58 protein-coding genes (2 of these 58 cut by a window edge) are annotated in these 55430 nt (G+C 71.4%); 26 read left to right on the top strand and 32 right to left on the bottom strand.

Annotated features, from left to right (window positions below; genetic code table 11):
• Positions 1-298: the 5' portion of a hypothetical protein gene (locus ABZ877_RS19585; protein ID WP_361072482.1), read on the bottom strand. The gene continues 116 nt to the left of window position 1, outside the view; the window shows 298 of its 414 coding nt (coding positions 1-298); its start codon is at positions 296-298; its stop codon lies off the left edge, out of view.
• A 129-nt stretch (positions 299-427) separates the two neighbouring features.
• On the opposite strand from ABZ877_RS19585, the gene ABZ877_RS19580 reads away from it, so the two are divergent.
• Positions 428-1063 (top strand): ATP-binding protein, encoded by a 636-nt coding sequence (locus ABZ877_RS19580; RefSeq protein WP_361072479.1) that lies wholly within the window; start codon positions 428-430, stop codon positions 1061-1063.
• Positions 1064-1264: 201 nt separating this feature from the next.
• Here ABZ877_RS19580 and ABZ877_RS19575 read toward each other — a convergent pair whose 3' ends face one another.
• Positions 1265-2023, bottom strand: coding sequence for a SigE family RNA polymerase sigma factor (locus tag ABZ877_RS19575; RefSeq protein ID WP_361072477.1), 759 nt, complete (start codon positions 2021-2023; stop codon positions 1265-1267).
• Between the two features lie 215 nt (positions 2024-2238).
• Here ABZ877_RS19575 and afsQ1 point away from each other — a divergent pair, with 215 nt between their 5' ends.
• From afsQ1 to ABZ877_RS19550, 5 genes are all read left to right on the top strand, one after another.
• Positions 2239-2916 carry a two-component system response regulator AfsQ1 gene (afsQ1, locus tag ABZ877_RS19570; RefSeq protein WP_161300939.1) on the top strand — a complete coding sequence of 226 codons (678 nt, stop codon included), beginning with the start codon at positions 2239-2241 and terminating at the stop codon, positions 2914-2916.
• A complete protein-coding gene (locus ABZ877_RS19565; RefSeq protein ID WP_361072474.1) occupies positions 2913-4478 on the top strand; it encodes a HAMP domain-containing sensor histidine kinase in 1566 nt (521 codons plus the stop codon). Before afsQ1 ends, ABZ877_RS19565 begins: the two co-directional genes overlap by 4 nt.
• Positions 4475-5077, top strand: coding sequence for a hypothetical protein (locus ABZ877_RS19560; protein ID WP_361072471.1), 603 nt, complete (start codon positions 4475-4477; stop codon positions 5075-5077). Before ABZ877_RS19565 ends, ABZ877_RS19560 begins: the two co-directional genes overlap by 4 nt.
• A gap of 76 nt (positions 5078-5153) precedes the next feature.
• Positions 5154-5696 carry a VanZ family protein gene (locus ABZ877_RS19555; RefSeq protein WP_361072468.1) on the top strand — a complete coding sequence of 181 codons (543 nt, stop codon included), beginning with the start codon at positions 5154-5156 and terminating at the stop codon, positions 5694-5696.
• A 79-nt stretch (positions 5697-5775) separates the two neighbouring features.
• Positions 5776-5976, top strand: a complete 201-nt coding sequence (locus ABZ877_RS19550) for a PspC domain-containing protein (protein WP_361072465.1) — start codon at positions 5776-5778, stop codon at positions 5974-5976.
• An 80-nt stretch (positions 5977-6056) separates the two neighbouring features.
• Here ABZ877_RS19550 and ABZ877_RS19545 read toward each other — a convergent pair whose 3' ends face one another.
• Positions 6057-6410, bottom strand: a complete 354-nt coding sequence (locus ABZ877_RS19545) for an ATP-binding protein (RefSeq protein ID WP_361072462.1) — start codon at positions 6408-6410, stop codon at positions 6057-6059.
• A gap of 207 nt (positions 6411-6617) precedes the next feature.
• Positions 6618-7754 (bottom strand): adenosine deaminase, encoded by a 1137-nt coding sequence (locus ABZ877_RS19540; RefSeq protein WP_361072459.1) that lies wholly within the window; start codon positions 7752-7754, stop codon positions 6618-6620.
• A 135-nt stretch (positions 7755-7889) separates the two neighbouring features.
• On the opposite strand from ABZ877_RS19540, the gene ABZ877_RS19535 reads away from it, so the two are divergent.
• Complete coding sequence (locus ABZ877_RS19535) at positions 7890-8648, top strand: alpha/beta hydrolase (RefSeq protein WP_361072456.1); 759 nt, start codon at positions 7890-7892, stop codon at positions 8646-8648.
• Here ABZ877_RS19535 and ABZ877_RS19530 read toward each other — a convergent pair.
• Positions 8638-9582 carry a LysR family transcriptional regulator gene (locus tag ABZ877_RS19530; RefSeq protein ID WP_361072453.1) on the bottom strand — a complete coding sequence of 315 codons (945 nt, stop codon included), beginning with the start codon at positions 9580-9582 and terminating at the stop codon, positions 8638-8640. The genes ABZ877_RS19535 and ABZ877_RS19530 overlap by 11 nt on opposite strands.
• 62 nt (positions 9583-9644) lie before the next feature.
• Here ABZ877_RS19530 and ABZ877_RS19525 point away from each other — a divergent pair, with 62 nt between their 5' ends.
• Positions 9645-10940 (top strand): MFS transporter, encoded by a 1296-nt coding sequence (locus ABZ877_RS19525; protein WP_361072451.1) that lies wholly within the window; start codon positions 9645-9647, stop codon positions 10938-10940.
• Positions 10941-11089: 149 nt separating this feature from the next.
• Positions 11090-12070, top strand: coding sequence for a sigma-70 family RNA polymerase sigma factor (locus tag ABZ877_RS19520; protein WP_361072448.1), 981 nt, complete (start codon positions 11090-11092; stop codon positions 12068-12070).
• Here the strand turns inward: ABZ877_RS19520 and ABZ877_RS19515 are convergent.
• Entirely contained in the window at positions 11978-12361 is a 384-nt protein-coding gene (locus tag ABZ877_RS19515; protein ID WP_361072445.1) for an STAS domain-containing protein, read from the bottom strand. The two genes, ABZ877_RS19520 and ABZ877_RS19515, sit on opposite strands and share 93 nt — an antisense overlap.
• 127 nt (positions 12362-12488) lie before the next feature.
• Here ABZ877_RS19515 and ABZ877_RS19510 point away from each other — a divergent pair, with 127 nt between their 5' ends.
• Positions 12489-13421: an AEC family transporter gene (locus ABZ877_RS19510; protein ID WP_361072442.1), complete on the top strand. Its 933-nt coding sequence runs from the start codon at positions 12489-12491 to the stop codon at positions 13419-13421.
• Between the two features lies 1 nt (position 13422).
• Here the strand turns inward: ABZ877_RS19510 and ABZ877_RS19505 are convergent, their stop codons facing one another.
• The 11 genes from ABZ877_RS19505 to ABZ877_RS19455 form a co-directional block, all read right to left on the bottom strand.
• On the bottom strand, positions 13423-13914 hold the full coding sequence (locus ABZ877_RS19505) for a Uma2 family endonuclease (protein ID WP_361072439.1): 492 nt from the start codon (positions 13912-13914) through the stop codon (positions 13423-13425).
• 81 nt (positions 13915-13995) lie between these two features.
• Positions 13996-15273 carry a thymidine phosphorylase gene (locus tag ABZ877_RS19500; RefSeq protein ID WP_361072436.1) on the bottom strand — a complete coding sequence of 426 codons (1278 nt, stop codon included), beginning with the start codon at positions 15271-15273 and terminating at the stop codon, positions 13996-13998.
• Between the two features lie 110 nt (positions 15274-15383).
• Positions 15384-15791, bottom strand: coding sequence for a cytidine deaminase (locus ABZ877_RS19495; RefSeq protein ID WP_361072433.1), 408 nt, complete (start codon positions 15789-15791; stop codon positions 15384-15386).
• Positions 15788-17056: an ABC transporter permease gene (locus ABZ877_RS19490; protein ID WP_361072430.1), complete on the bottom strand. Its 1269-nt coding sequence runs from the start codon at positions 17054-17056 to the stop codon at positions 15788-15790. The genes ABZ877_RS19495 and ABZ877_RS19490 overlap by 4 nt, the downstream gene beginning before the upstream one ends.
• The gene (locus ABZ877_RS19485; RefSeq protein WP_361072585.1) at positions 17056-18180 is read right to left on the bottom strand and encodes an ABC transporter permease; all 1125 of its coding nucleotides are present in this window, start codon (positions 18178-18180) and stop codon (positions 17056-17058) included. Before ABZ877_RS19485 ends, ABZ877_RS19490 begins: the two co-directional genes overlap by 1 nt.
• Before the next feature lie 5 nt (positions 18181-18185).
• Positions 18186-19841, bottom strand: coding sequence for an ABC transporter ATP-binding protein (locus ABZ877_RS19480; RefSeq protein WP_361072582.1), 1656 nt, complete (start codon positions 19839-19841; stop codon positions 18186-18188).
• Between the two features lie 548 nt (positions 19842-20389).
• Positions 20390-21442: a BMP family ABC transporter substrate-binding protein gene (locus tag ABZ877_RS19475; RefSeq protein ID WP_361072427.1), complete on the bottom strand. Its 1053-nt coding sequence runs from the start codon at positions 21440-21442 to the stop codon at positions 20390-20392.
• Positions 21443-21653: 211 nt separating this feature from the next.
• Entirely contained in the window at positions 21654-22715 is a 1062-nt protein-coding gene (locus ABZ877_RS19470) for a BMP family ABC transporter substrate-binding protein (protein WP_361072424.1), read from the bottom strand.
• A gap of 270 nt (positions 22716-22985) precedes the next feature.
• Positions 22986-24242, bottom strand: coding sequence for an amidohydrolase (locus tag ABZ877_RS19465; protein WP_361072579.1), 1257 nt, complete (start codon positions 24240-24242; stop codon positions 22986-22988).
• A 169-nt stretch (positions 24243-24411) separates the two neighbouring features.
• The gene (gene tgmC / locus ABZ877_RS19460) at positions 24412-25563 is read right to left on the bottom strand and encodes an ATP-grasp peptide maturase system methyltransferase (RefSeq protein ID WP_361072421.1); all 1152 of its coding nucleotides are present in this window, start codon (positions 25561-25563) and stop codon (positions 24412-24414) included.
• A 78-nt stretch (positions 25564-25641) separates the two neighbouring features.
• Entirely contained in the window at positions 25642-26022 is a 381-nt protein-coding gene (locus tag ABZ877_RS19455) for an ATP-binding protein (protein WP_361072418.1), read from the bottom strand.
• A 326-nt stretch (positions 26023-26348) separates the two neighbouring features.
• On the opposite strand from ABZ877_RS19455, the gene ABZ877_RS19450 reads away from it, so the two are divergent.
• Genes ABZ877_RS19450 through ABZ877_RS19440 form a run of 3 tightly spaced genes read left to right on the top strand, consistent with a single transcriptional unit; the run spans position 26349 to position 27685 of the window.
• Entirely contained in the window at positions 26349-27200 is an 852-nt protein-coding gene (locus tag ABZ877_RS19450) for a Scr1 family TA system antitoxin-like transcriptional regulator (protein WP_361072414.1), read from the top strand.
• A gap of 14 nt (positions 27201-27214) precedes the next feature.
• Positions 27215-27421 (top strand): DUF397 domain-containing protein, encoded by a 207-nt coding sequence (locus ABZ877_RS19445; protein WP_361072411.1) that lies wholly within the window; start codon positions 27215-27217, stop codon positions 27419-27421.
• Between the two features lie 48 nt (positions 27422-27469).
• A complete protein-coding gene (locus ABZ877_RS19440; RefSeq protein ID WP_361072408.1) occupies positions 27470-27685 on the top strand; it encodes a DUF397 domain-containing protein in 216 nt (71 codons plus the stop codon).
• 19 nt (positions 27686-27704) lie between these two features.
• On the opposite strand, the gene ABZ877_RS19435 is transcribed toward ABZ877_RS19440, so the two are convergent.
• The 4 genes from ABZ877_RS19435 to ABZ877_RS19420 all read right to left on the bottom strand — a co-directional run bounded on the left by ABZ877_RS19435 (position 27705) and on the right by ABZ877_RS19420 (position 32465).
• Complete coding sequence (locus tag ABZ877_RS19435; RefSeq protein ID WP_361072405.1) at positions 27705-28727, bottom strand: hypothetical protein; 1023 nt, start codon at positions 28725-28727, stop codon at positions 27705-27707.
• Between the two features lie 74 nt (positions 28728-28801).
• Positions 28802-29746, bottom strand: coding sequence for an N-acetylneuraminate synthase family protein (locus ABZ877_RS19430; RefSeq protein WP_361072403.1), 945 nt, complete (start codon positions 29744-29746; stop codon positions 28802-28804).
• Positions 29747-29760: 14 nt separating this feature from the next.
• On the bottom strand, positions 29761-31056 hold the full coding sequence (locus ABZ877_RS19425) for an N-acylneuraminate cytidylyltransferase (protein WP_361072400.1): 1296 nt from the start codon (positions 31054-31056) through the stop codon (positions 29761-29763).
• Positions 31057-31130: 74 nt separating this feature from the next.
• Complete coding sequence (locus ABZ877_RS19420) at positions 31131-32465, bottom strand: DUF6716 putative glycosyltransferase (protein ID WP_361072397.1); 1335 nt, start codon at positions 32463-32465, stop codon at positions 31131-31133.
• 198 nt (positions 32466-32663) lie between these two features.
• Between ABZ877_RS19420 and ABZ877_RS19415 the strand changes: the two genes are divergently transcribed.
• From ABZ877_RS19415 to ABZ877_RS19405, 3 genes are read left to right on the top strand one after another with little or no spacing between them, the layout of a single operon-like run.
• Positions 32664-33641 carry a glycosyltransferase family 2 protein gene (locus tag ABZ877_RS19415; protein ID WP_361072576.1) on the top strand — a complete coding sequence of 326 codons (978 nt, stop codon included), beginning with the start codon at positions 32664-32666 and terminating at the stop codon, positions 33639-33641.
• Entirely contained in the window at positions 33638-34975 is a 1338-nt protein-coding gene (locus ABZ877_RS19410; protein ID WP_361072393.1) for a polysialyltransferase family glycosyltransferase, read from the top strand. Before ABZ877_RS19415 ends, ABZ877_RS19410 begins: the two co-directional genes overlap by 4 nt.
• Complete coding sequence (locus ABZ877_RS19405; RefSeq protein WP_361072390.1) at positions 34972-36165, top strand: acyltransferase; 1194 nt, start codon at positions 34972-34974, stop codon at positions 36163-36165. Before ABZ877_RS19410 ends, ABZ877_RS19405 begins: the two co-directional genes overlap by 4 nt.
• Here the strand turns inward: ABZ877_RS19405 and ABZ877_RS19400 are convergent.
• A complete protein-coding gene (locus ABZ877_RS19400) occupies positions 36150-36866 on the bottom strand; it encodes a TetR/AcrR family transcriptional regulator C-terminal domain-containing protein (protein WP_361072387.1) in 717 nt (238 codons plus the stop codon). The genes ABZ877_RS19405 and ABZ877_RS19400 overlap by 16 nt on opposite strands.
• A gap of 70 nt (positions 36867-36936) precedes the next feature.
• Between ABZ877_RS19400 and ABZ877_RS19395 the strand changes: the two genes are divergently transcribed.
• Positions 36937-38397, top strand: a complete 1461-nt coding sequence (locus ABZ877_RS19395; protein ID WP_361072384.1) for an FAD-dependent monooxygenase — start codon at positions 36937-36939, stop codon at positions 38395-38397.
• 10 nt (positions 38398-38407) lie between these two features.
• Here the strand turns inward: ABZ877_RS19395 and leuE are convergent, their stop codons facing one another.
• A complete protein-coding gene (leuE, locus tag ABZ877_RS19390; protein ID WP_361072381.1) occupies positions 38408-39067 on the bottom strand; it encodes a leucine efflux protein LeuE in 660 nt (219 codons plus the stop codon).
• 85 nt (positions 39068-39152) lie between these two features.
• Positions 39153-40733: a methylmalonyl-CoA mutase family protein gene (locus ABZ877_RS19385; protein WP_361072378.1), complete on the bottom strand. Its 1581-nt coding sequence runs from the start codon at positions 40731-40733 to the stop codon at positions 39153-39155.
• A 283-nt stretch (positions 40734-41016) separates the two neighbouring features.
• Between ABZ877_RS19385 and ABZ877_RS19380 the strand changes: the two genes are divergently transcribed.
• The gene (locus tag ABZ877_RS19380) at positions 41017-41904 is read left to right on the top strand and encodes a L,D-transpeptidase family protein (RefSeq protein WP_361072375.1); all 888 of its coding nucleotides are present in this window, start codon (positions 41017-41019) and stop codon (positions 41902-41904) included.
• A gap of 147 nt (positions 41905-42051) precedes the next feature.
• Here ABZ877_RS19380 and ABZ877_RS19375 read toward each other — a convergent pair whose 3' ends face one another.
• From ABZ877_RS19375 to ABZ877_RS19340, 8 genes are all read right to left on the bottom strand, one after another.
• A complete protein-coding gene (locus ABZ877_RS19375) occupies positions 42052-43263 on the bottom strand; it encodes a hypothetical protein (protein ID WP_361072372.1) in 1212 nt (403 codons plus the stop codon).
• The gene (locus tag ABZ877_RS19370; RefSeq protein ID WP_361072370.1) at positions 43263-43925 is read right to left on the bottom strand and encodes an RNA polymerase sigma factor; all 663 of its coding nucleotides are present in this window, start codon (positions 43923-43925) and stop codon (positions 43263-43265) included. Before ABZ877_RS19370 ends, ABZ877_RS19375 begins: the two co-directional genes overlap by 1 nt.
• Positions 43926-44208: 283 nt before the next feature.
• Entirely contained in the window at positions 44209-44865 is a 657-nt protein-coding gene (locus ABZ877_RS19365; protein ID WP_361072367.1) for a hypothetical protein, read from the bottom strand.
• Complete coding sequence (locus tag ABZ877_RS19360; protein ID WP_361072364.1) at positions 44862-45470, bottom strand: RNA polymerase sigma factor; 609 nt, start codon at positions 45468-45470, stop codon at positions 44862-44864. The genes ABZ877_RS19365 and ABZ877_RS19360 overlap by 4 nt, the downstream gene beginning before the upstream one ends.
• Before the next feature lie 114 nt (positions 45471-45584).
• Entirely contained in the window at positions 45585-46472 is an 888-nt protein-coding gene (locus tag ABZ877_RS19355; protein WP_361072361.1) for a hypothetical protein, read from the bottom strand.
• A 50-nt stretch (positions 46473-46522) separates the two neighbouring features.
• Entirely contained in the window at positions 46523-47032 is a 510-nt protein-coding gene (locus ABZ877_RS19350; protein ID WP_361072359.1) for a hypothetical protein, read from the bottom strand.
• Positions 47033-47114: 82 nt separating this feature from the next.
• On the bottom strand, positions 47115-47969 hold the full coding sequence (locus tag ABZ877_RS19345) for a DUF4328 domain-containing protein (RefSeq protein ID WP_361072356.1): 855 nt from the start codon (positions 47967-47969) through the stop codon (positions 47115-47117).
• Positions 47970-48077: 108 nt separating this feature from the next.
• Positions 48078-49676 carry a glycoside hydrolase family 20 protein gene (locus tag ABZ877_RS19340; protein WP_361072353.1) on the bottom strand — a complete coding sequence of 533 codons (1599 nt, stop codon included), beginning with the start codon at positions 49674-49676 and terminating at the stop codon, positions 48078-48080.
• A gap of 159 nt (positions 49677-49835) precedes the next feature.
• On the opposite strand from ABZ877_RS19340, the gene ABZ877_RS19335 reads away from it, so the two are divergent.
• The 8 genes from ABZ877_RS19335 to ABZ877_RS19300 all read left to right on the top strand — a co-directional run.
• Positions 49836-50561: a 2-oxo-4-hydroxy-4-carboxy-5-ureidoimidazoline decarboxylase gene (locus ABZ877_RS19335; RefSeq protein WP_361072351.1), complete on the top strand. Its 726-nt coding sequence runs from the start codon at positions 49836-49838 to the stop codon at positions 50559-50561.
• Between the two features lie 150 nt (positions 50562-50711).
• The gene (sdhC, locus tag ABZ877_RS19330; protein WP_100594758.1) at positions 50712-51092 is read left to right on the top strand and encodes a succinate dehydrogenase, cytochrome b556 subunit; all 381 of its coding nucleotides are present in this window, start codon (positions 50712-50714) and stop codon (positions 51090-51092) included.
• 8 nt (positions 51093-51100) lie between these two features.
• Complete coding sequence (locus ABZ877_RS19325; protein ID WP_361072348.1) at positions 51101-51595, top strand: succinate dehydrogenase hydrophobic membrane anchor subunit; 495 nt, start codon at positions 51101-51103, stop codon at positions 51593-51595.
• 20 nt (positions 51596-51615) lie between these two features.
• Entirely contained in the window at positions 51616-53370 is a 1755-nt protein-coding gene (sdhA, locus tag ABZ877_RS19320; protein ID WP_361072345.1) for a succinate dehydrogenase flavoprotein subunit, read from the top strand.
• Complete coding sequence (locus tag ABZ877_RS19315; RefSeq protein WP_361072343.1) at positions 53370-54146, top strand: succinate dehydrogenase iron-sulfur subunit; 777 nt, start codon at positions 53370-53372, stop codon at positions 54144-54146. The genes sdhA and ABZ877_RS19315 overlap by 1 nt, the downstream gene beginning before the upstream one ends.
• Before the next feature lie 128 nt (positions 54147-54274).
• Positions 54275-54691, top strand: coding sequence for a VOC family protein (locus tag ABZ877_RS19310; RefSeq protein ID WP_361072340.1), 417 nt, complete (start codon positions 54275-54277; stop codon positions 54689-54691).
• Positions 54692-54788: 97 nt separating this feature from the next.
• Positions 54789-55196, top strand: a complete 408-nt coding sequence (locus ABZ877_RS19305) for a hypothetical protein (protein WP_361072337.1) — start codon at positions 54789-54791, stop codon at positions 55194-55196.
• 35 nt (positions 55197-55231) lie between these two features.
• A protein-coding gene (locus tag ABZ877_RS19300; protein ID WP_361072334.1) for a DCC1-like thiol-disulfide oxidoreductase family protein crosses the window boundary here: on the top strand, positions 55232-55430 show its 5' portion. 326 nt of this gene lie beyond the right edge of the window; only the first 199 of its 525 coding nucleotides appear in the window; the start codon lies at positions 55232-55234; its stop codon lies off the right edge, out of view.

Raw genomic sequence — 55430 nt, 5'->3', positions numbered from 1 at the left:
GAGCGCCCACCGCGTTGTCCAGCGGGTCGGCGCCGGTCCCGGCCAGCGGGTCGAGCTGGAGGTTCTTGACCGGGCCGAGCCCGTGCGTCGTCGAGGCGGTCAGCGCCTGGGTGACGACCTGCACGGGCATGCCGAGGCCGCTGGCGGCGTCCGGGGCGGGCGCGGGCGCGGCGCTCGCGGTCACGGCACCCGCCCCGACCACCGCGCCGGCGGCCGTCACGGTCAGCCCCGCGCGCAGCAGGGCGCGCCGGGTGCCATGGGTCGTCGTCGGGTTCTTGCGCGCTGCGTGTCGAGCCATGATCTCTCCGCCTGAGCCGGTTACTTGTGTGTCATCACAGAACCACGAAGAGTAGTTGAACGTGTCGCCTGCCACATCCTCACCACGCGGGCTCGGTCCCGACGCGTCCATGCCGCACACTGTTCTCTCGTGAGTTCGCATCCTCCGATACCGACCCGGGTCGTCCTGCTCGCAGGGCCCTCCGGCTCCGGCAAGTCGTCGTTCGCCGCCCGCTCCGGGCTCCCCGTGCTCTGTCTCGACGACTTCTACAAGGAGGCGGGCGATCCCACGCTGCCCCTGGTGCCGGGGAGTTCGGACATCGACTGGGACTCCACCGAGTCCTGGGACATGGAGGCGGCGCTCGCCGCGATCGTGGAGCTGTGCGAGAAGGGCCGTACCAACGTCCCCGTCTACTCCATCGTCACCAGCGCACGGGTGGGCGAGACGGCGCTCGACATCGAGCGCACGCCCCTGTTCATCGCGGAGGGCATCTTCGCGGCGGAGATCGTGGAGCGCTGCCGCGACCTCGGCGTCCTCGCCGACGCCCTCTGCCTGCGCGGCCGCCCCTCGACGACGTTCCGCCGCCGCCTCCTGCGCGATCTGCGCGAGGGCCGCAAGTCGGTCCCGTTCCTCCTGCGCCGTGGCTGGCGCCTGATGCGCGAGGAGCGCGGCATCGTCGCCCGCCACGTGTCCCTGGGCGCCCACGCCTGCGACAAGAAGGAGGCAATGGGCCGCCTGACAGCAGCAGCAGCGGGCCGCAGAGTGAAGGCACGGGCGACGTCATAGCGCCCAGGGGCGCGGGGAACTGCGCGAGCAACCACATACGGCCGGCACCCGCGACAAAACCCGTAGCTCTACGGCGCAACGGCGCACAAAAGGCGACGGGACCAGCAAGGCCCCCGGCCCCCTGGTCCCGCCTGTTCCCCCCAATCACCCCGCTCCCCCAAGCGGGGCCCCCGTTACCCCCCGATCCCCCCGGAGGGCACCTCAGGCGACAAGCTCCCCGAAGCTCTCCTCCAGATCCCGGCCGAAGCTCAGGACCTCGTCATCCCGCAGCCGCCGCAGCGACCGCCAGATGCTCGACTTCACCGTGCCGACGCTGATGTCCAGGATCTCGGCGATCTCCGGGTCGGTACGGCCCTCGTAGTAGCGCAGCACGAGCATGGTGCGTTGCAGCTCGGGCAGGCGGGCGAGCGCCTGCCACAGGACGGCCCGCAGCTCGGTGCCGCGCATCGCGTCCGTGTCGCCGGCCGTCTCCGGCAGCTCCTCGGTCGGATACTCGTTGAGCTTGCGGCGACGCCACGCGCTGATGTGCAGGTTGGTCATGGTGCGGCGGAGGTAGCCCCCGACCGCCGCTTTGTCGCTGATCCGGTCCCAGGCGCGGTACGTCGAGAACAGCGCGCTCTGCAGCAGGTCCTCGGCCTCGAACCGGTCGCCGGTCAGGTGGTAGGCGGTTGCGTACAGGGAGGCGCGGCGTTCCTGCACGTAGGCCGTGAACTCGGCCTCCGATAGCGATGTACGCCGCTCCCCCGGTGCCTCCCTGTACGCGGCTCCCCCGTGAGCGACCCCTTCGGTCACCGTCTCCGGCGCGTCAACCACCGTCATGTACACGGTGTGCTGACGCCCGGCGCCGCGAGCGCACCCCCGCCCGCTCACGGCACCGGACTTCTCGTGACGCTCGCCTCGGCCCAGATCGTGCAGGCGCGTGACAACTGCGGTTGATGTGGTGCTGTGCAGCGTGTTCATCTCGCGCCCCCCGTCGTGGAGTCCGTTACGTCCGTCATTCGGTCCTTGCTTCATCGCGTCCTGCTGTGCGATGTCCAAAAGCTTGCCGGGGGGACTTCATGGCGGTGTCCGTCGACTGTCACAGACCTGTCACAGGGGTTCCGGCTGTGCGGGTCGGGTGTGGGAGGCCCGCACCCGGTCGAACTAAAGGCCTGTCATGGGCCAGAATGGCGGCTGTGCCTTCCCTGTTGCTGATCGAGGACGACGACGCCATCCGCACGGCCCTGGAGCTGTCTCTGACGCGCCAGGGTCACCGGGTGGCCACCGCTGCCACCGGTGAGGACGGTCTGAAGCTGCTGCGTGAGCAGCGGCCCGATCTGATCGTCCTCGACGTGATGCTGCCCGGCATCGACGGGTTCGAGGTGTGCCGTCGCATCCGGCGCACGGACCAGTTGCCGATCATCCTGCTGACCGCGCGCAGCGACGACATCGACGTGGTGGTGGGCCTGGAGTCGGGGGCCGACGACTACGTGGTCAAGCCGGTCCAGGGCCGGGTCCTCGACGCCCGTATCCGCGCGGTGCTGCGCCGCGGCGAGCGGGAGGCCAACGACGCGGCGTCGTTCGGCTCGCTGGTGATCGACCGTGCGGCGATGACCGTCACCAAGAACGGCGAGGACCTCCAGCTCACCCCGACCGAGCTGCGCCTCCTGCTCGAACTGAGCCGGCGGCCGGGGCAGGCGCTCTCCCGCCAGCAGTTGCTCCGCCTGGTGTGGGAGCACGACTACCTGGGTGACTCGCGGCTCGTGGACGCCTGTGTGCAGCGGCTGCGCGCCAAGGTCGAGGACGTGCCGTCGTCGCCGACGCTGATCCGTACCGTGCGCGGCGTGGGCTACCGGCTGGACTCGCCTCAGTGACCGATCCGCACGACACGTCCCGTGGCCTGACCGCGGCGAAGAGAGCGATACCGGCCGGGCTGCGCTTCACGAGCCTGCGCCTGCGGCTCGTGGTGGTGTTCGCGCTGGTCGCGCTGACGGCCGCGGTCTCCGCGTCCGGGATCGCGTACTGGCTCAACCGCGAGGCCGTCCTCACGCGCACCCAGGACGCGGCGCTCAGCGACTTCCAGCAGGAGATGCAGAACCGGGCGGCGGTGCTGCCCGAGCACCCGACGCAGGGCGAGCTGCAGCACGCGGCGAACCTGATGGCGGACAGCAGCCAGCACTTCAGCGTCCTGCTCATCGACACGGACGAGAACGGCCGGCGCGTGGTCGGCAACTCGGACCTCGACGCGTTCACGGTCGCCGACGTGCCGCGCTCCCTGCGGGCGGCGGTGGACAAGAAGCAGCCGGTCACCGCGAACAACAAGCACCCGTACCACCTGTACTGGCAGCGGATCACGCGCGGCGACACCCCGTACCTGGTGGGCGGCGCGCAGGTGAACAACGGGCCGACCGGCTACATGCTGAAGTCGCTCGAACCGGAGGCCAAGGACCTCAACTCGCTCGCCTGGTCGCTCGGGATCGCGACGGCGCTGGCGCTGATCGGCTCCGCGCTGCTCGCGCAGGCCGCCGCGACGACGGTGCTGAAGCCGGTGCACCGGCTCGGGGTCGCGGCGCGCAGGCTCGGCGAGGGCAAGCTCGACACGAGGCTGCGCGTCTCGGGCACGGACGAGCTGGCCGAGCTGTCGCGGACGTTCAACAACGCGGCGGAGAACCTGGAGAAGAAGGTCGCGGACATGAGCGCGCGGGACGAGGCCTCGCGCCGGTTCGTCGCCGACATGTCGCACGAGCTGCGGACGCCGCTGACCGCGATCACCGCCGTCACCGAGGTCCTGGAGGAGGAGCTGGACGCCGAGACGGGCTCCGTCGATCCCATGATCGAGCCGGCCGTCCGGCTGGTCGTCAGCGAGACCCGTCGCCTGAACGACCTGGTCGAGAATCTGATGGAGGTCACCCGCTTCGACGCGGGCACCGCCAAGCTCGTCCTCGACACCGTCGACATCGCCGACCAGATCACCGCCTGCATCGACGCCCGCGCCTGGCTCGACGCCGTCGAGCTGGACGCCGAGCGCGGCAACCTCGTCCGGCTCGACCCGCGCCGCCTCGACGTGATCCTCGCCAACCTCATCGGCAACGCCCTCAAGCACGGCGGCTCCCCGGTGAAGGTGTCCGTGCGCCGGGAGTCCGGCGCGGGCGGGGAGCTGGTCATCGCCGTGCGCGACCACGGGCCCGGCATCCCCGAGGACGTCCTGCCGCACGTCTTCGACCGGTTCTACAAGGCGAGCGCCTCCCGGCCCCGGTCGGAGGGGAGCGGCCTGGGCCTCTCCATCGCCCTGGAGAACGCCCACGTCCACGGCGGTGAGATCACCGCCGCCAACCACCCCGACGGCGGCGCCGTGTTCACGCTGCGGCTCCCGGTGGACGCCGCGAGCGAGGGTGACGACGCCGAGAACTCCCAGGAAGGCGGTGTCGTCACATGAGGCAGCGGGGACGGCTGTGGGGGCTGCTCGGGCTCACGGCGGTGCTCCTGTCCGGCTGCGGGATACGGCCCACGGAGGTGCCCACCGAGTTCGGCGCGGCGCCCACGCGCGTGGGCTGCGCGATGTCCCGCACGGAGGGCGTGCGGGCGCAGGCGGCCGGTCAGTTCGGGGTGCAGATCTACCTCGTCTGCACGTCACAGCTCGTGACGGTCGACCGTACGGTGACCGTGCCGCACGACCGGACCTCCGACCGCGTCGGTGTCGCCCGGGAGCTCCTGGCGCAACTGGCCGGACCGCTGTCGGGCAAGGAGAAGCAGGCCGGGTACACCACGGACGTCGGCTCCCGGACCAAGGTCTCGGGCCCCCGCGCGGGCGACCCGGCCGACGCGCTGCGCCTGAACGTGCCGCCGGACGACCTGTCGCCGTACGCCCTGGCCCAGATCGTGTGTACGTTCGCGAACAGCAAGGTGGCGGTGGACGGCGAGGACCGGGTGGCCCTCGGCGGCCCGGGCGACGACCCGCTGCGCGGCTACGAGTGCACGGACGCGGTGAAGGCCCGGCCGGGCATCGCACCCGCCCCGGCCGAGACGGTGGGCTGAGCGCGTCCCGTGACGTGACTCAGCTCATCGTGGTGCCCCCGGAACCGATCCTCCCACCGGGGGCGTCTTCGGGGGCGTGCAGCGTCACAGCTCGGACGGTCACGGGACCGTCATCCGCTTCCGTACGGCAGGGCTCGTCCTCCTGGCCGCGCATCTCCTCCTCGTCGCCTGGGTGACGCTGCGCCCGCTGGACGTGCCCTGGGTCAGCCCCGCGAACCTGCGCCCCTTCGCCTCCATCCGGGCCGATGTGGCGCTCGGCTGGGAACACGGCGTCCGGTGTGTCGGCGCCGGTCTCGCGCTGCTCGCCCCGCTCGGTGTGCTGCTGCCGCTGGCGGGCGGCCGGCTCCAGGTGTCCCCCTGGGGTTCGCTCGTGCGTACGGTCGCGGCCGGGGCGCTGATCTCGCTCGCCATCGAGCTGCTCCAGACCGGGGTGCCCGGCCAGGTCGTCAACATCGACTCGCTGCTGCTCAACACGGTGGGCGTGGCCCTCGCGCACCTCGCCGTGGTGCCCGCGCTGCGGGCCAGGATCCGCCGCAGGAACCAGGCGCGTCCCCTCCCCCAGCAGGAGCCCGCTCAGGGTCCGACCCCGACGATTCCCAGGGTCGGCGTCGCCCCGTGAGCTGATGCCTCGCCCAGCTCATCGCCGTACCTTCGAATACGTAAGCACCACACAACGAAGGTTCGCGAAGGAGCCCCCTATGACCGCCCTTGCCCGCCCCACCGACGGCCGGATGATCGGCGGAGTGTGCGCAGCGCTGGCACGGCGCTTCGGCACCTCCGCGACCACGATGCGCGTGATCTTCCTGCTCTCGTGCCTGCTGCCGGGGCCGCAGTTCCTGCTCTACATCGCGCTGTGGGTGCTGCTGCCGAGCGAGAACAAGGCCCGCCAGGCCTGGTGACCTGAGGCCACGGACGTACGAGGAAGGGGCGCACCCCGCGAGATCGCGGGGTGCGCCCCTTCCTCGTGTGGCGTGCCGGGTCAGCCGAGGGCGGGCAGGCTGCCACCGACCGGGAGGCCCTTGGTGGGCAGCGAGTTGGTGGGCAGGCCGCCGAGCAGGTCGCCGACCGGGTCACCGTTCTCCAGGAGCTGCTGCGCCACGGGCTGGACGGTGGTCAGGCCGTTGTTCACGGCGCTCTGCGCACCGTGCAGGGCCTCGGGGCCGCCGACGGGCAGCGAGCCGGCCGCCTGGTCGAGGGGGAGGCCTGAGGTCAGGCCGGTGACGGTCCCTGCGACGTCCGGGAGGGAGGCGGCACTCGCGGCACCGGCACCGGCGACGGCGAAGGCGGCACCGAGGGCGGCGACACCGAGGGTCTTGGCAGCAGACTGCTTCATGGGGTCCTTTGTTCCTTGTTCTGGGGGACGCGGTTCCGTTACCGGCAAACACGCGAGATCACCCCGGAGTTACTACCGACCCTCGTCGAAGACCCGGCGCCACCCTGCTGACCGGATGGGGAAACCGCAGGTCAGACAGGGAGGCGAGCGGAGTCAACACGGGACGGCGACAGCCCGCTCGCCGTCAACCCCGTGTTGACCTGGCGCTTAACGGAAAAGCCACTCCGAGCGCAGTTCGGCGTAGCGCGGCTTGACGACGTCGTTGATCATCGCCAGGCGCTCGTCGAAGGGGATGAAGGCCGACTTCAGGGCGTTCACGGTGAACCACTCGAAGTCGGTGAGGGTGTAGCCGAACGCGTCGGCCAGGTGCTCGAACTCGCGGCTCATCGACGTACCGGACATCAGGCGGTTGTCCGTGTTGACGGTGACGCGGAACCGCAGCTTGCGCAGCAGCCCGATCGGGTGTTCGGCGTACGAACTGGCGGCGCCGGTCTGGAGGTTGGACGTCGGGCACATCTCCAGCGGTACGCGCTTGTCCCGGACGTAGCTCGCGAGGCGGCCGAGCTTGACGGTGCCGTCGTCGGCGACCTGGATGTCGTCGATGATGCGCACGCCGTGGCCGAGGCGGTCGGCGCCGCACCACTGGAGGGCCTGCCAGATGGAGGGCAGGCCGAACGCCTCACCGGCGTGGATCGTGAAGTGGTTGTTCTCGCGCTTGAGGTACTCGAACGCGTCGAGGTGGCGGGTGGGAGGGTAGCCCGCCTCGGCACCCGCGATGTCGAAGCCGACGACGCCGAGGTCGCGGTAGCGGTTGGCGAGTTCGGCGATCTCCAGGGCGCGGGCCGCGTGGCGCATCGCGGTGAGCAGGGCGCCGACGCGGATGCGGTGGCCGTTCTCCTTCGCGCGGCGCTCGCCCTCGCGGAAGCCCTCGTTGACCGCCTCGACGACCTCTTCGAGGGTCAGGCCGCCTTCGAGGTGCTGCTCGGGCGCGTAGCGGATCTCGGCGTAGACCACGCCGTCCTCGGCCAGGTCCTCGGCGCACTCGGCGGCGACGCGGAAGAGGGCGTCGCGCGACTGCATGACGGCGCAGGTGTGCGCGAAGGTCTCCAGGTACCGCTCCAGGGAGCCGGAGTCGGCGGCCTCGCGGAACCACAGGCCGAGCTTGTCCGGGTCGGTCTCCGGCAGGTTCTGGTACCCCTGCTCGCGCGCGAGGTCGACGACGGTGCCGGGGCGCAGGCCGCCGTCGAGGTGGTCGTGCAGGAGGACCTTGGGGGCGCGGCGGATCTGCTCCGGGGTCGGCACCTGGGGGCTGTCGGGGCGGGACACGGTGGGCTGGCTCGTCATTGCGGCACTCTAACTCCTACGCGCGTAGATCGCGCCGGTCCGGCGGGAGAAAGTGCTGAGAAAGTGATCCGTCGATACGTAACAGTGACCCCACGGACGGGTGGCGTACATCGGTGGTTCTGACACTGTTCTGTCATGCAGCAGCAAGCGACGCCGGTGCGTGAGGCCAGGCTCGGCAAGGCGAACGGGCCCGTGCCAGGGGCGGTGGGCGGCGTGGTGCTGCTGCTGCCCGCGGGCGAGGAGACGTCCACGCGCAAGCCCTCCCCGCTCACGGCCGCGTTCCTGCGGCCCCTCGCGCGCAGGCTCGCGCGCTGCGGCCGGGAGGAGGGCCTGGTCACCCATGTCGTGCACTACCGCGGGCGCGGCTGGAACGGGGCGCAGGCCGAGACCGCGCGGGACGCCGAGTGGGCGGCGGACGAGGTGGTGCGCCGCTACGGCGACGTGCCGATCTGTCTGGCGGGGGTCGACATGGGCGGCCGGGCGGCCCTGCACGCGGGCGGGCACACCGCCGTCGAGTCCGTCCTCGCGCTCGCGCCCTGGCTGCCCGAGGACGACGTGGCCCTCACCCCCGAACCGGTGAAGCAGCTCGCGGGGCGGCGGGTGCTGATCGTGCACGGCACCGACGACCGGCGCACGGACCCGGAGCTGTCGTTCCGGTTCGCCGAGCGCGCGAAGAAGGCCAACCGGGACGTATGCCGCTTCGAGGTGCACTCCGACGGGCACCGGCTCGCCCAGCACCGCTCCGAAGTGACCGCGCTGGCCGTGGACTTCGTGCTCGGTACGTTGTTCGGGCACCCGTTCTCACGGCCCTTGCAGGACGCGCTGGCGGCGCCGCCGCCGCTGGGGCTGCGGATGCCGCTGGCCGCGGGGTTCGGGGAGTCGCTCAACCAGTAGGTCCAGCGGGCTCCGGGAGCAGCTTGCCGCGCCTGGAGAGCAGGAACTTCTTGAACGCCGCCACCGGAGGCGTGTCCGGGTGGCCCTCCAGCCAGGCCACGCCGATCTCGCGGACCGCGCGCTGCCCGGTGACCGTCAGCTCGACGACGCCCGGACGCGGTACGGCCGGTGGCGGCAGGAGCGCCACGCCGAGCCCGGCCGCGACGAGGCCGCGCAGCGTCTCCGCCTCCTCGCCCTCGAAGGCGACCCGGGGCGTGAACCCCGCCTCCGCGCACAGGTCGTCGGTGATGCGGCGCAGCCCGTAGCCGGGTTCCAGCGTCACGAAGGACTCCTCGGCGGCCTCCGCGAGCCGGACGCGTCTGCGCCCGGCGAGCCGGTGGTCCTCGGGGACGACCAGGCGCAGCCGCTGCTCGTCCAGGCGGCGGGCGACGAGGTCCGGGGCGTCCGGCACCGGCGAGGTCAGGCACAGGTCGAGCTCGCCCGCGCGCAGCTTCTCCAGCATCGCCTCGCCGTAATTCTGCACGAGGCTGAAGCGGACGCGCGGGTGGTCCGCGCGGAAGGCGCGCAGCAGGCCGGGCACCGTCTCCGTGCCCATGGTGTGCAGGAAGCCGAAGGCGACCTTGCCGGACTCGGGGTCGGCGTCGGCGCGCACGGACTCGGCGGCCTTCTCGACCTCGCCGAGCGCCCGCTCGACCGACGCGAGGAAGGTGCGGCCCGCCGGGGTGAGGGAGACGGTGCGGCCGTGGCGGGCGAACAGGTCGACGCCGAGGTCCTTCTCCAGGCGCACCATCGCGCGCGAGAGCGTCGACTGCGGGACCTGCATCTCGTGCGCCGCGCGCGTGACGTGCTCGGTGCGGGCGACCCCGGCGAAGTAGGCGAGGCGCGGCGCGAGAAGCCGGACAATGTCCTCGTCTTGCCTGTGCTGATGCTCCATGGGAACGATTATGGGGCGTTCATGCATTGGACGCATGAATCATGGAGTCCTACGGTGACGGCATGCCTGCTGCCAGTAGCCGGGCGGCCGCCTCCACGGACGCGGTCGCCGCCGAAGCCGATACGTCCCCCGCCGACACGCGCCTGGCTCCGGGCGGGCCCGGCTACCGCCGCATGAGCTTCGCCCTCTTCCTCGCGGGCGTCGCCACCTTCGCCCTGCTCTACTCGACGCAGGCGCTGCTCCCCCTCGTCTCCGACGACTTCGGGGCGAGCGCGAGCGCGGCGAGCTGGACGGTCTCCGGCGCGACCGGCGCGCTCGCGCTGTGCGTTCTGCCGCTGAGCGCCCTGTCCGAGCGGTTCGGGCGGCGCACGCTGATGACGGCGTCCCTGACGGTGGCCGTCACGGTCGGGCTCCTGGTCCCCTTCGCGCCCAGCCTGGGCGTCCTGATCGCCCTGCGCGTGCTGCAAGGCGCGGCCCTCGCCGGTCTTCCCGCCTCCGCGATGGCCTACCTCGCCGAGGAAGTACGGCCGAAGGCCCTGGTCAGCGCCATCGGGCTGTTCGTCGCGGGCAACTCCATCGGCGGCATGAGCGGGCGCGTCATCGGCGGCTGGATCGCCCAGGAATGGGGCTGGCGCGTGGCCGTCGGCACGATCGGCGTCATCGCCGTGGTGTGCGCCGCCGCGTTCCGGCTGCTGCTTCCCGTGCCGGGCCACTTCACGCCGGGCTCGCTGCGGCCCCGCGCGCTGGCCAGGACGGTCGGCAACCACCTCGCCAACCCGCTCCTGCGCCGCCTGTACGTGATCGGCGCGCTGTTCATGCTGGTCTTCGGCGCGGTCTACACGGTGATCGGCTACCGGCTCACCGCCGCCCCGTTCTCCCTGCCGCAGGGCATCGTCGGCTCGATCTTCCTCGTCTACCTCGTCGGTACGGTGTCGTCGGCGGCGGCAGGCCGCCTTGTCGCGCGGCTCGGGCGGCGCGGCACGCTGTACCTGGCGGCCGGCACGACGACGGCGGGCCTCGTCCTCGCCCTCGTACCGCACCTCCTTGTCGTGCTCCTCGGGCTCGTGCTGATCACGGCCGGGTTCTTCGCCGGGCACGCCACGGCGTCGTCGTCCGTCAGCCACACCGCGGCCCACGGCAGGGCGCAGGCGTCCGCGCTGTACCAGTCCGCGTACTACATCGGCTCCAGCGTCGGCTCGGCCGTCGGCGCCCTCGCCTTCCACGCGGGCGGCTGGGCGGGCACGGTCGGACTCGGTGTCGTGGCCGTGCTCGGCGTCGTGACAGTCACTCTGTGGGGCTCGTACGCGGCACGGGTCCAGGGCCGCCGTACGGCGACGGGAACGGTCGCCGCACGCTGACCGCCGCCCGACTTCCGCCCCAGACGTTGCGTCAACGGCCCTTGGACCTGCGCTTATCGCCGGTCCGGGGGCCGTTGTCAGTGGGCTGCGGTAGCTTGCGGAGTGCTGGGGCTCACAGCGATTCACAGCGGCGATGGGGGCGTTGGACGATGAGCGACACCGCGACGAAGGCCGAACTCGACGACCTGGAGAAGTACCGGGTCGAGCTGACGGGGTACTGCTACCGGATGCTCGGCTCGGCGTTCGAGGCCGAGGACGCCGTGCAGGACACGATGGTGCGGGCCTGGCGCAGCTTCGACAAGTTCGAGGGCCGCTCCTCGCTCCGCTCCTGGCTGTACCGCATCGCGACGAACGTGTGCCTGGACTCCCTCCAGGCGGGCAACAAGCGGGCCAGGCCGATGGACCTGACGGCGGCGGCGCCGCTCGCGCAGGCCGCGCTGACACCGCGCCCGGACCATGTGTGGCTGGAGCCGATGCCGGACGCGCGCGTCCTGCCGACGGTTCACGACCCCGCGGAGGCGGCGGTGGCCAAGGAATCGGTGCGGCTCGCGTTCGTCGCGGCCCTTCAGCAACTGCCCGCCAAGCAGCGGGCGGTGCTCATCCTCCGCGAGGTCCTCGCATGGAAGGCGAGCGAGGTCGCCGAACTGCTCGACACCTCGGTCGCCTCGGTCAACAGCGCGCTCCAGCGGGCACGGGCCACGCTCGCGGACGCGCCGCCCGCCGACTCGGCGACGGCGGACACGCTCGACGAGGAGCAGCAGAAGCTCCTCGCCCGGTACGTGGCGGCCTTCGAGGGCTACGACATGAAGGCGCTCACGGCGCTGCTCGCCGAGGACGCCGTCATGACGATGCCGCCGTTCGACCTGTGGCTGCGCGGCGCCGACGACATCACGGGCTTCATGACGACGATCGGGCACGAGTGCGCGGGCTCGCGTCTGCTTCCGGTGTCGGCGAACGGGACACCGGCGTTCGCCCACTACAAGCCGGACCCGGACAGCGGCGGGTACGTCCCGTGGGCGATCCAGGTCCTGGAGATCTCAGAGGGCCGGATCGCCGGTTTCCACTGCTTCCTGGACCTCAGCAAGCGGTGGTTCCCCCTCTTCGGCGTCCCCGAGCGGCTGCCCGCCTGAGCCGTCGCCGTCCTCCAGCCCCAGCGCGTCGGCGAGCCCGGACATCCGGAGCAGCAGGGCGAGCGCGGGGGACGGATCACGCAGCCTGATCCGTCCCCCGGCCCGCCGTGCGGCGAGCTGCATCCGGGCGAGGGCGTCGACGGTGACGAGGTCGGCGCTGGTGACGCCGGAGACGTCACAGACGACGGTCGGCGCGCGGGCGTCCCGCACGCGGTCGCACAGGGCGGAGGCGTCGCCGGGGCGGATCGGCCCGGCGACGACCACGACAGGAGGGAGCGAGTATTCGGCCACGCAGAGAAGGACCCCGCGTCCGGCCGGAATTCATCGCCGCCCAGGGGTGCCGGTGTGGCGTGGGCTGGGTCACGTTGCGGCAGATCGGCGTTGACCTGCGGTTCCTTGCCGTCCGAGGGTGGGTCCCGTGCAAGGGGTTCTCAACGGTTTCGCGGTCATCGCCCTCGTCATCGCGGTCGGCTATCTCATCGGGCGGCGCGGCCATCTGGGCGAGAACGGCCGTGAGGTCCTGACGAAACTGGCCTTCCACGTGGCCACCCCGGCCCTCCTCTTCACCATGCTGTCCAAGGCGGACCTGTCCCTGATCCTCTCGCCGAGCCTGCTCGTCACGGCGCTGTCGACGGCAGCGACGGCCGGGGTCTTCGTCGCGGTGGGGGTCGTACGCGGCTGGGGCGTCGGCCGGACGACGGTCGGCGCGCTGTGCTCGTCGTACGTGAACTCGGGGAATCTCGGCATCCCGATCGCGGTGTACGTACTGGGCGACGCGTCACTCGTGGCGCCCGTGCTCCTGTTCCAGCAGATCGTCGTGACACCCGTCGCGCTGACGATCCTGGACCTGGCGGAGTCGGAGTCGTCGGGGACGCGGCAGTCATGGGGGCAGCGGCTGCTCACCCCGTTCCGGAACCCGATCGCGATCGGCGCGCTGTCCGGAGTCCTCGTCTCCGCGACGGGCCTGACGGTTCCCTCTCCCGTCCTCGACCCGCTGGAACTGATCGGCAACATGTCGGTCCCGGCGATCCTCATCGCGTTCGGCATATCGCTGTGCGGGAGCGCCTGGCCGGGCGGGCGGGGTGCGGACCGGGTGCCGGTGCTTCTGTCGACGGCCCTGAAGGCGGTGGGGCAGCCGGTGGCGGCGTGGGCCCTTGCCGCGCTCGTCTTCGGCCTGCGCGGAGAACGCCTCCTGGACGTGGTGGTGACCTCGGCACTTCCGGCGGCCCAGAACCTGTACGCGTACGCGAGCCGCTACGGGGGCGCCGAGCGGCTGGCCCGGGAGTCGATCCTGCTGTCGACGATGGCTTCGGTGCCGGTGCTGGTCGTGGTGGCGGCGTTGCTGGGGTGACTCAAGGGGTGGGCCAGTCGTCTGTGCTGATGGTGACCTCGAAGGGTGCGGGGAGCTCGACGGCGGCGCCGAACGCGGTCTCCGCCAGCACGCTGTAGGCGCCGTCACGCGGTTCGCCGTAGAGCGTCACGGTCGGGCCGCCCGGGGCGAAGCGGTCGACCAGGAGGTACAGCGGGATGCCCGCGGCGGCGTAGGCGTCACGCTTGATCACCCGTTCGTGCCGGGCGTCGGAGCGCGACGTGATCTCCACGGCCAGCTCGGCGTGGGCAGCCGGCGCGCGGGACCCGCCGATCCGGGGCCCCTTCCCGGGGACGACGAGCACGTCGGGCAGGTACATGCCTCCATGGGACGGAACGGCGAGGGGCAGCCACTGGTGGATGCCCCACTCGGCGGGAACGGCCCGGTGCAGCGCCTTGTGCAGATCACCGGCGATGAAGTGATGCGGGGGCGCGGCCGACGGCGCCACCGTGACCACTCCCCCGGTGACCTCCACCCGGCTGCCCTCGCGAACGGGACCGGCGGAGGTCCGTCGATCCCGTTCACCCGTACGAGAAACCCCCAGTTCAAAGAGGCGTCAGCCGATACGTTCCAGCACGATCGGGCCCGCCGAGAAGTCCGTCCCCGTGGGCGCGATGTCGTACGAGCCCTCCACCGACTCCAGCGCGTACGCGAACCGCTCGGGCGTGTCCGTGTGCAGGGTGAGCAGGGGCTGGCCCTCGGTCACGGCGTCGCCGGGCTTCGCGTGGAGTTCGACGCCCGCCGCCGCCTGGACCGGGTCCTCCTTGCGGGAGCGGCCCGCGCCGAGGCGCCAGGCGGCGAGGCCGACGCCCATCGCGTCGAGGCGGGTCAGGACGCCGGAGGACGGGGCCGTGACGACGTGGGTCTCGCGGGCCGTGGGGAGCGCCGCGTCCGGGTCGCCGCCCTGGGCCGCGATCATCCGGCGCCAGACGTCCATCGCGGAGCCGTCGGCGAGGGCCTTCGCCGGGTCGGCGTCCTTGAGGCCCGCCGCGTCGAGCATCTCGCGGGCGAGGGCGAGGGTGAGTTCGACGACGTCGGCGGGGCCGCCGCCCGCGAGGACCTCGATGGATTCGCGGACTTCGAGGGCGTTGCCCGCGGTGAGGCCGAGCGGGGTGTTCATGTCCGTCACGAGGGCGACGGTCGGCAGGCCGTGGTCGGCGCCCAGGCCGACCATCGTGCGGGCGAGTTCGCGGGCCTGCTCCAGCTCCTGCATAAAGGCGCCCGTGCCCACCTTCACGTCGAGGACCAGCGAGCCCGTCCCCTCCGCGATCTTCTTCGACATGATCGAGGAGGCGATGAGGGGGATGCAGTCCACGGTCGCGGTGACGTCGCGGAGCGCGTAGAGCTTCTTGTCGGCGGGGGCAAGGCCGCTGCCGGGTGCGCAGATGACGGCGCCGACGTCCTCCAGGGTGCGCATCATCTCCTCGTTGGAGATGTTCGCGCGCCAGCCGGGGATCGACTCCAGCTTGTCGAGGGTGCCGCCGGTGTGGCCGAGGCCCCGCCCCGAGAGCTGCGGCACGGCGGCGCCGCACGCCGCGACCAGCGGGGCGAGCGGCAGCGTGATCTTGTCGCCGATGCCGCCGGTGGAGTGCTTGTCGGAGGCGGGGCGCGGCAGGACCGAGAAGTCCATCCGCTCACCCGAGTTGATCATCGCGGCGGTCCAGCGGGCGATCTCCGCGCGGTCCATGCCGTTCAGGAAGATCGCCATGGCCAGGGCGGACATCTGCTCGTCGGCGACCTCGCCGCGCGTGTAGGCGTCGACGACCCAGTCGATCTGCGCGTCACTGAGCCGCCCGCGGTCCCGCTTCGTACGGATGACGGAGATGACGTCCATGGCACTTCCTTCCGGTAGCCGACCCACAACACAGGTACGAGCGCCGACTCTACGCGCATAGAAACGGCGGAGTAAGACGGCCCCGCCAACTCGGCGGGGCCGTCCGGTACTTACGGGTTGTTCAAGTGCTCCGGGCCGAACGCGTCCGGCAGCATCTCGCCGAGCGGGCGCACCCCGGATGCGGTCTCCAGGAGCAGCTCCCGGCCCCCGAACTCGTACAGGAGCTGGCGGCAGCGGCCGCACGGCATCAGGATCTCGCCCTTGCCGTCGACGCAGGTGAAGTGCGTCAGCCGGCCGCCGCCGGTGAGCTGGAGCTGGGAGACGAGTCCGCACTCGGCGCACAGGCCGAGCCCGTACGAGGCGTTCTCGACGTTGCAGCCGGTGACCGTGCGGCCGTCGTCGACGAGGGCCGCCGCGCCGACCGGGAAGCCCGAGTACGGCGCGTACGCGGTCGCCATGGCCGCGCGGGCGGCCTCCCGGAGCGCGGCCCAGTCGAAGGCGTCGGTCGCGGTCGTCACTTGCCCTGTCCCTTCCGGTACGGCTGGCCGTCCGCCTTCGGCATCCGCAGGCGCTGGGCCGAGAAGGAGAGGACGAGCAGCGTGACGACGTACGGCGTGGCGGTGACGAGCTGCGTCGGCACGTCGTCGGTGGTGGCGTACCAGGCTGCCATGCCCGCGGCGGCGACGGCGCAGACGACACCGGCGACGTACTTCTTCTTCACGACCATCCAGACGGCGCCGATGACCAGGAGCAGGGCGACGAGCAGGAGGAGCGCGTGGACGTTCTCCGTGCCACCGCGCAGCTTGAGGCTGTCGGTGTAGCCGAACAGGCCGGCGCCGAGGGCGAGTCCGCCCGGCATCCAGTTGCCGAAGATCATCGCGGCGAGGCCGATGTAGCCCTTACCGGCGGTCTGGCCCTCCAGGTAGAAGGGGTTGGCGACGATCGACAGGAACGCGCCGCCCAGTCCGGCGAGGCCGCCGGAGATGATGACGGCCAGGTACTTGTACTTGATCACGTTGACGCCGAGCGACTCGGCCGCGACCGGGTTCTCACCGCAGGAGCGCAGGCGCAGACCGAACGCGGTGCGCCACAGCACCCACCAGGTGACCGGGATGAGCGCGACCGCGACGATCGTCAGCGGCGACAGGTTGGTGACCAGGCCGCCGAGGAGCCCCGCGATGTCGGAGACGAAGAACCAGTGCTTCTCGTTGAGCGTGGTCAGCCAGTCGGAGAGGCCGGGGACCGTGATCGTGCCGAGCGAGTCGACCGGCGGGGACTGCTTGGTGGTGCCGCCCTCGACGCCCTCGAACGTGAAGTTGGAGAGGTAGCGGGTGACGCCGAGCGCGAGGATGTTGATCGCGACACCGGAGACGATGTGGTTCACGTTGAAGGTGACGGTGACGACCGCGTGGAGCAGGCCGCCGAGCGCGCCGCCGACGATGCCGAGGAGTACGCCGACCCAGGGGCCCCACTGGTAACCGGCCCAGGCGCCGAACCAGGTGCCGAGGATCAGCATGCCTTCGAGGCCGATGTTGACGACGCCCGCGCGCTCGGCCCACAGGCCGCCGAGACCGGCGAGGCCGATCGGCACGGCGAGCTGGAGGGCCGTCGCCATCTGGCTGACGTTGGTGATGCCGTTCGCGTCGGTGACGAGGCGGACGAGCGAGGTGAGTGCCAGGACGCCCGCGATGACGAGCATCAGGACCGGCAGGGACAGCTTGCCCCGGGCGCCCTTGGCGGGCGGCGAGGCGGGCTTCTTGTCGAGGACCGTAGCCGTGCTCATCAGGCAGCGACCTCCTTCTTGAGTTCGCTGGTGTTCTCACCGGCTGCGGCGGCGAGTTCGATGCCGACCCGGCGCTGCTGGCGGCGCTGGCCCCAGACCCGTACGGCCTCGTAGGAGACGACGACCGCGATGGTGATGATGCCCTGCATGATCACCGCGATCTCCTTGTCGTAGCCGCGCAGGTCGAGTTCCTGCGAGGCCTTCTCCAGCCAGGAGATGAGGAGCGCGGCGAAGGCGATGCCGACCGGCGAGTTGCGGCCGAGCAGGGCGATGGTGATGCCCTGGAAGCCAATCGTCGTCGGGAAGGTGAGGGAGTACGTGTGCGTGTCGCCGAGCAGGAGCGGCAGACCGGCGAGGCCCGCGAGGGCGCCCGAGACGAGCATCGCGGTGAGCACCATGCGCTTGGCGTCGACGCCGGACGCGGCGGCGGCCGACTCCGAGGCGCCGGTGGCGCGCAGGTCGAAGCCGAAGCGGGTGCGGTTGAGGACGAACCAGTACGCGACACCGAGCAGCGCGGCGATCACGACGAAGCCGTAGATCTCGCCGACGCCCTCACCCATGTTGATGCCGGGGAACCAGCCCGACTCGTGCATGATGCCGGTCGTCTTGTTGTTGCCGACCTGCACGCCGAAGACCTCGGGCAGGTACAGGTAGCCGATGAGGCTGGACGCGATCGAGTTCAGCATGATCGTCGCGACGACCTCGCTGACGCCGCGCGTCACCTTCAGGATGCCCGCGATACCGGCCCACATGGCGCCGGTCAGCATGGCGACGAGGATGAGCAGCGGGATCTGCGCGAAGCCCGGAAGGGCCACCTTCGCGCCGACGATCGCGGCGACGACGGCGGCGAGCCGGTACTGGCCGTCCACACCGATGTTGAAGAGGTTCATGCGGAAGCCGATGGCGACCGCGAGCGCGGCGAGGTAGTACATGCCGGCCTGGTTGATGATCAGGACCTGCACGTCCGAGAACGTCGCCTGCTCGAACATGATGCTGTACGGCTCGATCGGGGACTTGCCCGAGGCGAGCAGCACGATGGAGGTGAGCACCACGGCGGTGAGGAGCGCGATGACCGGCCCCGAGACGCCGAGGAGCAGCCGCTCCTTGTCGAACTTGTTCTTCATGGCCATCAGGACTCGTCCTTCGACTGCCGCGCCGCGTCCGCATCCGCTGCCGCTGCTGCTTCTTCTTCTACGTGTTCCAGGTGGCCGGAGGCCGCGCCCGTCATCGCCGACCCCAGCTCCTCCGGGGTGATCGTGGCCGGGTCGGCGTCGGCGACGAGCCGCCCGCGGTAGATCACGCGGAGGGTGTCGGAGAGGCCGATCAACTCGTCGAGGTCGGCCGAGATGAGGAGGACGGCCAGGCCCTCGCGGCGCGCCTCGCGGATCTGGTCCCAGATCTGCGCCTGCGCGCCGACGTCCACGCCGCGCGTCGGGTGCGCGGCGATGAGGAAGCGGGGCTTGTGGCTCATCTCGCGGCCGACGATCAGCTTCTGCTGGTTGCCGCCGGAGAGGGAGGCGGCGGTGACGTCGATGCCGGGGGTGCGGACGTCGTACTCCTCGACGATGCGGCGGGTGTCCGCCTGCGCCGCCTTGAGGTCGAGGAGGACGCCGCGCGCGTTCGGCTTCTCGGTGACGTGGCCGAGGATGCGGTTCTCCCACAGCGGGGAGTCCAGGAGCAGGCCGTGGCGGTGGCGGTCCTCGGGGATGTAGCCGATGCCCTGCTCGCGGCGCTTGCGGGTGGCCCAGGAGGTGATCTCCTCGGACTCCAGCTCGATGGTGCCTGAGTCGGCGTGGGCGAGGCCGATGAGCGCGTCGATCAGCTCGGTCTGGCCGTTGCCCTCGACGCCCGCGATACCGAGGACCTCACCCGCGTGGATCGTGAAGGAGATGTCGTCCAGGGCGAGCCGTGCGGTGCCCCGGGCGGTCTCGTCCGCCACCATGCCGGCGGGCGTCATGGAGGTGAGCTGGACCACGCCCTTGTCGGCGACCGTGAGGTTCTTGACCGTGAGCACCGGCCGGTCCGTCACCGTCGACTCGGCGGTCTCCGGCGTCGGCAGTTCGCTGCCCACCATCAGCTCGGCGAGCTGGCGGGGCGTCGTCTCGGCGGGGACGGCCGTGCCGACCGTCGTGCCGCGCCGGATGACGGTGATCTCGTCGGCCACGGAGAGGACTTCACCGAGCTTGTGCGAGATGAAGATGACCGACAGGCCCTCGGCCTTGAGCTCGCGCAGGTTGTCGAAGAGCGCGTCGACCTCCTGCGGGACGAGCACGGCGGTCGGCTCGTCGAGGATCAGGGTGGTCGCACCCCGGTAGAGGACCTTCAGGATCTCCACGCGCTGGCGGTCCGCGACGCCGAGGTCCTCGACCAGGACGTCCGGGCGCACGTTGAGGTGGTAGCGCTCGGAGATCTCCAGGATCTTGCGGCGGGCGCGGGCGCCGATCCCGTACAGCTTCTCGCTGCCGAGGACCACGTTCTCCAGGACCGTGAGGTTGTCGGCGAGCATGAAGTGCTGGTGAACCATGCCGATGCCGCGCGCGATGGCGTCGGCGGGCGAGGAGTACGAGACCGCCTCGCCGTCGATCGCGATGGTGCCCTCGTCCGGCTTCTGCATGCCGTAGAGGATCTTCATCAGGGTCGACTTGCCCGCACCGTTCTCACCGACGAGGGCGTGCACGGTGCCCTTGCGGACGGTGAGGTGGATGTCGTGGTTGGCGACGACGCCGGGGAAGCGTTTGGTGATGCCGGTCAGTTCGACGGCCGGCGGGCTGCTGGACGCGTTGATGGCGCACTCTCCTGGGAGATGGGGGCCTTCTACACGCGTAGAGCCCCTACGGCAGTACGAGATGGACGCGAGTCGGTCGATTCGGGCGAATCGGCTCCGCCGCGAACCGGGTGCGGTACGTCCCGGGGTCGGGATGTGCCGCGGCCCCGCCGGGGCGGGGGGTGGGCTGTCCCGGGGGGCCGGGACGGACCGGCGCCGGGGGTGCCCGGTGCCGGGACTCCCCGGTTCCGGGGGTGCCCGGTGCCGGGACTCCCCGGTTCCGGGGCTGCCCGTGGCCGGGGCTGCCCGTAACCGGGACTGTCCGGTCCCGAGGCTGCCCGGTCCTGGGACTGCCCGATACCAGGACTGCCCATGGCCGGCGCCCCCGGTTCCGGGGCTGCCCGGTGCCGGGTCCCCCGCTGTCGGGGCTGCCCCTGACACGGGTGTGCCGCGCCCGGTGCGAACGGGGTGCGGCTCGTCCCGGGCGGGGAATCGCCGCAGAACGGGGTGCGACTCATCCCGGTCAGAGAATCGCCGCACCCCGTTTCCCGCTCATGTCCGCGTGGTGACTACTTGCTGTTGACCTTGATCTTGCCGCTGGTGATGCCCGCCTCGGCATCCTTCAGCGCCTTCTGCATCGCGTCGTCACCGGAGAACTTCGGGTTGGAGTCGGCCAGGCCGACCTCGCCCGACTTCAGGTCACCGGTGATGACGCCGGTCTCGGGCTTGCCATCCTGGACCGACTTGGCCAGGTTGTACACGGCCGACGCCACATTCTTCGTGGCCGACGTGAGGATGTAGTCCTTGTACGGGGCGAGGGCCTTCTGCGCGTACTGGTCGGAGTCGACACCGATCGCCCAGACCTTCTTCGCGGCGGCGGCCTGGATGACGCCCTGACCGGAGAGGCCGGCCGCGTGGTAGACCACGTCCGCGCCCTTCTCGATCTGCGCCTCGGCGGCCGTCTTGCCCTTGTCGGGGCTGGAGAAGCCGCCCTCGTCGGCGGTCTCGGTCAGGTACTGCGAGACGACCTTGACCTTCTTGTTGGTGTCCGTGACGCCCTGCTTGAAGCCGGCCTCAAACTTGTGGATGAGGGGGACGTCCACGCCGCCCACGAAACCGACCGTGTTCGACTTGGTGGACTTCGCCGCCGCGACACCGGCCAGGTAGGAGGCCTCCTGCTCGCTGAAGACGAGGTCCGCGACGTTGTCCGCCTTGACCGTGGCGTCGTCCACGACACCGAAGGTGGTCTTCGGGTACTTCGCGGCGGCGGCCTTCACGGCGGGCGCGTACGCGAAGCCGATGCCGACGACCGGGTTGTAGCCCTCCTTGGCCAGGGCGACCAGGCGCGCGGTCTTGTCCGCGTCCGTCTCGCCGTCCGTCGGCTCCTGGTCCTCGCCCTTGTAGCCGAACTCCCTCTCGGCCTTCTTCATGCCCTCGTACGCGGCGTCGTTGAAGGACTGGTCACCGCGGCCGCCCACGTCGTACGCGATGGCGATGCCCTTGGACTTGCCGCCGTTCTCCTTGCTTGCGGCGTCGCTGGAGGTGCCGCCACAGGCGGACAGGGAAGCGGCGAGAGCAACGGTCGCAGTACCTGCGAGCGCTATTCGGGAAACCCGGCGCATGGGATGAGCTCCTTGTGTACAAGCACCGACGACGGTCCGGACGGCGCTGGCTTCGCCGCAGATTAACGCGCGTAGAACGCGCATTGAAGACTCTCCGGCAGACCGTTATGCGTCCGTACTGAAAGCGACCTGAATCGATCTTGTACGGACATACGGACGCGCCCCGCCTTCTGGGGGAAGACGGGGCGCGCGCGGGGGGACGGGGCGGTGACTACGGCTTCGACGCGACCGTCACCTTGCCGTCGATGATGTTCTGCTTGGCCTTCTCCACGGCGTCCGCGAGGCCCGGGATCTCCTTGAACTTCGGGTTCGTGTCGGTGATGCCGACGCCGCCCGCCTTCAGGTCGAAGCGGGTCACGCCCGAGAGCGGCTTCTTGTCGTGGACGGATTTGGCCAGCTCGTAGACGGCGCGGCCGACGTCCTTCGTGGCGGAGGTCAGGATGTAGTCCTTGTAGGCCGCCAGCGGCTTCTGGTTGTACTGGTCGGAGTCGACGCCGATCGCCCACACCTTCTTCGCGGCGGCGGCCTGGATGACGCCCTGACCGGAGAGACCCGCCGCGTGGTAGACCACGTCCGCGCCCTTCTCGATCTGCGCCTCGGCGGCCGTCTTGCCCTTGTCCGGGCTGGAGAAGCCACCCTCCTCGGCGGTCTCGGTCAGGTACTGCTTGACGACCTTGACCTTGCTGTTCGTGTCCTTCACGCCCTGGACGTAACCGGCCTCGAATTTGTGGATGAGGGGGACGTCCACGCCGCCGACGAAGCCGACCGTGTTCGACTTGGTCGCCTTCGCGGCGGCGACACCGGCCAGGTAGGAGCCCTGCTCCTCGCTGAAGACCAGGTCGGCGACGTTCTTCGCGTTGATCGTCGAGTCGTCGATGATGCCGAACGTCGTCTTCGGATACTTCGCGGCGGCGGCCTTCACGGCGGGCGCGTACGCGAAGCCGACCCCGATGACCGGGTTGTAGCCCGACTTCGCGAGGGAGCTGAGGCGGGCGATCTTGTCCGCGTCGCTCTCGCCGTCGCTCGGCTCCTGGTCGTCGCTCTTGTAGCCGAACTCCTCGTCCGCCTTCACCATGCCCGAGTACGCGGCGTCGTTGAAGGACTGGTCGCCGCGGCCGCCCACGTCGTAGGAGATCGCCATGCCCAGGTTCTTCTCCTTGGCCTCGTCGCCCGCCTTGTCGGCGCTGGTGCCGCCGCAGGCGGTGGCGGCGAGGGCGAGGCCGGTGACGGCCACCGCGACGTGCGTGAGCCGGGACGTACGAGATCGACGCATGATGGACCGCTCCTTCGTCAACACGCCGCGCGGGGCGCTGAGTTCGGCGGAGCGTAACGCGCGTAGAAGGGGCGTGGAACGGGTTCGGCGCGGCTGTTATCGGATCGTGGCGAGGCCGCTGCGCGGGGCGTGGGTGTGGGGCGCGGGCCCGCCGAGGTCGAGGTCACGGGGCTCCGCCCCGGACCCCGCTCCTCAATCGCCGGAGGGGCTTGATGTGCCGGAGGGGCTTGATCAGGCTTGCTGTGCCGGAGCCGGCGAGGGGCGCGGCCCTCAGAGGTTCGGCTTGTCCAGGAGGACCGCTGCTGTGAAGAGTTCCACTCCCACCCCGATCGCCGACTCGTCCACGTCGAAGTCGCCCTGGTGGAGGTCGCGGGACGTGCGGTCCTGCGGGGGCTTCACGCCGAGGCGGGCCATCGCGCCGGGGACGTGCTCCAGGTACCAGGAGAAGTCCTCGCCGCCGAGGCTCTGCGGGGTGTCCTCGACGGAGGAGAGGCCGCGGCGGGCCGCCATGGCGTCGCGGAGGAGGTCGGTGACCGCCGGGTCGTTGACGACCGGGGGGACGCCGCGGACGTAGTTGACGACCGGCTTGGCTCGGTAGAGGTCGGCGATCTCCTGGACGGCGGCGTGGATCACGTCGGGCGCCTCGCGCCACGCGTCGAGGTCGAGGCAGCGGACGGTGCCGGAAAGCTCGGCGTGCTGCGGGATCACGTTGCACGTGTGGCCGGACTCGATGCGGCCCCAGGTGAGGACGAGGCCCGAGCGGGCGTCCACGCGGCGGGCCACCACGGCGGGCACGTCCGTGGCGACCCTGGCCACCGCCGTGACCAGGTCCGTCGTGAGGTGCGGGCGCGCGGTGTGGCCGCCGGGGCCGTCGAGACTGATGTCGAGGCGGTCGCAGGCGGAGGTGATGGGGCCGTACCGCAGGCCGATCCGGCCGGCGTCGACCTTGGGGTCGCAGTGCACGGCGACGATCTTGCGGACGCCTTCGAGCGCCCCGGACTCGATCGCGTCGGCGGCGCCGCCCGGCAGCACTTCCTCGGCTGGCTGGAAGATCAGCCGCACGGGGTGCGGGAGGCGGCCGAGCCGGTCGAGGTCGGCGAGGACGAGGCCCGCGCCGAGCACGACGGTGGTGTGCACGTCGTGGCCGCAGGCGTGGGCGCGGTCCGGCACGGTGGACCGGTACGCGCAGGTCGCCTTGGTGTCCGGGATCGGCAGCGCGTCGATGTCGGCGCGCAGGGCGAAGAGGCCGTCCTCGCCCTCGTACTCCCCCGTCTCGGTGCCGGTGCCGATGTCGCAGATGAGGCCGGTGCCGCCGTCGAGGACGCGCGGGGTGAGCCCGGCCTTCTCCAGCCTGGCCTTGATCGCGGCGGTGGTGCGGAACTCCTGGTTCCCCAGCTCCGGGTGCATGTGCAGGTCGCGCCGGAATTCGACGAGCTCGGCGCGGAGGGCTTCGGGCAGAGCGCCGGGGAGCGCGCTGCCGGCGTTTTCTTCACCCGGCAGGTCGACCTCGGTCTCTCGGGGCGTCACGTAGTTCACCCTGTGAAGGGTAGGACGACACGAGTGCCGACCGAGCCTCGATCAACAAAACATCAGCCAATTTGGGGTAGAAAACTTGGCCGCGCTGCGCATGTCGATCGCGCGGGGTGGGTATGACGACGTCTTATCCCCCCCGCGTTTCGCACGAGGGGTCATGGGTTCACCAGCGGATGCTCTGCGAGTGCGCGGTGACCGTGACGGTTGTCTGCTCGACCGCCGGACCACCGTCGGATCGCCACCGCTCGATCAGCTCTTCCACGGTCTCCCACAGGGGGTGCGCACCCCCTTCCCGAACGATCCAGCCGCTGCCTTCCGCACGCAGTGCCGTCCATGCGCCGGTTTCCTCGTCGATCACCACGTCTTCGTCGCGGTGGCCGACGCGTAGCTTCAGATGCCGCGCAGCCGGTACGGCGAACTGCGTGATGAGACGGGTCGTCCGGTCGGCCAGCACATCGGCGCCGATGCCGGTCCCGCGCTCACGGCCTGCGGACAGGTCCGGAAGAACGCCCAGCGGGGGCGGCGCGTGGGACCGGGCCGGCATGAAGCTGACGTGACCGTCCAGCACCGGTCCACTGGCGGTTCCGTCCCCGTGAACGGTGAGGCGAACGAGTGCTGAGGCATTGAGGCGGCCTGCGATCACCGTGAGGATCCGGCCGCCCGGCCGGGTCTGCTCGATCCACGACGTGGGCACCGTGTGCACCGCGCAGGTGGCGATGATCCGATCGTAAGGGCCGAGCTCGGCGGCCCCCAGAAGGCCGTCGCCCGTCAGGAGCGTGGGGTACAGGTCGAGACGCCCGAGGGCTTCTCGGGCGCTCTGGGCGACGTCGGCGTCGTACTCGATCGAGGTGACGTTCTCCGAACCGAGGCGACGACAGGCGAGGGCTGTGGAGTACCCGGTACCGGTGCCGATCTCCAGCATCTTCATGCCCGGCTCCACCTCCAGATCCTCGAACATGCGCAGGACAAGGGAGGGCAGCGTGCTGGAACTGGTCGGCTCCCGCATGATCTCGCCGCGGATGTCCGCAGGCCTGACCGTGCCTGCGATCTGCGTGACCAGTGACTCGTCGAGGTAGCAGGCGGGCAGCCACTCGCCGCTGTCCGGGCGGACCGAGGTCCACGCCGTGGGTTCGGTGCCGGGGACTGCTCGGAAGAATCCACCGCGCAGGAACTCGTGCCGGGGTACCGCGGCCGCCGCTTCCTTCCACGGTTCCGTACGCAGGGCTCCCTTGGCCCTGAGGGTCGCGACAAGGTGCTGTAGCAATCGCTGCTCGTTCATGGCGCCCTCTCCAGAAGGTCGGCGAGGGCCGCGCACATCGGCAGGCCGGTCTCGGCATGGTGCGTGTTGACGCGGAGGGTGAGCGACGTGCCCGTCGGCGTCGTGAGCACGCCCTCACGGCTGCCCTCGGAGTTCGAACCACAACAGCTTTCCGTCCCGCCCGTAGGTACTGTCCCGCAGCGGGAAACCGCCCCAACTGTCCGCGTACGCGCGCACGAGCTGGAGACCTCGCCCACTGTCGCTCATCACCTCCGCCGACCGGTTCCAGGGACCTCGGCCGGGCCGCTCCCGAGGGACGGAGAACGGTGCAGGGACGTACGGATCGGTGTCCCACACGCTCACGCGCACGCCGGGTACCGACGAGTCGAGTGCGCAAAGCCGCAGAGCGGCGGGGCCCTGGGTGTGCAGGTAGGCGTTCGTCACCATCTCCGACGTCAACAGCTCCGCCGTGTCTCCGACTTGTGTCAGCCCGTAGGCGATGACGACGGCTCGCACGGTGTGACGGGCGGTCCGTGGGGAGCGGGGATCATGCGGAAGGTGAAGTGTGTGGGACCAGGCTGCGGGGTGCAGGGGCGGGGATACGGTGGGCATGGACGCCTCCTTGCGGGGCGAGGTCGGTCCGCCTTGGCTCGACCACTCCGGCGGTGGCATGCCGCGCATGGCGATGCACAGAGCGCTTCCGGCTTGCGGGACAGCGAGTTGGGCGGGTCGGCTACAACCTAGACTGCAATCCCTGAACGTTTTGCACTTCATAGCAAAGCGTTCAGGGATTGCACCCGTGTGGGTGACCCGTGGACTCGCGTACGAGACGGAGCAGGAACATGGCACCAAGAACCGCCGCATCGGCTCGACGTCTGCGGGTCGGCGTCGAGCTGCGTCGTATGCGGGAGCGCGCCGGCCTGACCGCGGCCGAAGCCGCCCGCAGACTGGGAACGACGAGCGCGCAGATCAGCAACATCGAGGCCAACCGGTTCGGCGTGAGCGCCGAGCGTGTCCGCACACTCGCCCACCTGTACGCCTGCATCGACCAGCCCCTTGTCGAGGCCGTCGCCGACATGGCCGGTGAGCGATGCCGTGGGTGGTGGGAGGAGTATCGCGACATCCTGCCGCCGAGCCTCCTGGACCTGGCGGAGATGGAGTTCCACGCGACAGCTCTACGAGTCGCTCAAGTCATCAACATCCCAGGACTACTGCAGACACCCGAGCACGCGCGTGCCCTGTTCCGTGAAGTCGTCCCCGCCTTGCGCCCGCACGACATCGAACATCGCGTCTCGTACCGCGTGAAGCGTCAGGTCGTTCTCTTCCAGAACCGGCCCGTGCCGTACACCGCACTCGTACATGAAGCCGCTCTGCGGATGCAGTTCGGCGGACGCGAGGTGGCCAAGGCGCAGTTGCACCACCTTGCCGAGGTGAGCGAGGAGTCGAACATCGAAATCCGGGTCATCCCCTTCGACGGTACGTCGTTCCCCACCGCAGGACACGGACTGGACTACGCCCACGGCCCCGTCACGGCCCTGGACACCGCCTCGCTGGACACGGCTCATGGCGCAGAACTGTTCGATGCCGCCGGGAAGTTGGAAACGTACCGGATGGTGCTTGACCGCATGGAAGCCGCGGCTCTCGCCCCGGACGCATCGCGCGACCTGATTCTCCGCATTGCCAAGAACACCTGACGAGAGGTGCCCCTATGCCCCCTACGTTCGAACTCGCCTGGCAGAAATCCAGCTACAGCGAAACAGGTTCTTCCTGCGTTTACATAGCCACCGCTCCGGACGGAACCCTCCGCCTGCGCGAGAGCGACGATCCGGACATCATCTTGGCCACCTCACACGGCCCGCTCCAAGCGCTCATACGCGCGCTCAAGGCCGGAGCCTTCGAGGGCATACAGGCCTGACCCTGATGATGAGTTCCGCGCCCCTGCTCCATCACATCACTGTCGACCATGAGTGAGGGCTTGATGATCGGCGAACTGACCTGGCAGAAATCGGCGTACAGCCAAGAGGCGTCCTCCTGCGTCTACATAGCCACCGCCCCCGACGGCACCCTCCGCCTGCGCGAGAGCGACGTCCCGAACGTCGTCCTGGCCACCTCACACGGCCCGCTTCACGCGCTCATACGCGCGCTCAAGGCCGGCCCCGCCGAGGACGTCCAGGTGTAGAACGCAGCCGCCCGGCATCTCACACCAGCCGCACCCCTTTCGCCGACCCCGCGATCCCCGCCAAGAAGCCCTGCGCGTGGTCGGAGACGCCCTCGGTGAGCCACGTCGGGTCGATCTCGCAGACGGCTACCTTGACGCCCGTGCCTTCCAGGGCGATCGGGAGGGTGTGGACGACCGTCGAGGGGAAGCTCAGGATCGTACGGCCGACAGGGCCGCGGCGGGCGATGAGTTCCAGGGGGAGGTCGGGGCGGACGACCTCCAGGCCGGTCTCGGTGGCGAGGCGGTGGAGTTTGTCGGCGGCCTCGCGGCGGTGGGCGAAGTAGCGGGTGGCGCCGTGGGCGGTGGCGAGGGCGCGGACCGCCTCCAGGTAGCGGTCGAGGTCCACGACCCCCGTCTCGACCAGGGACGTGCCCACCAGGTCCGCGCCCCGTGTCAGGAGGGGCGGGCCGAAGCGGGCCCGGGTCCAGGCGTAGTCGTTCTCCGCGATCTTCACGCCGTCCGGCGCCTCGTCGACCGGCATGGACGTGAAGACCGTTACCTCGCGGCGGCCCGTGCGCGGGGTCAGGCGTCTGCGGGCCGAGGAGGAGACCGGCGCGAAGACCAGGTCGCGGGGGCCGGGGCGGCCGCCCCGGCGGTGCCAGCGCACGAGTCGTTCGCCGCGCGCCAGTTGCGCGACGAACTCCATCGTCGCCGTGCCGTCGTCGACGACGACCAGGTCACGGGCGCGGGTGATCATGAGGAGTAGTTGTACGTAGCGGGAGAACGGGTCGCCGATCACGACGCGCTCGGCCTTGCGCAGGGGCCCCGCGAGGCCGCCGACCGTCTGGAACGGGGCGCCCGCACCGTCGCGCGCCTCCTCCCAGCGCACCGTGTGGCCTTCCGCGCGGGCCAGTTCGGCCATGCGGCGCAGTTGGCCGCGGGTCATGGGGTCGGTGGGCGAGAGGACGACCACGGTCGCCTTCGTCCCGGCGTGGTGCGCCCATTCCAGGACGTTGAGGAGCTGTACCGGGCTCTCGACGAAGCAGAGGGTACTGCTGGACATTGCGGCCCTCCCCGGGGACGCCGAGGCGGTCCGGCGCCGTTCGGGCGCGCCGGACCGCCGGGACGAGTTGAGGATCAGACGCCGACCGGCTCGCCCGCGGCGACGGCGATCTCCGACTCGGCGACGACGCCCGCGACGCGGCGGAGCTTCTTCATCGGGCCGAGCTCGGACTCGTAGACCTTCTTGACGCCGTCACCGAGGGACGCCTCGATGGTGCGGATGTCGCGGACGAGGCGCTGGAGGCCCTGCGGCTCGACGGAGGCGGCCTGGTCGGAGCCCCACATGGCGCGGTCGAGGGTGATGTGGCGCTCGACGAAGGTGGCGCCGAGGGCGACGGCCGCGAGGGTGGTCTGGAGGCCGGTCTCGTGGCCGGAGTAGCCGATCGGGACGTTCGGGTACTCGGCCTGGAGGGTGTTGATCACACGGAGGTTCAGCTCCTCGGCCACCGACGGGTACGTGGAGGTGGCGTGGCACATGAGGATGTTGTCCGAGCCGAGGACCTCGACCGCGTGGCGGATCTGCTTCGGGGTGGACATGCCGGTGGAGAGGATGATCGTGCGGCCCGTGGCGCGCAGGGCGCGGAGCAGCTCGTCGTCGGTGAGGGAGGCGGAGGCGACCTTGTGGGCGGGGACGTCGAACTTCTCCAGGAAGGCGACGGCCTCGGTGTCCCACGGGGAGGCGAACCAGTCGATGCCGCGCTTCTTGCAGTGCTCGTCGATCTGGCGGTACTCGTCCTCGCCGAACTCGACGCGGTGGCGGTAGTCGATGTACGTCATCCGGCCCCAGGGGGTGTCCCGCTCGATGTCCCACTGGTCGCGCGGGGTGCAGATCTCGGGGGTGCGCTTCTGGAACTTCACCGCGTCGCAGCCGGCCTCGGCGGCCACGTCGATCAGCTTGAAGGCGTTGTCGAGGTCGCCGTTGTGGTTGATCCCGATCTCACCGGTGATGTAGACCGGCTGGCCGGGGCCGGCCACGCGCGAGCCGAAGGTGCGGAGGCGGGAGTTGGAGGCAGCAGACATGTGAGGTGCGTTCCTTACTTGGTTTCGAGGGTGTCGAGAGAGGGGCCGAGGATCCAACTGGCGATCTCCCGGATCGCGCCGTCGCCACCGGGGACGGTGGTGACCGCGCGTGCGGCGCCGCGTACGACGTCGTGGGCGCTCGCGACCGCCACGGGCCAGCCGACGAGGCCGAAGCACGGGAGGTCGTTGACGTCGTTGCCGGCGTAGAGCACGCGCTCCGGCGCGATGCCCTGCTCCTCGCACCACTGCTTCAGTGCGAGGTCCTTGCGGTCGATGCCGTGCAGGACCGGGATCTTGAGCTTCCTGGCCCGTGCGGCGACGACCGGGTTCACTTCCGTGGACAGGATCAGCAGGCGCAGGCCGCTCCTGCGGAGGGCCGCGATGCCGAGGCCGTCACCGCGGTGCACGGTGACGAACTCCCGTCCGTCGGAGTCGATCAGCACCTTGTCGTCGGTCTGGGTGCCGTCGAAGTCGAGGACGACCGCGTCGATGTCTTCCAGGGTGGGAAGAGTGCGCTGGTCGAAGAGGGGGGCCAGCGCGCGGGCGCGGGCCAGGTCGTGCGGGTCGTCGATCTCCAGGACCCGCGCGGGGTCGGTGCGCACGAGGTCGGTGCGGCCGAAGAAGCGGTGCTGGTGGCGGCGGAAGCCGGTGGCCTCCATCGCGTAGACGGCGCCGGTCTCCAACAGATCCTGGGGGCGGTCCTGGCGGCGCGGGCGGAAGGACTTGTCGTGGTTGACGCCGTAGCCGCCACCGGTCGCGGGAGCCTCGGTGACCAGGGTGTCCGTGCCGCCGAGCTGGGCCGCGCGGTCCGCCGCGACGGGCTGCGGTTCGTCCGCGGCGTCGCGCCAGACGAAGCCGTGGAAGGGCGCCACGGTCAGCGCGCTGTCCGCGCCGTCCTCGATGATCGCGGCGACGACGCCGTCTATGTCCTCGCGGGCGATGAACGGGCTGGTGCACTGCACGAGCAGGACGACGTCCACGGCCGCGCCGTGCAGCGCCTCGTGCGCGTCCATGGCGTGCAGGACGGCCGCCTCCGAGGTGGCCTTGTCACCCGCGATGGCGGCGGGCCGCGTCACGACCTCGGCACCCGCCTCCCGCGCGGCGGCCGCGATGGCCGCGTCGTCGGTGGAGACCACGACGTCGGTGACCTGCCGGGTGGCGAGGCATTCGCGCACGGCGCGGGCCACCAGGGGCACGCCGCCGACCGGGGCGAGGTTCTTGGCCGGTACGCCCTTGGAGCCGCCGCGGGCGGGGATCACGGCGAGGACGCGGCGGACCGGGGCCGCCTGTCCCGCTTCCGGGTCGGTCATGTGCGGGTCTCCTTCGGGGAACGGTCGGGTGCGCGGGGGCCGGGTCACAGCTCGCCCATCAGGCGGACGCCGGGTCACAGCTCGCCCATCCGGCGGATGACGGGGGCGACGCGCTGGACGCCGTGCCGGTAGGCGCCGCGCGCGGCCCGGCGGACGATCTGGCGGACGGGACCGGGGTCCCGGTCGGCGGCGGGCGCGCCGGGCAGCGGGCTGCCGTCGGGCGCCAGGTGGTGGCGGGCGAGGACGCGCGGCAGATAGCCGGGTGCGGTGGTGCGGTTGTAGTACGGGGCCAGGGGCGGGCGGGCGCTCGCCAGGAGCGCGGCGACCTTGGCGCGCGCCCCGTCGAAGGCGCTCTCGTACGAGCCTCCCCCGGCGGCGACGCCCTGCCGGGCCACCCAGGCGGGGTCGGCCTCGGGCAGTGCGCCGGCGTCGAGCTGGTCCCAGGAGACCAGGCAGCCGGAGCCGGTGAAGTGGTGGTTGCCGAGCGCCTCGCGCACCCCGAGGTCGGTGAGGAGCGCGGTCGGGATGCGCCGGTGCAGCGATTCGAGGGCGGCCGTGGAGCTGACGGTGACGAGCAGGTCCGTACGGTCCAGGACCTCGCCCATGTTCCCGTAGACGAGGCGGAAGTTGGGCGGCGGGTCGAGCCGCTGGGCGAGCTTCTGGTACGGGAGTTCCTCGATGTGCGTGGTGTGCTCGCCGGGCTTGGAGCGCAGCTTGAGCAGCACGTCGCGCTCGGGGTACCGCTTGGCGTGCCGGACCAGGCGGTCGAGGAGGTACATGCGGTCGGCCTGGGTGTCGGGGACGGACGGCTGCGCGGCGAAGACCACCGTGTACGGGTCGTGCGGCTCCTTGTACGGGTCGCCGCCGAGGAACGGCAGCGCGCACTCGGTGACCGAGCCCGCGTCCGCGCCGACCCCTTCGTAGACGGCCCGGAAGCGCTCGGCGTCGTACGCCGAGTTGGCGAGGACCACGTCGGCGCCGTGGCGCAGCAGGAGCCCGTCGGCGAGCTTCTCGTAGACGACGCCGACGTAGCCGGTGACGACGACGGGGCGTTCGGACACTCCGCGCCAGGCGTGGGCGAGCCCGTGCAGCACGGCCTGGACGCCGCCGCCGACGAGGGCGAGGACGACCACGTCGTACGCGCCGGATCCGTCGCCCCGCACGGAGCGCTCCATCTCCCGCAGGAACTCGACCGCGGTGACCTCGCGCAGCCGGTCGGCGCGGACGCCGACCTCGGTGAGCTGGCGGGGGGTGGGGGTGGCCCGGCCCCGCAGGAGGAACCCGTCGAGGGTCACGTGGTCGGGGGCGAGCCGGGACGCGGTGAGCGCGCCCCATTTCCATCGGGTGTCGGAGTCCGCGAGCACGGCGATCCGCCGCGGCCCGGGTTGCTCGGGGGTACTTGCTGGCACGTCGAAGAAGTTAGGAAGCCATTTCGATGCGCGGCCCAACCCGAGCGCAACAAACGGTTAACAGCATGCCGACGAATGGCGAATCACCTCAGGATTCACGCCGGACGAGGGCTGGTTCATGGTCCCGCCACGCGTCGTTCACCCGACAGCAAGTTCCCGGTCAAGACGAATGCCGGGCCGCCGCCTAACGTCACGGTCGTGGTCAAGCTCTCCGTCATCGTGCCGTTCTACAACGTGCAGCAATACGCGCCCGACACTCTGCGAAGTCTCCGTGCGAACGCGCGGGACGATTTCGAATTCATTCTCGTCGACGACTGTTCCAAGGACGAGACGCCGGACATCCTCGCGCGCGCCGAGCGCGAGGTGCCCGGCGCGGTCGTCGTGCGCCACGAGCGGAACGGGGGACTCGCCACGGCGCGCAACACCGGCCTGGACGCGGCGCGCGGCGAGTACCTCACGTTCCTGGACGGCGACGACTGGCTCGCGCCGGGGTACTACCCGAAGCTGCTGTCCGCGATCGAGGCCCTGGGCTGCGACTTCGTGCGCACGGACCATGTGCAGTGCACGGCGCGGGCCCGCTCGGTGCACCGGGTGCCGCACGGCCGGCGCGACGTCGTCCTCGATCCGCGCGAGGCGATCCTGCCCGCGGACCGCTCGACGTCCGTCGACTACGCGTACGCGTGGGCCGGCATGTACCACCGGCGCCTCGCGGACCAGGGGCTCCTGCACTTCACGGACGGGCTGCGCACGGCGGAGGACCGGCCGTGGATCTGGCGGCTGCACCGCGAGGCGAAATCCTTCGCGGCGGTGAGCACGCTGGGCGTGTTCTACCGGCGCGGCGTCGCCTCTTCGCTCACGCAGATCGGTGACGTGCGCCAGCTCGATTTCATTCGCGCATTCGACCAGGTCATACGGGACACCGCCGCGGACAAGGATGCCGACCGGCTTCTCCCGAAGGCCGTACGCACGTATTGCGCCATCATTTCCCACCACTTGGGATCCATCGAAAGGTTCGAACCGCCCGTGGCGCGCAAATTGAAGACCCTCAGCGCGGCGGCGCTCAAGCGCATGCCGCAGCGGGTGCTCGACGAGGCGCTCGACTCGATGGACGTCGAGCGGGCCACGCGCCTTCGCCGGCTGCGCCGCCGTCCGGTCAGCGCGGAGGCCGCGGCATGACGACGCGTATCTTCCTCGCCTCGACCCTGTACGGCACCGCGACGCTCGCCGCCGCGCTCGACGCGGGCCTGTTCGCGCCCGCGGACCGCACGATCCTGCTGGTCGCCAACAACGCGGCGACGCCCGAGACGACCCCGGCCGTCGACGAGATGCCCGGCTTCGAGCGGCTGCGCGGCCGCTTCGACGACGTCCTGTCCTGGAACGAGACGATCTTCCCGTTCCACCCGGGCGGCTGGTCGCCGCGCGCCGACGACCTCCTCCTGTGGGAGCGGCATCTGCGGCTGCTGTGGCGGCTCGGTGACGACGACGTCGAACTGGCCGTGGAGTCCATCCAGGTCAACCCGGCGATGGCGATCGCCCGCATCTTCACGGGCGCGCCCGTCGACGTGTACGCGGACGGCCTGATGAGCTACGGCCCGACCCGCAGCAAGCTGGACCCGCTGGTCGGCACGCGCGTGCGCCGCCTCCTCCACCTCGATCTGGTCCCGGGCCTGACGCCGCTGCTGCTCACGGAGTTCGGCGTCGCGCCGGAGGTCGTACCGACGGAGATCTTCGTCAAGGTCCTCACGGAGCTGGGCGACACGGCGGGCGCGCTGCCCACGGTGGACGGCGAACCCGCCCTCGTCCTCGGCCAGTACCTTTCCGCGCTCGACATCCTCACCGCCGAGGAGGAAGAGGACCTGCACGTCACGATGGTGCGCGGCGCCTTCGCGCTCGGGCACCGGCGCATCGTGTTCAAGCCGCACCCCACGGCCCCGGCCCGCTGGTCGCGCGTCCTGGAGAAGGAGGCGGAGCGGCTCGGCGTCGAGCTGACCGTGCTGGACAAGCCGGTCCTCGCCGAGGTCCTCTACCAGCGGATGCGCCCGGCTCTCGTCGTCGGCTGCTTCTCCACGGCGCTGCTCACCGCGTCCACCCTGTACGGGATCCCGGTCGCGCGGGTCGGCACGGCGCGCCTCCTCGACCGGCTCACCCCGTACCAGAACAGCAACCGGGTCCCCGTCACGATCGTCGACGCGCTGCTTCCCGAGCTGACGGACACCGCCCGCGTCGAGTCCCAGGAGCCGGGCCTGTCCGTCGCCGAACTGACCGACCTGCTGCGAGCGGTTGGCTTCGCGATGCAGGCCAAGATCTACCCGGGTCTGCGCCCGGCCGCCGAGCGGTACCTGTCGACGCGCCTGGACGAGCACACCTGGCGGTACTTCAAGCGCCGCCGTCTGACCTCCCTCGCCCTGCCCGGCGCGGTCCCGACGCAGCTCGCGTTCATCCCGCGCAACGCGGCGGTGCGCAAGGTCGCCAAACGGGCCCGCTCCATCAAGCGAGCCGCACTCGGATGACCGTCATAGAACCCGGCGCGCTCCCCCAGCCCGTCGCCCCGGACCCCTCGGCCGCCACCCCACCGCCGCCGAAGAAGCGCGCCGCGCCGCGCCTGTACGCCCTCGACGGGCTGCGTCTCGTCGCCGCGCTCATGGTGGCCGCCTACCACTACGGCGGGCGTGACGGCGAGGTGTCCCACGCCTGGGGCACGTCGGCGCGGGTGCAGTTCCCCTCGCTGCACAACTGGTTCGCGTACGGCTGTCTCGGTGTGCAGATCTTCTTCGTCATCAGCGGGTTCGTGATCTGCATGAGCGGCTGGGGGCGGCCCCTGCGCTCGTTCTTCGCCTCGCGCGCGTCCCGCCTCCTGCCGTCCTACTGGGTGGCGATCGTCCTGGTCACCGCCGTCTTCGCGCTGCCCATGGTGGTCTACAAGGCGGTCTCGCCGAGCGACGCCCTGGTCAACCTGACCATGCTTCAGCAGCCGCTCGGCGCGGACCGGGTGCTCGGTGTGTGCTGGACCCTCTGGGCGGAGCTGCGGTTCTACGCCCTGTTCGCCCTGTGCGTCGTCCTGCCGGGCGCGACCCGCCACCGCGTCGTGCTGTTCTGCGCGGTGTGGACGCTGGCCGCCGCGTTCGCCCAGGCGGCGGACGAACCCCTGCTGACCCTGGTCCTCATGCCGGAGTACGCGCCGTTCTTCATCGGTGGCATCGGCCTCTACCTGGTCCACCGCGACCGGCGCGACATGACGGCGTGGGGCATCGTCGCGGTCGGCTGGCTGATCGGGCAGCACTACGCCGTGGACCGGCTGTGGCACCCGCCGAACCCGGAGTTCTTCTCCAACCGCTCCGCGCCCGGGATCATCGCCGTGGTCACCCTCGGCTTCGCCGTCGTCACCGTGATCGCGCTCGGCTGGACGTCCTGGGCGAACTGGCGCTGGCTCTCCGTCGCGGGCGCGCTGACCTACCCCTTCTACCTGGTCCACGAGCACCTGGGCTGGGTGGTGATCGAGGCCCTGCACCGGCACGCGGGCGTCCCGTCCTGGGCGACGTTCCTGGCGACGATCGGCGCGATGCTCACGCTCGCGTGGCTGCTCAACCGGTACGTGGAGGAGTGGGCGACGCCTTTGCTGCGCCGGGTGCTCAACCGGCGCCCCGGCCAGGCCCCGTCCGGCGCGCCCGCCCCGTCCGCCGCGCCTCAGCGCACCCCGTAGCGCGCCTCTATCCCCGCCACGATCAGCCGCAAGCCCTCCTCGAACCGCTCGTCGTACGCCGTGAAGAGATGCCGTCCCGCGGCAGCGGCGAGCGGGTAGTCGGCCAGGAGCTCCGCCCGCGCGTCGACGTCGACCGCGGGCTCTTCCTGCTTCGCGTGCGGCACCATGCCCTGTTCCTCGGTGACGAAGCCGAGCGTGTACATGAACATCGTGGAGCTGGCCCAGGCCGCCTGGTCGGGCTCGAACCCGGCGCCCGTCAGGAACCGCAGCGTCGCCTCCAGCTCCGGGCCGTGGTCGGCCCCCGTGAACCGCGAACCGCTGAAGACTCTCGCGCCGTCGCGGTAGCGCAGCAGCGTGGCGCGCAGCCGCCTGTTGGCGTCGACGAGCCATTCCTGCCAGGTGCCGGCGGGCTCGTACGTGATCTCCGGCCCGGCTTCTCCCCCGGCCCCTCCCCCGGTCCTCCGTCCGGCCTCCGTCATCTGCCGGAACATCACGGTCGCCATCTCGTCGAGCAGCGCCTGCTTGTTCTTGAAGTGCCAGTACAGGGCGGGCGCCTGCACGTTCAGCTCCTTGGCGATGGCGCGCAGCGTCAGACCCTCCAGACCCACGTCGTTCAGCAGGTCGAGGGCGGTGTCCGCGACGTAGCTCTTGTCGAGCTTGACCTTCTGCTGTCGCTCTTCGGGGGTCTTCCGCTCAGCCATGCTTGACAGTTTAACGCCGTTAAGGCCATGCTCGGGAACGAGTAGACTTAACGGCGTTAAGGAGCATGTCATGGTGGCGAACACGGATGTCCTGATCGTGGGGGCGGGCCCGACGGGCCTGGTCCTGGCGGTGGATCTGGCGCGGCGCGGAGTGCGGGCGACGCTGGTGGAGCGGGCGCCGAGCCTGTTCCCCGGCTCGCGCGGCAAGGGCCTCCAGCCGCGCACGCAGGAGGTGCTGTACGACCTCGGGGTGCTGGACGCGATCCGCGCGGCGGGGACGGAGTACCCGAGGGTGCTGATCAAGGAGGGGGACGAACCGGCCCAGGAATGGGACATGGTCAAGCGCACCGAGCCGACGGAGCGGGCACCGTTCACGGACGCGTGGCTGATCCCGCAGTCCCGTACGCAGGAGGTGCTGTACGCGCACCTGCGCGGCCTGGGCGGCGAGGTCCGCTTCGGCACCGGGCTCACCGGTCTTGAGCAGGACGCCGAGGGCGTGACCGCGCGGTTCGAGGACGGTGCGGCGGTGCGCGCCCGGTACCTGGTGGCGGCGGACGGCGGCCGTTCGACGGTGCGCAAGGCGCTCGGCATCGCGATGACGGGCGAGACGGTCGACCCGAAGCCGATGCTGGTGGCGGACGTGCGGATCACGGCGGACGCGCCCGTCCCCGACACGCACTGGCACATGTGGCCGAAGGCGCCGGGGGGCGGCGTGGCCTTCTGCCCGCTCCCGCCGGACGACGGCGAGGGCCGCCTCTTCCAGTTGGCGGCGCAGTTCGCGGACGAGTCGGCGGTCCCCGACACGTCGGCGGCCGGGGTCGCCGCCCTCCTCACGAGCCGTACGCCGCTGCGCGAGGAGCACATCGTCGAGGTGGCCTGGGCCTCGGACTTCCGGGCGCGCGCGGCCCTCGCGGACCGCTTCCGCGCGGGCCGGGTCTTCCTGGCGGGCGACGCGGCGCACGTCCACTCCCCCGCGGGCGGACAGGGCCTGAACACGAGCGTGCAGGACGCCTACAACCTGGGATGGAAGCTGGCGGCCGTGCTGTCCGGCGCCCCCGAGTGGCTCCTCGACACCTACGAGGAGGAGCGGATGCCCGTCGCGGCGGACATCCTCGGCCTGAGCACCCGCATCCACCGCGCGGGCGCGGGCGGCAGGCCGGTGCGGCGCGGTGAGGAGGTGCAGCAACTGGGCATCGGCTACCGCGAGTCGAAGCTCAGCCGCGAGACCCGCGCGGACGTCCCGGACGACGCCCTGCGCGCCGGGGACCGCGCCCCGGACGGCCGCCGCGGCGGTGTCCGGCTGTTCGACGCGTTCCGGGGGCCGCACTGGACCCTGCTCGCGGTCGGGGACGTCCCCGCACCGCCGTCCCTGGAGGGCACGTCCATACGCACGGCACGCGTCCCGGCGTACGAGGCGTACGGCACGGGCGTGTTCCTGGTGCGCCCGGACGGCTACGTGGGGTGGGCCGGGGAGTCGGCGCGGGGCGTGGAGGCGTACCTGGAGGAGGTCGGGGCCGGCCTCGGGCGGTGAGGCCGGGCGGCTACACCCCGGCCAGGGACAGCTTCACGGCGAAGCCCAGGAACAGCACCCCGGCCGCCGAGGTCGCGCCCGCCGAGAGGCGCTTGCGGCGGCGGAAGGCGGCCGACAGCCTCGTGCCGCCGAAGATCAGCGCCGAGAGGTACAGCACGCTGGCGAGCTGCGCGAAGGCGCCGAGCACCACGAAGGAGACGGCCGGATAGGCGTAGGAGGGGTCGACGAACTGCACGAAGAACGCGATGAAGAACAGGATCGCCTTCGGATTGAGCAGGCTGATCACGAAGGCCCGGCGGAAGGGCCGCTCCTGCGGCGCCGGGACCTCGGCGAGACCGGCCTCGGCGGCGGCGATCCGCTCGCGCCGGGTCCGCCACATCGCCCACGCGGCCCGCATCATGCCGATCGCCAGCCAGGTCAGATAACCGGCGCCCGCGTACTTCACGATCCCGAACAGCACCGCGTTGGCCTGGAGGAGGGAGGCGACACCGGCGGCGGAGAGGGTCATCAGGACCGTGTCCCCGCACCAGACACCGACGGCCGCGCGGTAACCGGCGCGGACGCCGCGACGGGCGGCGACGGAGAGCACGTACAGCGAGTTCGGCCCCGGGAGGAGGACGATGAGGGCGGTACCCGCGAGATAGGTCGGAAGATCGATGACACCCAGCATGAGCGGAGTGTCGCACAGCGGTACGACACTCCGTCCACGCGTTCCATCTGCCGGAATCCGGCCCTGTCGGCCGCGCGAGTGCTGGTCAGAACCGTTCGGAGGGGGTGTAGGTGCCCCACACCTCGCGCAGGGCGTTGCTGACCTCGCCGACGGTGGCGCGGGCGCGGAGGGCGTCCTTCATCGGGTACAGGACGTTGTCGTCGCCCTTCGCCGCCGCCTTCAGGGCGTCGAGGGCCGCGTCGACGGCGGACTGGTCGCGCTCGGCCCGCAGCTTCGCCAGCCGCTCGGCCTGTCGCGCCTCGATGGCCGGATCGACGCGGAGCGGCTCGTACGGCTCCTCCTCGTCGAGCTGGTAGCGGTTGACGCCGACCACGACCCGCTCCCCGGCGTCGGTCTCCTGGGCGATGCGGTAGGCGTTGCGTTCGATCTCCGCCTTCTGGAAGCCGTGCTCGATGGCGGCGACCGCTCCGCCCAGCTCCTCGACCCTGCCCATCAGGTCCAGGATCGCGGCCTCGAGGTCGTCGGTCATCTTCTCCACCACGTACGAGCCCGCGAACGGATCGACGGTGGCGGTCACGTCCGTCTCGTAGGCGAGGACCTGCTGGGTGCGCAGTGCCAGGCGGGCGGACTTGTCGGTGGGCAGGGCGATCGCCTCGTCGAAGGAGTTGGTGTGCAGCGACTGGGTGCCGCCAAGGACCGCCGCGAGACCCTGCACGGCGACGCGGACCAGATTGACCTCCGGCTGCTGCGCGGTGAGCTGCACCCCGGCCGTCTGCGTGTGGAAGCGCAGCATCAGCGACTTCGGGTTCGTCGCGCCGAACTCTTCGCGCATCACCCTCGCCCAGATCCGGCGCGCGGCACGGAACTTGGCCACCTCCTCCAGGAGGGTGGTGCGGGCGACGAAGAAGAACGACAGACGGGGGGCGAAGTCGTCGACGTCCATCCCGGCGGCGAGGGCGGTGCGCACGTACTGGACGCCGTCGGCCAGGGTGAAGGCGATCTCCTGCGCGGGCGAGGCACCGGCCTCGGCCATGTGGTACCCGGAGATGGAGATGGTGTTCCAGCGCGGGATCTCCGCCTTGCAGTACTGGAAGATGTCCGCGATCAGCCGCAGCGAGGGCTTGGGCGGGAAGATGTAGGTGCCGCGGGCGATGTACTCCTTGAGCACGTCGTTCTGGATCGTGCCGGTCAGTTTCTCCGCCGCCACCCCCTGCTCCTCCGCGACGAGTTGGTAGAGCAGGAGCAGCAGCGCCGCCGGGGCGTTGATCGTCATCGACGTGGACACCTTGTCCAGCGGGATCCCGTCGAACAGCACCCGCATGTCGTCGATCGAGTCGATCGCCACGCCGACCTTGCCGACCTCGCCCGAGGCAATCGGCGCGTCCGAGTCGTGGCCCATCTGGGTGGGCAGGTCGAAGGCGACGGACAGCCCCGTGGTGCCGTTGGCGATCAACTGCTTGTAGCGGGCGTTGGACTCCCCGGCGGTGCCGAACCCCGCGTACTGGCGCATCGTCCACGGCCGGCCGGTGTACATCGAGGGGTACACCCCGCGCGTGAACGGGAACGCGCCCGGCTCGCCCAACTGGCGCTCCGGGTCCCAGCCCGCCAGAGCCGACGGGCCGTACACCGGCTCGATGGGCAGTCCCGACTCGGATTCGCGCGCCATGGTTGTGCCTCCAGCGATCTGCCGACGGTTGGTGCTCGGTGGAGCGGCGCGGGCGGGCCTGGCGCACCCGCGTGCCACCTGCCGGTACCGCCGCCTCCTGCGACGGACTGTAGCGGCGGGCGTGCGGTCGGTGGAGAGGCCCACGCTGGGAGCTTGCTCACAGGCGGGTATATCGGATCGGCCCTCCGGAGCGATTCGGCTTGCCCGGCACTGTTCGCGATCGGCGCGGCGCGGGCAGCATCTGATGTGACGACAGGGATCGGCGCGGCAGGCGGGGGACGTCATGCGTACAGCGGTCATACGAAGGACGCTCGCCGGGCTCGGGGTGCTCGCCCTGGCGTGCGGATGCAAGGTCCAGACGGTCGGGGCGGGCGGGCCCGGACAGTCGGGGGCGGCGCCCGTCGGCCCGTCGGCGTCCGCCGCCGCGTCGGCGGCGCCCCCTTCACCCGCTCACGTCAGTCCGTCGAGCCCCAGGGACGACAAACCGTCCACCCCTGCCGCCGCGCCCCCGCGACCACCCGCGACCACGGCCCCGCCGCCCCGGACCCTGTACGCCCCGGGCAGCCGTGGCACGCAGGTGCGCGAGTTGCAGGCGCGGCTGCGACAGATCGCGTGGCTCTTCGACGGGCCGACCGGCACGTACGACGCCCCCACGGCGAAGGCCGTCGGCGGCTTCCAGCTCAAGCGGGGGCTGCCGAGCACCGGCATCACCGACACCGTCACCTGGCAGCGCCTGGTGGCGATGACGCACGAGCCGACCCGCGACGAGCTGTACGCGGCGGGCGGGCAGCCCGCCGCGAAGCCGGACCCGCGCTGCATGACCGGGCGCGCGCTCTGCATCAGCAAGAAGAGCCGGACGGTGTCATGGATCGTGGACGGCAAGCGGCTGCTGACGACCGACGTCCGGTTCGGCTCGCAGTACACGCCCACCCGCGAAGGCGTCTTCCACGTGTTCTGGAAGTCCCGGCACCACGTCTCGACGATCTACCACACGCCGATGCCCTACGCGATGTTCTTCAGCGGCGGCCAGGCGGTGCACTACTCGTCGGACTTCGCGGCCCGCGGCTACAACGGCGCCTCGCACGGCTGCGTGAACGTACGGGACAAAGCGAAGATCGCCAGTCTGTTCGCGCAGGTGCGCACCGGCGACAAGGTCGTCATCTACTGGTGAGGCCGGACGTCGGGGGCGTGGGTGGGACCGGGGGAACGTGTCCCACCCACGCCGGTGGCACTGAGCCGCAGGTACGGGGGGAACCCCGGCTCGTGCACTGCCGATGACCAGTCGGCATTCAGTACTGCGTGCACGGCCCCGAAAACGTCACACCTTGCGGGCAACTATTTTTCGCGGCCCGGATTCCCGCAGGTCAGAGTGGTTCTCCCGGTATGTTTTCCGGCCGCGGTCGCGTCCGTCGCCCCGGCCGTGGTGGTGGTCGCCGCGGTGGCCTCCGCCCCCGCCCCGGTGGTGGCCGGGGCGTGGTTCGGAGTCCTGGTCGTCGTCCTCGTCGTGGTCCTGGCCGCCGCCGTGCGGGTGGGAGCCGGTCACTCCGGACGAGCCGCCGGGGCCCGCCGAACCCTTCGAGCCACCCGAGCCCTTCGAGCCGCCCGATCCCTTCGAGCCGCCCGAGCCCTTCGAGCCGCCCGATCCCTTGGAGCCCTTCGTCGTGCTCGACCCCTTGTCGGGCCCGTCCTGTCCCTCGGAGTCACCGGAGCCGCCGGAGTCGCGCGCATCGGCGGACGGGTCGAGCACGCGGGCGCAGAACCGGCCGAGGTCCGCGGCGGTCCGGCCGTACTTCCGCGCGGAGCCGCGCAGGCGCCGCTGCTCGTCGGCGCCGAGGTCACCGGCCCGGTAGCGGCGGCACGCCTCGGTCACACGGCGCTGGAGCTGACCGGACATCCTGCCGTCGTCACCGCCGTTGCCCCTGCCCTTCCCCTTGCCCTTGTCCGTGTCGGAGGCGGGGCTGCCGGGCACGTCCTTGTTCTCGGGGTTCTCGGTGCCCTCACCACCGCTCCCCGCACCGCGCGACGCGCCCGGGCCCGGGGTCGTCGAGCCGTCGGGCAGGACCTCGCCCTTGTCCTTGCCGGGCTGCGAGGGTGAGACCAGCGGCTGTTCGCCGGGGTTCGTCACGCCGCCCGACACGGAGGAGGCGGGCGCCGGGTCACCGCCGCCGCCGAACGGGGACGGCAGCACCCCGGTCCCCGCGGCGACGGCGACCCCGCCCACCATGCAGGCGGCCAGCGCGGCGGCGAGACCGAGCCGCACCGGGCGCGCCCAGCGCGGTCCCGCCGGAGCCTCGCGCGCGGCGCTGTCCACGGCGGAGACGGCACGGGCCTCCCGGAACGCCTTCAACGCGGCGTCCTCGCCGGGGAGTTCGCCGTCGGGCCCGGCGGGGAGCACGGTCAGCGCGTCGATCGTGGCACGCAGCCGCGCGGCCCTTCGTACGTCGTCCTCGGTGGCGGCCTCCAAGGGCTCCCCGCGCAGCAGGCGCTCCGCCGCGTCGCGGTCCAGCCACTTGTCGTGCTCATCGGCCATCACATGTCCTTCTGCGTCCGTGTACGCGATTGCGTCACACCAGCAGACGTCACCGTACGGGTACTCGGCTCCCTCTGATGCGGGACGGATTCGAGGGAACCGGAGGGCTTCTGCTCCGCGCCGAGCAGTTCGGCGAGCCGCTTGAGGCCGCGGTGGGCGGCGGTGCGGACGGCTCCCGGCCGCTTGCCGAGGGTCTGCGCGGCGCTCTTCGCGTCGAGGCCGACGACGACGCGGAGCACCACGGCCTCGGCCTGGTCCTGGGGAAGCTGGGCTATGAGGTGCATGGCGGTGCCGGTGGCGAGGGACTCGAGCGCCTCGTCGGCGGTGTCGGAGAGCGCGGGCCTGCCGGTGAGCTCGCTCTCGTCGCCGCCGATGGCGGGCCTGCGCCCGCGCATCCGTATGTGGTCGAGGGCGCGGTTGCGGGCGATGCGGGCGGCCCAGCCGCGGAACCGGTCGGCGTCGCCCTCGAAGCGGGTGAGGTCGCGGGCGATCTGCAACCACGCCTCGGAGGCCACGTCCTCGGCGTCCGGGTCGCCGACCAGCGTGCGTATGTACCCGAGCAGCCGAGGGTGCACGGCGCGGTACACAGTCCGGAACGCGGTCTCGTCCCCGTCCTGCGCCGCAAGCACCGCGGCGGTCAGCTCCGCGTCGTCCCCCAGCACTTCCAGTCCCTGCCTGCCCCGGTGGTGAAGCCCCGTGCCCCGTGTGACGGTGTGCGCTCCCGGCGCGAATCAGCACGCTACGGCCTGAAACGCCCCGGCGTCCATGTTTGTACAAAACGCAACCAACGTGTGACGCAGCGGGGTGTGACACAAAACGCATCCGCGGCGCTGAAGGAAGTACGGGCCGCTAGCGACCCGTACCGCGCGGCGGCCGGGGTCTCTCCTGTGGGGGGTGGCGACCCCGGTCGTCCCGTTTCCGGGCCGCCCCGCGCCGCTGCCCGGCCTACGGCTTCCCGTGCGTCTCGCCGGGCCCGGCCGCGGTGGCCGGGGTGGCGCATCCGGCGGCGGCCCGCTCCGAGCGGTCGCGCCCGCGCCCGGCCTCGTAGGACTTGCACCGGGCTTCCTGATCCCCGGCCTGGCCGGGACGTGTGGAGACCCCGGTTGCGGGCGTCTTCTTCGTCTGTCCGGGCGGTACGTGGCCCGGTGTCGCCGAAGCCGCCGGGGTCGCCGAAGCCGGGGCTGTGGGCGTGGGCGTGGGCGTCGGTTCCGGCCGGGCCGACGCTTCCGGGTGCGCGCCGCGCCGCGCCGACTCCTCCGCCGACTCCTCCGCCGGGGATGCGGTCGCGGTCCGGCTGGGCCGCGTGGAGGGTTCCGGATCGTCCGGCGAGGACACCGTCCCGATGCCCGCCACGGCGACCCCGCCCACCGCGGCGCTCGCAAGGAGCGCCCCGAGGGCCGTGCGCAGGGACCGGCCCGTCCGGCGGCGCGGACGCCAGTCGTCGCGCGGCCGGGGCCGGGCATCGAGCGCGCCGGCGTCGCGCGCGGCGCGGAACGCGGTCAGCGCCGCCTCCTCCGCCTCCGCGTCGGGTGGCCCGGCGCGGACGACGGCCGCGGCGAGCGCGGCGCCGACGGCGTCCGGCGGTACGGCTCTCCCGGTCATCTCGCCGCTCCTTCCGCGCCGGGCTCGTCGTCCGTCCCGCCGAGCCGCCGCGCGAGCCGCTTCAGCCCCCGGTACGCCGCCGTGCGCACCGTGCCGGGGCGTTTACTGAGGACGCGTGCGGCGGCGGGCCCGTCGAGGCCGACGACGACGCGGAGCAGCACCGCCTCGCGCTGATCGCGGGGGAGTTCGCCGATGAGGGCGAGGGCGCGTTCCGTGGACAGGGTCTCCAGCGCCTGCTCGGCGGTGTTGTGGGCGGCGGGCAGGTCGAGGACGTCCTGTTCCAGGGCGGTCGTGCGCGGGCGCACCTTCTGGCGGCGCAGCAGGTCCAGGGCGCGGTGGCGGGCGATGGTCGCGGTCCAGCCGCGGAAGCCCGCGCCGTCGCCCCGGAAGCGGCCCAGGTCGCGGGCTATCTCCAGCCAGGCGTCGGCGGCGACGTCCTCCGCCTCGTGGCCGACGAGCCCGCGCAGGTAGCCGAGGAGTCCGGGCTGCACCAGGCGGTAGGCGACGGCGAACGCGGCCTCGTCGCCCTCCTGGGCCCGTGCCACGGCCGCGCCCAGCTCGTCGTCGCGCGCGTGCGGACGACGGGGCTCCGCTCCCTGGCCCAACCGCTTCCCTCTTCGTGCGACGACGACGTGCCGGGCTTGTGCGCCCGTGGACGCGCCCCACGTCGATCAGCGCCCTCGCCCACGGAAACGTCACAGGGCGGGCGGGCCCCGCGCTCAGACCTCGAACAGGGTGCCCTCGCCCGCCGGGGGCACCACGACCCGCGCCGGGTCGGGGCGGTCGACCTGGAAGGGCTTGTCATAGTCGGTGAAGGTGACGGCGATCCGCATGTCGCCGGAGGTGCCGCTGACCGAGCGCAGGTACGCGTCCCCGTCCGCGACGACGTACGCGGTGGCGTTGCCGGCACCGCTGTCCCCGGGCGGCCGGAGCGGGACGAGGCGTTCCCCGTCGCGGCGCACGACGGGCAGGGCGCGGGTGCCCGCGGCGTGCCCGGCCATCCGGGCGGCGAGGATCCTGCCGACGCCGCACTGCAGGCCGATGGCCCGCGCCCCCTTCGGACCCGTCGGCACCTTCACGTACTTGCCGCGGGCCAGGGCGGTGAGCGTCCGCGCGCGGGCGCCAAGCTCCGGGCCGAGGGCCTCGGCCTTCTCCTCCATCTGGTCGAGGGAGGCGTCGGAGTACTTCAGGTACGCCTCGTCCTGGCCGTCGCCCTCGCCGTCCCCGTCGGTGTCCGCGCCGCCCTTGAGGAAGACGAGGTCGGCGACGACGCCCTCCCCGCTGTCGACGGTCCCGGAGCAGTTGCCGTGGTGGTCGAGGCCCAGGTCCGTCCGTACGTGCCTGGCGCCCTGCTTGACGTCCGCCGCCATCCGCACGGAGTAGGCGTCACGCAGCCTGACACCGGCCTGCCGCAACAGCCGCTCCCCGCGCGCCTGCCCGGCCGGTTCGGGCGCGGTGTCGTCCACGGCCGCGGGCGGCGCGACGAGCGCGCGCACCTCCGCGGCCGGTTCGACGGGCCGGAACGCGGCGCCCCCGGCGGCGAGCGCGACGACGAACACCCCCACGACCACTGTCCGGTTGACGGGTCGTCTCTCGCCCTCACGCATGTGGTGCATCCCCAAGTCCGTTCACTGTCCCCCCACTTCTTCATCGGCGCTCAGTGCGCCACCCCGAGCCGGTCCAGGAACCGGAAGAAGAGTTCCTCCGCCGACGGCTGTGCCGCCGCGCGCAACACGTCGGCCAGTGGCTGCGGCTCCACGGCGCGTCCGCATCCGGCCGCCCAGGCGACGGCGCGCCCCGCCGCGTCGTCCGGCGGCAGGAAGTAGTCCTCCAGGGCGCGCTCGTCGCCGCCGAGGAAGCCGGTCATCGCGGCGCGCCCCAGACACGCCGTCCACGTGCCGTCGTCCGGCGCCGCCGCCTCGACGACGGCACAGCGGCTGTCGACCACGTACGCGAAGAGAGCGGGCGCCCGCGTCTCCGCGGCGAGGACGTTCATGCTGCCGACGTCGGGCGTCCGGTCGCCGGTGGAGCCGGGGCACTCCCAGATCTGCCAATCGCCGGGCCGCTCCTCAAGGAGCGTGAGCTCGTCCGCGACCCCGGCCAGCGCGCGCAGCTCCTTCAGCGGCCGCTCACTCCTCGCCACCACGTAATAGCCCCAGTAGCCCATCTCCTGCCCCCGTTCGTGCTCCCCTGTGGACCTCGGGCGAATAGACCACAGCGGTACGGCGCCCCGCCACCCGGCGCGTCGTCTACGCGGGCGCCGTGACCTGCGGTGAGCCGGCCGTCACCCTGCGGTTCTGCAGGCGGGTCAGCGACCGGACGAACCAGATCGCGGCCGCCGCGCTGACGATGTCGAGCACGTCACCGGCGATCACCCAGGCCGTCGCCGACTCGATCTCGGGGAGGCTCTCGGCCTTGTCGTACTCCCGGCCGACGAACCGTCCGAAGAGCTGGTTGAAGATCCAGAGGTACCACCAGGCCTCGATCACGCCGGACCGTGCCCGCCCGCGGGTCAGTTCGAGCCCGCCGTCGCTCGCGTGCCAGGTGTCGAGCGCGATCCGGCGCGGGAACCAGAACGCCACGACCGGCACGAAGAAGCCGAAGATCGCCCACGGGCGGGCCTTGCTCTGCCCGTGCGGCGCGAAGACCTCCGCGTTGTCGCGCACGCGCAGGAACCAGGCGATGAAGCCGATCGCGGTGACCACCAGCGCGCCGCCCTGCGCCAGTTGCAGGACCCGGTACGCGTCGTCGAGGCGGCCGAGGCGCCCCTCGTCGTACCCGGCCCAGTCGCCGCCGGCGACGTCGGAGAGGGTCCTGTACTCCGCGATCCCGACCCCGACGGCGCCGAGGTCGACCGCGATGACGACGCCGAGCAGCGCCATGGCGAGGGTGGCGAGCCCGTTCGGCGAGCGCAGCGGCGCCCAGCGGGCCGGGGAGTCGTAGGGCGCGGACGGCACCGGCGGCGGCAGCGGCGCCTCGGGCTCCGCCCAGTCGGGTCCGGTGCCCGGCGCCGCCGTCAGCGACCCGAACGCCTCGTCCGAGCAGCGCGCGCACAGGCCGTCCTCGACCAGCGCGTTGTTCTTCCCGCATCTTTTGCACAGCACAGCCGCGCGCCCTCCCCAGGCCCTCGCCGCTGTCCTTCCGGCCCTCCGGCCGCACGGCCAGCGGAACATACGGTCCGCCGGCCCCCGTTGTCCAGTCGTTTGCGCAGGTCAGCGGTCGAGTCGGGCGGCCAGGTCGACGAACTGCGGCCAGGAGAGCTCCGGCTTCCGCGAGTCCCACAGCTTCTGCACGGTGGCCCGCAGCGGCATCCTTACGCCTTGTGCGACCTGCGCCTGGGTCTGCGATCCCGCCAGGTCGCACCAGACGGCGAAGGTGCCGCCGAGGATCTGGTCGTCGTACCGGGCGGGCACGGCTGTCGTGCCGCGCAGGACGCGCGGGGTCCAGCTCTCGTAGATGCGCTTGCCGGTCGGGTAGGTGAAGGTGTTGGGCTGGCCGAGGACGTAGTAGAGGAACTCGTCGTTGTAGTTGGTCACCTTCCGTCCGGCGCTCAGGTACGGGACCGGCTCGCGCGCCCCGATCTCCTTGCCGGTCCAGTACGCGACCTCGATGTCCTTGTCGGCGTCGACGCTCCCGCCCGCGTAGAACCCGTCGTTCCACGCCTTGAGGTGCCGGTCGTAGGGGGCCATCGTCCTCGCCCGGTCGTTCAGCCAGGACTGCGCGAGGTCCTGCACGCGCGCGCCCGACCCGTGCGCCCGCCGCGCCGCCGTCGCGAGCTGCGGGTAGGAGGTCTCGGGGTTTTTGACCGCCAGCGCCCGGTACTCGTCGGCGCCCAGGTGCCAGTAGGCGCCCTTGAACAGGCCCGCGTACTCCTTCAGGAGGTCGTCCACGATCTTCGCGGACGCGGGCTCGGAGATGTCGACGGCGCCGCGCTGCGCGACCCCGTTCGCGTCGCGCAGTTGCAGGTCGGGGTGGGCCTCGATGACGGCGCCGAGGTGGCCGGGCGAGTCGATCTCGGGGACGACCGTGACGTGCCGCTCGGCGGCGAGGTCGAGGATCTCCCGCACCTGCGCCTTGGTCAGGTGGTCCTTCGACACGACCTCCGGATGCGAGTCGGACTCGATACGGAACGCCTGGTCGTCGGAGAAGTGCAGCCCGAGCTGGTTGAACTTCAGGTCGCCGAGCTCCCGGACCCGGTCCTTGATCCAGTCGGCGGAGAAGTGCTTGCGGGCGATGTCCAGCATGAATCCGCGCTGCGGCTTCGCGGGCTCGTCGGCGACGACGCCCTCGGGCACGGTCGCGCCGCCGTGCGCCTCCTGCTTGAGGGTGCGCGTGCCGTAGAAGACCCCGGTCTCGCTCGGGGCGACGATGCGGACGGTCCCGCCCCGCACCGTCATGCGGTACGACTCCTGGTTCGCCCGGCGCGCCCCGCCGAGCGCCAGCTCCACGTCCCCGGCGCCCGCCCCGGCGTCCTCGCCCGCGTACGTGAGGCCCAGCTCACCGGCGATCAGCCGGCCCTCGTCGGCGAGCGCCCCGTCCCGCACGACGACGCGCCCGCCGTCCGGTCTCCAGCCGGGGCCGCGCTCGGGCGTGAAGTCGCGGACGGCGGGGATGGTCCGCGGCGGCTTCGACAGCGGGTACGACCTGGTGGGCGAGGGGGACGGGGAGGCGGGCGCCGACGAGCCGGTCTTGCCGTCGGAGGGGGCCTGCGAGGAGGAGCCGTCCCGGCCGTCGGGCCAGAGCACCGCCGCGACGACCACCGCCCCGGCCACGACGACCCCGCCGCCACCCCACAGCGCTTTCCGCTCCACGTCCGACCACCTCCGCTAGCGATCACGTTCCCGCCGACGGTAACGGCAGCCCCCCAGGGGCGCGGGGAACTGCGCGCCCAGCCACGACGCGCCGACACGTACAGCCGGACAGAACCCCGACGGCGCTCCCGCGAAAACGCCCTAAACTCTTCCGTCCGGGTGAAATTCGCGCATCCTTCGGACACCCGCAATCACACCTCGCTAGCGTTACGGCACAAACACACGCACGCCGCACGTATCACCCGTCCATCGCACAGCCCCCACCCGTCCCGCCGGAGGCACCCGCTGTCCGCGCACCGCGCCCCGTCCGTACCCGGCCGTCCGCCCCTGCCGGCGCAGACCGGATCAGCCCAGGGAGTCGCCCGCTTCAACGCCCTGCCGCGGGCCGCCGCCGAGGACGCCCTGCACACCTGCTGCGGCAGCCGCGCCTGGGCCCGCCGTCTCGTCGCGCACCGCCCCTACCCGGACCTCGACGCACTCCTCGCCGCCGCCGACGAGGCCGCGTACGACCTCCCCCTCAGCGCGATCGCCGAGGCCCTGGCCTGCGAGGAGCTGCCCCGCCTGCCCGGCGCCGCCGCCTACGAGGCCGCGTACACCGCGCTCGCCGCGGCGCACGGCGCGTACGAGTCCCGGTTCGGGCACGCGTTCGTGATCTGCCTGGACGACGTCGCCCCGAGCGAGGCGCTCGACCATCTCCTCGCCGGCCTCCACGCCCGCCTCGGCAACGACCGCGAGGAGGAGCGCGTGATCGCCGCCGAGGAGCTGCGCCGACTCGCCCGGGGCCGCATCACCCGTCTCCTGCGCGCCCTTCCCGCCGCCAGGAGCGGGGGCCCGGACGCCGCACGGGGACCGAGTCTGGGCGATAGCCCGTACGTGCCTGTTTGATTGCCTGTTTGATCACACCGGAGACCCCGGCGCGAACAAGCCGACAACTCGTCGTTACGATGACGAGCGGCCGGTGGACCGTACCCGGCCGGGCCCGACCGACAGTGAAGCCGGCGCGGCCCTCAGTCCCCGCTCCCGGAGGGTTCTTCCGTGCCGGCTGGAACGCTGTACCGCGGCCGGGAAGGCATGTGGTCGTGGGTGGCTCATCGAGTCACCGGTGTCCTCATCTTCTTCTTCCTGTTCGTACACGTCCTGGACACCGCTCTCGTCCGCGTCTCCCCCGAGTCGTACGACGACGTCGTTTCCACCTACAAGACGCCGATCGTCGCGCTCCTTGAGTACGGCCTCGTCGCCGCCATCCTCTTCCACGCGCTCAACGGCCTGCGTGTCATCGCCGTCGACTTCTGGTCGAAGGGCCCGCGCTACCAGAAGCAGATGCTCTGGACCGTCGTGGGCATCTGGGTCGTCCTGATGGTCGGGGCGCTCTACCCCGTCCTCGGCCACGCCGTCCGTGAACTCTTCGGGAGCTGAGGCCAGACATGTCTGACACCACCCTCACCAAGACGGACGGCACGTCCGGCGTCGGCCCCGTCGAGGGCGCCCCGCTCTACGACGCCGACAACCCGGCCCCCGTCATCGAGCCGCCGCGCAAGCGGACCTCCAAGACCGGAAAGGGCAGCCGCGGCAACTTCGAGATGGCCGCCTGGCTGTTCATGCGCCTGTCGGGCATCGTCCTGGTCGTCCTCGTCATCGGCCACCTGCTGATCCAGCTCGTCCTCGACGGCGGCGTCTCCAAGATCGGCTTCGCGTTCGTCGCGGGCCGCTGGGCGTCCCCGTTCTGGCAGGGCTGGGACCTGCTGATGCTGTGGCTCGCGATGCTGCACGGCGCCAACGGCCTGCGCACGGTCATCAACGACTACGCAGAGCGCCCCCAGACCCGCCTGTGGCTCAAGGGCCTGCTGTACGCCGCGACGGTCTTCACCGTCCTGCTGGGCACGCTGGTGATCTTCACCTTCGACCCGAACATCCGTTAAAGCCGAGGCGAGCGAACCCCGTGAAGATTCACAAGTACGACACCGTCATCGTCGGCGCCGGTGGCGCGGGCATGCGCGCGGCCATCGAGTCGACCAAGCGCAGCCGCACCGCCGTGCTGACCAAGCTCTACCCCACCCGCTCCCACACGGGCGCCGCGCAGGGCGGCATGGCCGCCGCGCTGGCCAACGTGGAGGAGGACAACTGGGAGTGGCACACCTTCGACACGATCAAGGGCGGTGACTACCTGGTCGACCAGGACGCCGCCGAGATCCTCGCGAAGGAGGCCATCGACTCCGTCCTCGACCTGGAGAAGATGGGCCTGCCGTTCAACCGCACCCCGGACGGCACCATCGACCAGCGCCGCTTCGGCGGCCACTCCCGCAACCACGGCGAGGCGCCGGTCCGCCGGTCCTGCTACGCCGCGGACCGCACCGGCCACATGATCCTCCAGACGCTGTACCAGAACTGCGTCAAGGAGGGCGTGGAGTTCTTCAACGAGTTCTACGTCCTCGACCAGCTCATCGTCGAGCAGGACGGCGTCAAGAAGTCCGCCGGTGTGGTCGCCTACGAGCTGGCCACCGGTGAGATCCACGTCTTCCAGGCGAAGTCGGTCATCTACGCCTCCGGCGGCACCGGCAAGTTCTTCAAGGTGACGTCCAACGCGCACACCCTGACCGGCGACGGCCAGGCCGCCTGCTACCGGCGCGGGATCCCGCTGGAGGACATGGAGTTCTTCCAGTTCCACCCGACCGGCATCTGGCGCATGGGCATCCTGCTCACGGAGGGCGCCCGCGGTGAGGGCGGCATCCTGCGCAACAAGGACGGCGAGCGCTTCATGGAGAAGTACGCGCCGGTCATGAAGGACCTCGCCTCGCGTGACGTCGTCTCGCGCTCCATCTACACAGAGATCCGTGAGGGCCGCGGCTGCGGTCCCGAGGGCGACCACGTCTACCTCGACCTCACGCACCTGCCGCCGGAGCAGCTCGACGCGAAGCTCCCGGACATCACCGAGTTCGCGCGCACCTACCTCGGCATCGAGCCCTACACGGACCCGATCCCGATCCAGCCGACCGCGCACTACGCCATGGGCGGCATCCCGACCAACGTCGAGGGTGAGGTCCTCGCGGACAACACCACCGTCGTCCCGGGCCTGTACGCCGCCGGTGAGGTCGCCTGCGTCTCCGTGCACGGCGCCAACCGCCTCGGCACGAACTCGCTGCTCGACATCAACGTCTTCGGCAAGCGGGCCGGCATCGCCGCCGCCGAGTACGCGCACACCACCGACTTCGTCGAGCTGCCGGAGAACCCGGCGTCGTTCGTCGCGGAGCAGGTCGAGCGGCTGCGCTCGGCGACGGGCACCGAGCGCGTCTCGGTCCTCCGCAACGAGCTGCAGGAGTGCATGGACGCCAACGTGATGGTGTTCCGCACCGAGCAGACGATCAAGACGGCCGTCGAGAAGATCGCCGAGCTGCGCGAGCGTTACCTCAACGTCTCGATCCAGGACAAGGGCAAGCGGTTCAACACCGACCTCCTGGAAGCCATCGAGCTGGGCAACCTGCTCGACCTGGCCGAGGTCATGGCGGTCTCCGCCCTTGCCCGCAAGGAGTCCCGCGGCGGCCACTACCGCGAGGACTTCCCGAACCGCGACGACGTCAACTTCATGCGCCACACCATGGCGTACCGCGAGGTCGGCGACGACGGCTCCGAGTCCATCCGTCTGGACTACAAGCCGGTCGTCCAGACCCGCTACCAGCCGATGGAGCGTAAGTACTGATGGTAACCCCGATCATGGACAAGGCGGAGGCGGCCGGCAAGGCCGAGCCCGGGTTCGCCGACTCCCCGTACATCACCGTCACCTTCCGGATCCGCCGGTTCAACCCGGAGATCTCGGCGGAGGCGAACTGGGTCGACTTCCAGCTGCAGATCGACCCGAAGGAGCGCGTCCTCGACGCCCTCCACAAGATCAAGTGGGAGCAGGACGGTTCGCTGACCTTCCGCCGCTCCTGCGCGCACGGCATCTGCGGGTCCGACGCGATGCGCATCAACGGCAAGAACCGCCTTGCCTGCAAGACGCTCATCAAGGACATCAACCCGGAGAAGCCGATCACGGTCGAGGCCATCAAGGGCCTGACGGTCCTGAAGGACCTGGTCGTGGACATGGACCCGTTCTTCCAGGCGTACCGCGACGTCATGCCGTTCCTCGTCACCACGGGCAACGAGCCGACGCGTGAGCGCCTGCAGTCCGCCGAGGACCGCGAGCGGTTCGACGACACCACCAAGTGCATCCTGTGCGCCGCGTGCACGTCGTCCTGCCCGGTGTTCTGGAACGACGGCCAGTACTTCGGCCCGGCCGCGATCGTCAACGCGCACCGCTTCATCTTCGACTCGCGCGACGAGGCCGGGGAGCAGCGCCTGGAGATCCTCAACGACCGTGACGGTGTGTGGCGCTGCCGCACCACCTTCAACTGCACGGACGCCTGCCCGCGCGGCATCGAGGTCACCAAGGCGATCCAGGAAGTCAAGCGCGCGCTGATCACGCGCCGCTACTGACCCTCCGCTCTTCCCAGGGTCTCCGTGGGCCCCGCTCCTCTCCAGGAGCGGGGCCCACACCTTTTTCACCCTTGACGACAATGGTCCCGTATACACATATTTGCCCTATTCAGCGCTAATCTGACGTTATGTCACACGCCCCGTCACCCACCCTGGACACCCTCGGCTTCGACAACACCCTGCTCCCCGTCGGCGATCTGGCCGAGGCCGTCGCCTTCTACGAGCATGCCGGGCTCCCCGTGAAGTTCCGGCTGGACGAGGCCGGCATCGCCCTGCTCGCGGTCGGCAAGGAGACGCCGGGGCTGTTGCTGCGCGTCGAGGAGGGCTTCACGCACCGGCCGCCGCCGTGGCCCGCGACGCGGATCTGGCTGGAGGTGCCGGACGCCCGCGCGGCGGCCCGTTCCCTCGCCGAGGCGGGCATCACGCCGCTCGACCCGCCCTTCTCCACATCGACCGGGTACGTCGTCGAGATCGCGGACCCCTGGGGCAACGTCCTCGGGTTCGCCGATTACCTCAAACGCCCTGAACTGGCCCGTAATTGCTGAATCCACCCTCCCGCTTGAACGTGTTCAAAAACAGGTCTACTGTCACTCCTGTCAGCGTTTTTTGAACGCGTTCAAGGCAGTCCAAGGAGGGTGGGGCATGGACCTCACAGTTGTCGCCTACGTCGTGTACCTCGTCATCAGCATCGGCCTGACCGTCTGGGTGGCACGCACCCTGAGCCGCAACGGCAGGGTCTTCCTCGCCGACGTGCTGCACGGCAACGAGAAGCTGGCCGACGCCGTCAACCACCTCCTCGTGGTCGGCTTCTACCTGGTGAACCTCGGCTTCGTCGCCCTCTACCTGAGCGGCGACGGGACGATCGAGAACGCCCGCGGCGTCTTCGAGGCGCTGTCGACCAAGCTCGGCGTGGTGCTGCTCGTCCTCGGTGTGATGCACCTGGGCAACGTCTACGTCCTCAACAAGATCCGGCGGCGCGGCGTCATGGAGCGTGAGCAGCAGCCGCCGGTCCCGCCGCAGGGGTGGGCCGCTCCGGTGGCCGGGGCGTGACCGCGGTGGGAACCCCGGGGGGAGCCACGGGGGAGGTGGACCGGAGCGCTCGGGGGGACGCTCCGGTCCGCCGGCTGACCGTGCTCTACGACGCCGAGTGCCCGCTGTGCACCTTCGTACGGGGCTGGCTGGCCCGGCAGCGGCAGCTGGTGCCGCTGGAGTTCGTGCCCGCCGGCTCCGACGAGGCGCGCGGGCGCTACCCCGGCATCGACCACGCGGCCACCCTCAGCGACA

The organism is Streptomyces sp. NPDC046939, from assembly GCF_040644575.1.
Classification (GTDB): Bacteria; Actinomycetota; Actinomycetes; order Streptomycetales; family Streptomycetaceae; genus Streptomyces.
The sequence above is the reverse complement of the archived record's forward strand: the minus strand, read 5'-3'. Positions and strand labels throughout refer to the sequence as shown.

Coding starts and splice junctions, on each gene's coding strand:
- ABZ877_RS19575 (WP_361072477.1), bottom strand. CDS start 2,023: ATGAACACGCTGCACAGCACCACATCAACCGCAGTTGTCACGCGCCTG.
- ABZ877_RS19560 (WP_361072471.1), top strand. CDS start 4,475: ATGAGGCAGCGGGGACGGCTGTGGGGGCTGCTCGGGCTCACGGCGGTG.
- ABZ877_RS19550 (WP_361072465.1), top strand. CDS start 5,776: ATGACCGCCCTTGCCCGCCCCACCGACGGCCGGATGATCGGCGGAGTG.
- ABZ877_RS19545 (WP_361072462.1), bottom strand. CDS start 6,410: ATGAAGCAGTCTGCTGCCAAGACCCTCGGTGTCGCCGCCCTCGGTGCC.
- ABZ877_RS19540 (WP_361072459.1), bottom strand. CDS start 7,754: ATGACGAGCCAGCCCACCGTGTCCCGCCCCGACAGCCCCCAGGTGCCG.
- ABZ877_RS19535 (WP_361072456.1), top strand. CDS start 7,890: ATGCAGCAGCAAGCGACGCCGGTGCGTGAGGCCAGGCTCGGCAAGGCG.
- ABZ877_RS19530 (WP_361072453.1), bottom strand. CDS start 9,582: ATGGAGCATCAGCACAGGCAAGACGAGGACATTGTCCGGCTTCTCGCG.
- ABZ877_RS19525 (WP_361072451.1), top strand. CDS start 9,645: ATGCCTGCTGCCAGTAGCCGGGCGGCCGCCTCCACGGACGCGGTCGCC.
- ABZ877_RS19520 (WP_361072448.1), top strand. CDS start 11,090: ATGAGCGACACCGCGACGAAGGCCGAACTCGACGACCTGGAGAAGTAC.
- ABZ877_RS19500 (WP_361072436.1), bottom strand. CDS start 15,273: ATGGACGTCATCTCCGTCATCCGTACGAAGCGGGACCGCGGGCGGCTC.
- ABZ877_RS19490 (WP_361072430.1), bottom strand. CDS start 17,056: ATGAGCACGGCTACGGTCCTCGACAAGAAGCCCGCCTCGCCGCCCGCC.
- ABZ877_RS19485 (WP_361072585.1), bottom strand. CDS start 18,180: ATGAAGAACAAGTTCGACAAGGAGCGGCTGCTCCTCGGCGTCTCGGGG.
- ABZ877_RS19475 (WP_361072427.1), bottom strand. CDS start 21,442: ATGCGCCGGGTTTCCCGAATAGCGCTCGCAGGTACTGCGACCGTTGCT.
- ABZ877_RS19470 (WP_361072424.1), bottom strand. CDS start 22,715: ATGCGTCGATCTCGTACGTCCCGGCTCACGCACGTCGCGGTGGCCGTC.
- ABZ877_RS19450 (WP_361072414.1), top strand. CDS start 26,349: ATGGCACCAAGAACCGCCGCATCGGCTCGACGTCTGCGGGTCGGCGTC.
- ABZ877_RS19445 (WP_361072411.1), top strand. CDS start 27,215: ATGCCCCCTACGTTCGAACTCGCCTGGCAGAAATCCAGCTACAGCGAA.
- ABZ877_RS19440 (WP_361072408.1), top strand. CDS start 27,470: ATGAGTGAGGGCTTGATGATCGGCGAACTGACCTGGCAGAAATCGGCG.
- ABZ877_RS19435 (WP_361072405.1), bottom strand. CDS start 28,727: ATGTCCAGCAGTACCCTCTGCTTCGTCGAGAGCCCGGTACAGCTCCTC.
- ABZ877_RS19430 (WP_361072403.1), bottom strand. CDS start 29,746: ATGTCTGCTGCCTCCAACTCCCGCCTCCGCACCTTCGGCTCGCGCGTG.
- ABZ877_RS19425 (WP_361072400.1), bottom strand. CDS start 31,056: ATGACCGACCCGGAAGCGGGACAGGCGGCCCCGGTCCGCCGCGTCCTC.
- ABZ877_RS19410 (WP_361072393.1), top strand. CDS start 33,638: ATGACGACGCGTATCTTCCTCGCCTCGACCCTGTACGGCACCGCGACG.
- ABZ877_RS19405 (WP_361072390.1), top strand. CDS start 34,972: ATGACCGTCATAGAACCCGGCGCGCTCCCCCAGCCCGTCGCCCCGGAC.
- ABZ877_RS19400 (WP_361072387.1), bottom strand. CDS start 36,866: ATGGCTGAGCGGAAGACCCCCGAAGAGCGACAGCAGAAGGTCAAGCTC.
- ABZ877_RS19395 (WP_361072384.1), top strand. CDS start 36,937: ATGGTGGCGAACACGGATGTCCTGATCGTGGGGGCGGGCCCGACGGGC.
- leuE (WP_361072381.1), bottom strand. CDS start 39,067: ATGCTGGGTGTCATCGATCTTCCGACCTATCTCGCGGGTACCGCCCTC.
- ABZ877_RS19385 (WP_361072378.1), bottom strand. CDS start 40,733: ATGGCGCGCGAATCCGAGTCGGGACTGCCCATCGAGCCGGTGTACGGC.
- ABZ877_RS19380 (WP_361072375.1), top strand. CDS start 41,017: ATGCGTACAGCGGTCATACGAAGGACGCTCGCCGGGCTCGGGGTGCTC.
- ABZ877_RS19375 (WP_361072372.1), bottom strand. CDS start 43,263: ATGGCCGATGAGCACGACAAGTGGCTGGACCGCGACGCGGCGGAGCGC.
- ABZ877_RS19365 (WP_361072367.1), bottom strand. CDS start 44,865: ATGACCGGGAGAGCCGTACCGCCGGACGCCGTCGGCGCCGCGCTCGCC.
- ABZ877_RS19355 (WP_361072361.1), bottom strand. CDS start 46,472: ATGCGTGAGGGCGAGAGACGACCCGTCAACCGGACAGTGGTCGTGGGG.
- ABZ877_RS19350 (WP_361072359.1), bottom strand. CDS start 47,032: ATGGGCTACTGGGGCTATTACGTGGTGGCGAGGAGTGAGCGGCCGCTG.
- ABZ877_RS19325 (WP_361072348.1), top strand. CDS start 51,101: ATGTCTGACACCACCCTCACCAAGACGGACGGCACGTCCGGCGTCGGC.
- ABZ877_RS19315 (WP_361072343.1), top strand. CDS start 53,370: ATGGTAACCCCGATCATGGACAAGGCGGAGGCGGCCGGCAAGGCCGAG.
- ABZ877_RS19310 (WP_361072340.1), top strand. CDS start 54,275: ATGTCACACGCCCCGTCACCCACCCTGGACACCCTCGGCTTCGACAAC.
- ABZ877_RS19305 (WP_361072337.1), top strand. CDS start 54,789: ATGGACCTCACAGTTGTCGCCTACGTCGTGTACCTCGTCATCAGCATC.